Below are 55,706 nucleotides of genomic sequence, written 5' to 3'. Positions count from 1 at the left end.
GCCGGCGTGAAGCCGGAGCTGGAGGTCTTCGACCTCGGCCATGCCGCGCTGGCGGCCGATATGGTGAAGCGCGGCCTCTTCGAGGCACCGCCCTGGTTCCAGCTCTGCCTCGGCATCGCCTGGGGTGCGCCCGCGACGACGGAGGCGATGCTGGCGCTGAAGCAGCTTGTCCCGGCGGGCGGCATCTGGTCCGCCTTCGGCATCAGCCGCGCGCAATTCCCCATGGTGGCGCAGGCGGTGATCCTGGGCGGGCATGTGCGCGTGGGGCTTGAGGATAATCTCTACCTGGCGCGCGGCGTGCTGGCCGAGGGGAACGCGCCTCTGGTCGCGCGGGCCAAGCGCATCGTCGAAGAACTCGGCGAGCACGCGGCGAGCCCGGCCGAGGCGCGCGCTATCCTCAAGGGCGACTGAGCCGCCTCACCGCGCTCGCAGCAGCCACATCAGAGCGCCGCCCGCCACAAGGCCCCAGAAGGCGGCGCCGATGCCGCCCACGCTGAGCCCGGAGGCGGAGACGACGAAGGTGACGATGGCCGGCACGCGCAGCGGCTCCTGCGCCATGGATGCCGTCAATGCCCCGGCCAGCGAGGCGAGCAGGGCCAGCCCCGCCACCGCCTGGATCAGCAAAGGCGGCGCGGCCGCCACCACCGCCGCCGCGACGCCGGCCAGCAACGCGAAACCCAGATAGCCAAGGCTCGCGACCAGCCCCGCCACCCAGCGGCGCTGCGGGTCCGGATGCGATTCCGGCCCAGCGCAGAGCGCCGCCGTGATGGCGGCGAGGTTGACCAGCTGTCCGCCGAAGAAGGCACCGAGGAAGCTGCCGCCGCCGGTTGCGAGGAAGACCGGCCGCATCTCGGGCTTGTAGCCATTCGCCTGCAGCACGGCGTAGCCGGGCAGGTTCTGCGAGGCCATGGTGACGAGAAACAGCGGCAGCGCGATGCCCACCATCGCGCCCCATTCGAAGCTGGGCGCGACCCAGACGAGGCGGGGCGCCTCCCAATGGCCGGCACCCGGCAGGCCGGGCCCCAGCAGCAGGGCGGCCACGGCCACCACCACGGCGGCCGGTACGGCCCAGAGGCGGTTCAGCTTCAGCATGACCGCCCAGGCCAGCACCACGGGCAGCGCGAGCCACGGCAGGGCGCCCACGGCGCGCACCGGCGCGAGACAGAGATCAAGCAGCACGCCCGCCAGCATGGCGGCGGCGATGGGCGGCGGAATACGCTCGACGGCACGTGCGACGGGGCGCCAGAGCCCCGCCGCCATCAGCAGCAGAGAGGCCGCCAGAAAGGCGCCGACCGCGGCTGAAAACCCACCCGCCGGCGCGCCGGTCGTCACCAGCAGCGCCGCCCCCGGCGTGGACCAGGCGATGGAGACCGGCATGCGCCAGATGATCGAGAAGCCCGCCCCCAGCACACCCATCAAGAGGCAGAGCATGATGAGACCGGAGGCCGCCTGCTCGGGTGTCGCCCCCATCGCGGCGAAGCCCGCGAGAACCACGGCGAAGGAGGAGGCGAAGCCGACAAAGGCCGCGAGCAGCCCAAGCAGGATGGGTTGGAGCATGAAACCTACGGAGCAAGGCGGATGGAGGCGGTGACCTGCGCGGCCTCGCGGCCCAGGCGCAACATGCCGCCTGTGCGCCAGGTCTCCAGCAGGTCACCCCAATGGCGGGAGAGGGGGTGGCCCGATTGGCCGGTGGCGATGATGCCGAAGCTCGCATCCGGCGCGCCGAGATCGGCCACGAAGCGCAGCCCCGCGCCATGCATGGCCTGGTAGGGATCGGCGCCGCCGGCGCGGATGGATTGGCGCTGCACCGTCTCGCCATCGCCGCCCACGGGCACGCTGAGGCCGATGAGCCGGTTCACGCCGGGGATGAAACGCAGCAGCGGGTGCTCGAAGCGCGCCTGATGCGCCTGGCCCCAGCGCCATTGCGTGGGGTCCTGCCCATGGGCGCTGCCGAGTTCGGCGACGGATTCGGCGAGCGCCAGCGCCGCCATGGCGCGGCAATCGCCGCCGCACCACCAGCCGGCCTCGGGCGCGGTCAGCAGGAAGCGCAGGAATTCCGGCGTGCCGCGCGCCTCGGGCACGCGCGCCTGGCGCAGGGCCAGCACGGGCAGCCGGCGCGCGAAGGCGTTCCAGATCAATGGCTGCGGCAGGCCCGGCGCCATCTCGCCATCCCATTCCGCCAGAAGCGCCTGCGCCTGGCCGAGCGGGCCGGTTCCACGCGGCAGGCTGTTGAGGAAGGGCAGGCTTTCCTTTGCCAGGAGCGAGAGTGTGTCCATCTGGATGGCCGCGAATTCGGCAGGGCCGTTCACCGGTTCGGCCGCGAGCCGGTCATGGATGCGGCGGAAGCGCCAGTCGCCGTACCATTCGCGCGAGAGGTGCACCGGGTGCCCCTCGGGGCTCACGCGGTTGTTGGCGTTGACGAGGATGCCGCTCGCCGGATTCTCCACATGCGGCAGGTCGTCGAAGGGCACGAAACCGCGCCAGGGCTGGTTGCCCGGCACGGGCAGGCTGCCATCGCCGCTGGCGCGGATCGGCGTCCGGCCCGTGAGATACATGGCGATGCCGCCCGCCCGGTCCGCCACCATCAGGTTCTGTGGGGGCGAGGCGATGAGCGCCGCGGCCGCCCGCGCCTCGGCGATGCTGCGCGCGCGGTTCAGCAGCAGAAAGCCCTGCGCCGAGGTGTCGCGCGGTTCCAGATTGGCCATGCGCACGCTGAGCAGCCGGCCATCCAGGCGCGGCGTCTCGTCCAGGTCTGAGATGACGGGGCCATTGGCCGTCTCGCGGACCGTCAGCGTCACGGGCTCCCCGCCGCGCACCAGGATGGTCTCGGTGCGGGTGCGGCGGATATCGGCCGGCGTCTCGAGGAAGACGTCCTGCGTGTCGGAATGGGTTGTGGTGAAGCCCCAGGCGAGATCGGCGTTGCGGCCGATGATGATGAGCGGCGTGCCCGGCGCCGTGGCGCCCGAGAGGATGCGCCCATCGGCCAATTCGATGCGTGCCAGATACCAGAGGATCGGCGCGCCGTAGCCGAGATGCGGATCGGAGGCGAGCAGCGGCGCGCCCGAGGCGCTGCGCGAACCGGCCACCGCCCAGGCATTGGAGGCGGATCGGGGAAGGGGGGCATCCTCGCCGAAGACGGGAATGGCCGCGAGGATGCGCTCCATCCCGTCAAGCGCCGCCACATCGGGCCGCCCGGCGCTGCGATCGGCGGGCCAAAGCTCCCAGAGGCGCTCGGCCGGCAGCCGGGCGGCGAGGCGCGCGCGCTCCAGTTCTGCGCGCCAATTGCCCGAGAGCCAGAGGCCCATCACCTTGGCCCAGAGCAGGGAGTGCTGCGGCTGCCAGGGTTCGGGCGGGCCAAGGGCAAGGAATTCCGGCGCGGCGAAACGCCCACGATCCGCGATCAGCGCGTTCACACCGGCCGCATAGGCCTCGAGCAGGCCGCGCGTCTCGGCGTCCAGCGCCGCGAAATCGGCCTCAGCGGCCTGTTTCAGCCCGAGCGTGCGGCTGAAGCGGTCGAGCCGCAGCATGCCGCTGCCGGCGACCTCGGCGAGGCGGCCTTCGGCGCCGCGCCGCATCATCTCCATCTGGAAGAGGCGGTCGCGCGCGTGCAGATAGCCCATGGCGATGGCCGCATCGCGCTCGGTCGCGGCATGGACGCGCGGGATGCCCTGCGCGTCCAGCGTGATGCGCGTGGGGGCGGTCAGGCCCTCGATACGCAGCTCCTCCGCATCCGGCGGCAGCGTCCACCAGACGACGCCGAAGAGGCCCGCCGGCACGGCCAGCAGTAGGAGCAGCAGCCCCAGCACCAAGCGGCCCAGAAGGCCGGTCTTGCGGCGCCGGCGGGGCATCCTATTCCGGTTCGATCCCGGCGCCGCGGATCATCTCGCCCCAGGCGGCGATCTGCTCGATGACGAAGCGGCTCAGTTCCTCGGGCGTGGAGGTGAATCCGTCGAAGCCGAGCTCGGCCATGCGGGTGCGATATTCCGGGCGGGCGCCGATGCGCTGCATGGCGGCGGAGAGCGTCGCCACCACCTCGGGCGGCATGCGCGCCGGGCCGAAGAGGGCGGCGAAGCTTTGCAGGTCGAAGCCCGTGAGCCCCACCTCATCCAGCGTCGGCACATCGGGGATGAGGGCGGAGCGGCGGTTGTTGGTCTGCCCCAGCGCGCGCAGTCGTCCGTCGCGCACATGGCCGAGCGTGGGGGTGAGGTCCACGACGATGGAGGTCACGCGCCCGGCCAGCACATCGGTCAGCGCCGGCGGCGTGGAGCGATACGGCACATGCAGCATCTCCACACCCGCGAGGCGCGCGATGGTGGCCCCCGCCACGATGCCCGTGCCATTGCCGCTGGCGTAGCTGATCTGCCCGGGCCGCGCCCGGGCGAGGGCGATGAATTCCTGGAAGTTGCGCGCCGGCACATCGGCGCCGATGGTCAGCCAGAAGACATACTGCCCGAGGCGCGAGATGGGCGTGAAATCGGCGACGGGGTCATAGTCCAGGCGCCGCAGCAGCCAGGTGTTGGCGCCATGCGTCGTGTTGGTGGTGACGAAGAGCGTGTGGCCATCGGGGGCCGCGCGCATCGCAGCCGCGGCGGCGATGGTCCCGTTCGCGCCCGCGCGGTTGTCTACCGTAATGGGCACGCCCAGTTCGGCGCCCAGCATCTGCGCCAGCACGCGGGCCACGGCATCCGTGCCAGAGCCCGCGGCGAAAGGCAGGATGAAGGTGATGGGCCGCGTCGGCCGCCATTCGATCTGGGCCTGCGCCAGGGTGGGGGCCGCGAGACTTGCGGCGAGAAGCGTACGGCGTTGCAGGGTCATGTGTTCCTCCCGGGTGGCGGTTATTCCGCCATCTCCATCTCGGCGATCGCGAGGATGGTGGCGAGGCTCGCGCGCATGCCGCGCAGCGAGTTCTCGATCTCCACGTCGATCCATTCTTCCAGCGAATGCGCCCGCCCGCCGGTGCCGCCCGAGCCGATGCGCAAGGCGGGGATGCCGAGGCTCATCGGGATATTGGCGTCGGTGGAGGACCATTCGAAACTGGGCTGGTAGCCCTCCGCCGCGACGGCGGCCGAAGCGAGCCGCGCGATGGGCGAGCCATTGGGGGTGTGCCCGGCCGGGCGGTCGCCCACCGGCACCAGCTCCACCGTGATCTCGCCCGTGCGGGCCACGTTCTCGGCAGCGACGGCGGCGTGCACGCCGGCCAGGAACTGCTTCTCCAGCCGCGCCAGTTGCTCGGCGCTGGCGGAGCGGAGGTCCACCTCCATCGTCACCGTCTCGGGGATGGCGTTGATCGAGGTGCCGCCCGAGACCACGCTCACGCAATGCGTCGTCACCGGCTCGCGCGGGACCTGGATGGCGGCGAGCGCACGGGCGGCATCGGCCATCGCATACACCGGGTTCACCATGCCGAAGGCGGCATAGCTGTGCCCGCCGGGGCCGCGGAAGGTGACGCGGAAGCGGCGCGAGCCGATGCCGCCCGTCACGATGCGGTCCACATCGGGGCTGTCTACCGTGAGGAAGGCGCGGATGCGCTCGCGCTTCGGGTGGTGGGCAAAGAGGTGACGGATGCCGCGCAGATCACCCAGGCCTTCCTCGCCCACATCGCCCACGAAGAGGATATCGTGCCGCGTGCGCAGCCCCGCCGCATCCATGGCGCGCAGGAAGGCGAGGTTCACGGCAAGGCTGCGCGTGTCATCGCCAACGCCGGGTGCGAAGAGCTTCGTGCCCTCGCGCCGCACGCGCACATCGGTGCCGGCGGGAAAGACAGTGTCGAGATGGGCGGCGACGACGAGGATGTCGCCATTGCCGAAGCCCCGGCGCAGGCCCATCACATTGCCGACTTCGTCCTGGGTGCACTCCTCCAGCCCATGGGCGCGCAGCATCTCGAGATAGGCGGCGGCGCGCTTCTCCTCGGCGAAGGGCGGCGCGGGGATCTCGGTGAGCGTGATGATGTCGGCGACCGTGCGCTCATGCTCGGCGCGCATCACCTCGCAAGCCTTCCGATAGCCGCCATGGGCGCGGATAGCGGCGATGGTCTGGTCTGTCGTCATGCTCAATGCACTCGTGCCCCGGAAAGTCGCACCAACTCGCGCCAGCGTGGCGCTTCCTCGGCGATGAAGCCTTGCGCCGCCTCCGGGCTGTCGGAGACCACGGCGTCATAGGAGAGCGGGCGGAGCGCCGCGCGGAAGGCGTCGTCGCGGCCGATGCGGGTCAGCGCCGCAAAGAGGCGCTGGCGCTCGGCCTCGGGCGTGCCCGCAGCCAGCATGATCATGTTCCAGCTGCGGATGTCGAAGCGGGAAAGGGCGGGCACCTCGCCGAAGGACGGCACGTCCGGCAGGAATTGCAGCCGCGCCCGAGAACTCACGCTGAGTGCCAGCAAGCGCCCCGCCGCGACCTGCGGCGTGAGGGTGGGCGGCAGGTCGCAGACGCCATCCACCTCGCCGGCGAGGACCGCCTGCACCGCCTCGGCACCGCCGCGATAGGGCACATGCAGGAACTCCACGCCCGCGCCGGAGGCCATGGCCGAAAGCGCCAGATGCGAGACGGTGGCCACCCCCGTGGTGCCCATGCGGATGGCGCCGGGCCGCGCGCGGGCGGTGGCGAGCATTTCCGAGAGGCTGCGCCAATTCTCGCGCCGCGCCGTCTCGGCATTCACCACGCAGAGCACGGCGGCGTCGGTGATCTGCGTGACCGGCAGCAGGTCGCGCATGGCGTCGAAGGGCATGGAAGCCTGCAGCAGGGGGGCGGCGAGGATGCTGGCCGCGCCCACGATGCCGATGGTGCTGCCATCCGGCGTGGATTTCGCGACCGTATCGGCGCCCACCACGCCGCCCGCGCCCACGCGATTTTCGACGATCACACTCTGCTCGAGGATCGGCGTCAGCCGGTCGGCCAGGATGCGGCCCAGGCTGTCCACCGCGCCGCCGGGCGGGAAGGGGACGATCACGCGCAGCGTGCGGCGCTGCGCTTGGGCCAGGCTGGGGGCCGCGAGACCCGCGAGGATCAGGCCGCGCCGCTTCATGCGAATTCCCTCTGCGCGGCCAGCTTCGCCGGGATGGCGCCCCGCCGCGCCGCTTCCGCCCAGACCGCCTCGATGGCCGCACGGCCGCGCTTCACGACCGCGGGCGCATCGCCGCGCAGCAATTGCCGGTCCCGCACGCGCGGCACGCCGGCCGTGATCACGGTATGCGCATCGCTGCCCTGGCCATTGGTGAGCAGGGATCGCAGCGGGCTCCAGACCGGCTGGTAGCGCGGCCGGGAGAGGTCGAAGATCACCAGATCCGCCCGCGAGCCCGGCGTCAGCCGGCCCAGATCCGGCCGTTGCAGCGCATCCGCCGCATCGCGCGTGGCCGCCGTCAGCAGGCGCTCGGCGCTGCCCAGGCCGGCCACGCCCGATTGCGTCTTGGCCAGCACGGCGGCCGCACGCAGCTCATCCACCATGTCGAGCGTCACGCCATCCGTGCCGATGCCAAGGCGCACGCCCGCCTGCAGGAAGCGCGCCAGCGGCACGCCGCGGCCCGAGCGCGCGAAGCCGAGCGGGCAGGAGGCGATGGTCGCCCCCGCATCGCGCACCATCGCGATTTCCTCATCGGTCGCGAACATCGCATGGCCCAGGATGACGCCCGGCCGCAGCAGCCCGCAATCTGCGATATGCGCCACGCTCCCCTTGCCATGCGCGGCCTGGACGGCGGCGATCTCCATCGGGTTCTGCGCGCAATGGATGGAGACGATGGCGCCCAATTCCCGCGCCGCCGCGTCGATCCGGCGCAGCAGCGCGGGCGAATTGCTGTCCGGCCCATGCGGCCCGAAGCCGATGGAGGCGAGGCCGTCGGGCCCCTGGTGGCGCTCGGCGTGCAGGCGCATCACGAAGTCGAAGCTCGCCTCGCTCGCATCCGCGCCGCGCCAGACCGGCTTGCCCGCCTCATCCATGGCGAGGTTGGGCTGGGTGAACAGGTAGGGGCAGGACCAGCTGCGCAGACCGAGGCCCGTCGCGCGTGGCACGAACTCATGCTGCTGTGGGCGCCAGATATCGAGCATCGCCGTCGTGCCCGTCATCAGGCATTCCAGCAGCGCCATCTCCACCGCATCGCCGATGGCCTCGGCCGACATGATCTCGGAGACGAGGTCACCCAGCGGCATCAGCAGCGAGAACAGGATATGGCCGGGCAGGTCGCCCGGCTGGATGTCATCCGCCAGGCCCCGGAACAGCGGCGCCGAGAAGGCGTGATTGTGCAGATTGATCAGCCCGGGCGTGAGCAGGCCATCCGGCACCTCGATGCGCTCGGCATCGAGGGTCGGCCGCTCGTTCACCACGTCGGCGATGCGGTCGCCCTGGATGATGAGATGCGCCCCCTCCCGCAATCCGGTCTCGGCGCACCAGAGCCAGCGGGGGGAGAGGATGATCATTCAGACGACCCGGTTCACGAGGTCGCTGCGGCCGGCCTGGAGGCGCTTGATGTTCTCCATCATCAGGTCGAGCACATTATCCTCATAGGAACAGGTTTCGCCCGCCGTGTGCGGCGTGAGGAACGCGTTGGGCAGCGTCCAGAGCGGGCTCTCGGGCGGCAGCGGCTCGGTCGCCATCACATCGAGGCCCGCGCCGCGGATGGTACGGTTCTGCAGCGCCTCGATCAGCGCCGCTTCATCCGCCACCTTCCCGCGCGCGCAATTGATCAGATAGGCGGTGGGCTTCATCGCGGCCAAGGCCGCGCCATTGATCAGCCCCGTCGTCTCCGGCGTCAGCGGGCAGACCAGCACCACGAAATCCGCGCGCGGCAGGATCTGCGGCAGGGCCGAGGTCGCATGCACCTCATCGGCGCCCTCGGCACCGGAGGCCGGGTTGGCGCGCACGCCGATCACGGTCATGTCCAGCGCCTTCAGCACGCGGATCACCCGCTTGCCGATCGCGCCCATGCCGATGACGACGGCGGTCTTGCCGTTCAGCTCATCCTCACGCTGGGTGAAGTCGCCCTTCATGCCGGACCAGAATTTCTTGTGCTGGTCATCGCGGGCGATGAAGAGCTTGCGCGTGATGCCGAGCATGAGGCTCACCGCATGCTCGCTCACCGCGGCCGCATTGCCGCCAGCGGCCGAGGCGAGCGCGATGCCATGTTCCTTGAAGGTCGGCCGGTCATACTGGTCCGTGCCGGCCGAGAGCGACTGTACGAACTTCAGGCGGTTGGTCAGCGTGGGCAGGGTGTTGCGCCAGAAGCCGCTGACCACCAGCACATCCGCCTCGGGGATGCGGGCCTGGAGTTCGTCCAGGCTGCGCACCTCGAAATGTGGGAAGGGGGCGCCGCGCGCCGCGAAGCGCTCGCCACAGCGATAGGCCACATGGGCGAAGCAGATGGTGGGGTTGGACGGAAAAGAGCTCACGCTGCGGCTTCCTCAAGAAAGACCTGGACGGCCTGGAACAGGGCACCCCGGTTGCGCTCCATCCACATGCCATGCGTCCCTTCGCCCAGCAGCACCAGGCGCTTGCCGGGCGAGGCGGTGAGCAGCGGGAAGAGCGTCTGCGCCATGTAGGGCGGCGTGTCCTGGTCCCATTCGCCGAGGACGAGCAGGGTGGGGGCGGTGATCTTCGCGGGGTCGTAATAGGGGCGTCCGGCGGACCAGTATTCGCGGCCATCCGCCACCACGCCGTTCGGCGCACGCAGCGCGGGCGGGTTGCGGCGCAGCCCCTCGGGGTCCGTCGCCCAGGTGACGCCGGCCCAATGCTCGAACCAGCCGGGCGGCACGAGGCCGGCACGATGCGCCTCGGGCACGCCGGCGCCACGGCGCGCGCGCGCCTGTTCCTGCGTCACGAAGCGATAGGCGCCGATGGTCCCACCCTGGTCCACCAGCGAGGGCGTCTGCCGGTTCCAGATCGGCGCGTAGAGCACGAGGCGCTCGACCACCGCCGGGTTGTCGGCGGCGAAGCGGCCCATCAGCGCGGTGCCCCAGGAATAGCCGAAATGCACGCATTTCGGGATGGAGCGCCGGCCGCGCACGAAGTTGGAGACGCTCATGATGTCGGCCACCGCGGTTTCCCCGCGCACCAGCGGCGGATTGGCCTCGGGCGGCTGCGACATCTCGGGCGGGCGGGTGCTGCGGCCATAGCCGCGGATGTCCATGCACCAGACGTCGAAACCGCGCCCGGCGATGTAGTCCATCCAGGAAAGGCCGCCCAAAGGCAGATCGAAGGCCGTGTGCGCGGGATAGGTCGCGCCATGCACCATGATGATGGTGCGCCCGGGCGAGAAGCTCGTCATGCTCTCCAGGCGCTTGTTGCGCACGAAGAGCTCGATGCCGGCATCGCTGGCCGGAACCATGAACTCCTCGGTGACGATGCGCGCGGTCTGCGCCTCGCCTTGCACCGGGATCAGCGGCGCGGCCAAGGCGGGGGCGGCGAGCAGGACGCGGCGTTGCATGCGGATCTCTCCCTCGGGGTCAGGGTGAGACTAGCCAAGCCCGCCCAACTCCGCGAGGGGGCCCTATTTCTCGCAGCGGATGAAGAGCGTGCTGCGATGCGCAATCTCGCCCACATCAGCGGTCGCGCGGTCGGGGCCGCTGCTTTCGGCGACACGCGGCTCCACCCCGGCGCGGCGGGCGAAGGCCAGCGCCGCCTGGCCCTGGATCGCGAAGTTCACATTCTGCGCGATGTCGCCGGTGCGGCGGCTGACCGCCTGCGCATTGAGCTTGGAGACGACCACGCCCACCACATGGCCCTGCATGTCCACCAGCGGCCCGCCGGAATTGCCCGGCTGGACCTCGGCGCTGATCTGGTACTGGTTCGGATTGTCGCCGATGCCGCGCAGCCCGTTCACCTCGCCGCGCGTCAGCTTGGGGTCGGAGCTGAGCAGGCCGGCCAGGGGGAAGCCGTAGGCGACGACGCCCTCGCCACGGCGCACTGCGGGCGCGTTGCGGAAGGCGAGGGTGGGCCCCACCAGGCCCGGCACGTTCAGCACCGCGATGTCGAGCTGCGCGTCCATCCGCGCTGGCGGCGCGGCTGCCAGCCAATGGCCGGAGGGGGTCCGCAGCAGGACGCGGTTGCAATTGTCGATGACGTGATGGTTCGTCATCACCCGCTCATTGGCGATCAGGAAGCCCGTACCGGTCGAGACCTGGCGTGCCTGCTGGTTGGGCTGCGCGAGCGGCGTCTCGCGGCTCGCGGGCCCCGCCATGGGCTGCGGGCGCGCGGCGGCGGGCGCTGACGGCCGGCTGGCACTGGCAAGGTCGATGTTGCGGTTCACGCAGATGTCCTGATCCCGCAGCACCGCCTCCCGCCCGTCACCCAGCACAAGGCGCAGGTCGAAGCGGCAGCCGGCATCCGCATTCGGCGTCACGCGGAAGCCCCCGCCATCGGTCAGGGGGCGGTCAGGGCGCAGGAAATTGCCGCCCCAGTCACCCTGGCCGCCGCGCGGGCTGCGCACGGCATAGAGGGCCGTGGCATCGGTTCCGGTCCGGTTCACCACCCGGAAACCGGGCGGCTCGGCCGGGTTCTGCGCCCGCGCGGGCCAAGGCCCGAGGGCCGCCAGCGCGAGGATGGATGCGAGGGGGAAGAGGAGGCTGCGCATGGAACGCGATGTGCCCATCGGTTTGCGCCAGCGCAAGGTCTTCTCCCCTTGACCCTGCCACGATGGCAATCGCCACTTCGGAGTCATGATGGACCGTCACACGCCCCTTCCGCGCCTCACCCTGCCCATCGAGGGCATGAGCTGCGCCTCCTGCGTCGGCCGCGTGTCGCGCGCGCTGGAGGCCGTGCCCGGCGTCGCCGGCGTGGAGGTCAACCTCGCCTCCGAATCGGCCCAGGTGCAGGGGACCGCCGCGCTTCCCACGCTCGACGCCGCCGTGCGGGGCGCGGGCTATGCGCTGCGGGAGCAGGTGATCGAGCTGCAGGTGACCGGAATGAGCTGCGCCTCCTGCGTCGGCCGGGTGGAGCGGGCGCTGCAGGCGGTGCCCGGCGTGCTGGCCGTCGCCGTGAACCTGGCCAGCGAGCGCGCGACGCTGCAGGTGCTGGCGGGCACCCCGATGGACTCGCTCGAGGCGGCGCTGGGCCGTGCGGGCTATGGCGTCACGGCGGAGACCACCGAGACCCGCGTCCCGCGAGCGACGCTCGAGCTGGCTTTGGCCGGGCTCCTGGCGGCGCCCTTCCTGATCGGCATGCTCGGCATGGCGCTGGGCCAGGACTGGATGCCGGGTGGCTGGTGGCAGCTGGCACTGGCCACCCCCCTGCAATTCGTCCTGGGCGCGCGCTTCTACCGGGGCGCGCTCGGCGCGCTCCGGGCACGGACCGGCAACATGGACCTGCTGGTCGCACTCGGTACCACCGCCGCCTATGCGCTCTCCGTCTGGCAGCTTCTGGGTGGGCATCACCACCTCTATTTCGAGGGTTCGGCCCTCGTCATCTTCTTCGTTCTGCTCGGCAAGCATCTGGAATCGCGGGCGAAGCAGGCCACCGCAGGTGCCATCCGCGCGCTCCTCGACCTGAAGCCCCGGACCGCCATGCGGCTCGATGCCGGGCAGGAGCGGGAGGTGCCGGCCGCACTTCTCAAGCTGGAGGACCTCGTTGTCATCCGCCCGGGCGAACGCGTGCCGGCCGATGGCGTGGTGACCGAGGGTGAGGCTGGGCTTGATGAGAGCGCGCTCACGGGTGAGAGCCAGGCCGTGGCCAAGGCGCCGGGCGCCTTGCTCTCCACCGGGACCGTGGTGCTGGACGGCTGCCTTGTCATGCGCGTGACCGCCATCGGCGAGGAGACGGTGCTGGCCCGAGTGGCGGCGCTGGTCTCGGCCGCGCAGGCCAGCCGGGCGCCGATCCAGAAGCTGGTGGACCGGATTTCGGCCGTCTTCGTGCCGGTGGTGATCGGCATCGCGCTGCTCGCCTTCGGCGGCTGGTGGATGAGTGGCGCGGGGCTGGAGGCCTCCATCATGCATGCGGTGGCGGTGCTGGTCATCGCCTGCCCCTGCGCTCTGGGGCTCGCCACGCCGGCCGCGATCATGGCGGGCACGGGGGCTGCCGCGCGGGCCGGAATCCTGGTGCGCGACGCCGAGGCGATCGAGCGCGCGGCCGGCATCACCCGCGTCGCCTTCGACAAGACGGGCACGCTGACCGAAGGCCGGCCGGTTCTGGCGAGACTGTATGAGGTTGAGCCGGGCATGCTGGCGCTGGCGGCCGCTCTGCAGACGGGCAGCGAGCATCCCCTGGCACGCGCCGTGCTCACCGCGCATGGCGCGGCGACCGCGCCGGTCAAAGGCTTTCGGGCGCTGCCCGGGCGCGGCGTGCAGGGCGAGGTGGCAGGGCGGCAACTCAGCCTCGGCTCGCCCCGGATGCTGCGGGAAGCGGGCGCCGCGCCGGATGCACGGCTCGCGGCGGCGGCCGAGGCGGAGTCCGCGCAGGGGCGGACGCTGGCCTGGCTGATCGAGGAGGGCCGCGTGCTGGCCCTGTTGTCCTTCGAGGATCAGGTGAAGCCGCACTCGGCCGAGGCGGTGGCGGCATTGTCCGCCATGGGGCTGGGCGTGACCGTGCTCTCCGGCGACAGCCCGGCCGCGGCCGGGGCGCTGGCCGCGCGGCTCGGGCTCGCCGAGGTGGAGGCCGGGCTGCTGCCGGCCGGCAAGTCCGCCCGCATCGCCGCCTGGCGTGAGGCGGGCGAGCGGGTGGCGATGGTGGGCGACGGCGTGAACGACGCGCCGGCACTCGCCGCCGCCGATCTCGGGATCGCCATGGGAACAGGCACGGATGCGGCCATGGCGGCCGCCGGGGTCACGCTGCTGCGGGGCGACCCCGCGCTGGTGCCCCAGGCGCTGGAGTTGATGCGGCGGACGCGCGGCAAGATCCGGCAGAACCTGTTCTGGGCCTTTGCCTACAACGCCGCGGGCCTGCCGCTCGCGGCGCTGGGCGGATTGTCACCGGCATTGGCAGGGGCGGCGATGGCCGCCTCCTCCGTGTCGGTGCTTGGGAATGCCCTGTTGCTGGCGCGGTGGCGCCCGACGGGTGGAATGAGGGAGAAAAAGACATGAACATCGGCGAAGCGGCCGCGGCGAGCGGCGTCAGTGCCAAGATGATCCGGCATTACGAGACGCTCGGGCTCATCACGCCGCTCAGGCGGGCCAACAACTATCGTAGCTACACCGAGCAGAATGTGGCCGTCTTGCGCTTCATCCGGCACGCGCGGGACCTGGCCTTCCCCCTCTCCGAAGTGAAGCGGCTGCTCGCGCTCTGGCAGAATGACGGGCGGCAATCGGCCGAGGTGCGACGCATCGCCCTCGGTCATGTCGATGCGCTGGAGGAAAAGGCACGCTCCCTCAAGGCCGTCGCTGATTCGCTCCGGCATCTGGCGCAATCCTGCCAGGGGAATGGGCGGCCCGAATGCCCCATCCTGGACCACATGGAAGGGAAGGTCGATGCCAGTGCTTGAGATGAAGGTCAGTGGCCTGACCTGCGGCCATTGCGTGCAGACGGTCACCCAGGCGATCCAGGCGCTCGATACGCATGCGCGGGTCCGGGTGGACCTCGCCGACGGGCTGGTGAGCGCCGAGACGGCGGTGGACCGTGCCAGCGCCGTTCGTGCCATCGAGGGTGCCGGTTACAAGGTTCTGCCCTGCACGCGGGACTGAGGTCCCGCCATGAACTGGCTGTACCTGCTGGTCGCCATCCTCGCGGAGGTCATCGGTACGCTGGCCTTGCGGGCCTCCCAGGGTTTCACGCTGGCGCTGCCCTCGGGCCTTGTGCTGCTCGGCTATGGCGTTGCCTTCTATTTCCTGTCGCTGACGCTCGCCACCATCCCGATGGGGATCGCCTAAGCCGTCTGGTCCGGCTTGGGCATCGTGCTGATCTCGGCGGCCGGCTGGCTTTGGTTCGACCAGGCGCTGGACCTGCCGGCGCTGCTCGGGATCGGCCTGATCGTCGCCGGCGTCGCGGTGATCAATCTCTTCTCGCAATCCGCCGCGCATTGAGGGCGGCGGGCAAGAAAAAACCCGGCGGATCGCTCCGCCGGGTTCGCTGGGCTGCGGCTTTTGGCCGGTTCAGCCCTGGTTGCGGTTCCCCATGAAGGAGAGCAGCAGCTGGAACAGGTTGATGAAGTTCAGGTAGAGGCCCAGCGCGTCCATCACGCTGCGCTTGCCGGCCTCTTCCGTGCCCTCGGCGTAGGAATACTCGATGTAGTCGTTCTTGATGCGCTGCGTGTCATAGGCGGTGAGACCGCAGAAGATGATCACGCCGAGCACCGAGATGGCGAAGGCCAGCGCCGAGGAGGCCAGGAAGATGTTGACCAGCGAGGCCAGGATGATGCCGATCAGGCCCATCAGCATGAAGCTGCCCATCTTCGTCAGATCGCGCTTCGTCGTGTAGCCGATCAGGCTCATCGAGGCGAAGGTGGCCGAGGTGATGAAGAAGGTGCTGGCGATGGACGCACCCGTGTAGATCACGAAGATGTTCGCCATGCTGGCGCCCATCACGCCGCAGAAGGCCCAGAACAGCGCCTGCGCGGTCGTCTTGCTCATCCGGTTGATGCCGAAGGAGAGGACCAGGATGAAGGCGAGCGGCGCGAACATCGCGACATAGCCGAGGATGGTCGGCGCGGTGGCGAGGCCACGCGGCGTGCGGACGACGGTGAAGAACAGCTCCGACAGGCCGGTATTGGCCACCAGATAGGCGACGATCGCCGTCACCAGCAGGCCGGAGGCCATCCAGTTGTAGACGCGGAGCATATAGGCGCGCAGACCGGCGTCGATCGCGGCGGCGTCCACGCCCGCGGTGCGGCCCCAGCCTTGCTGGCCGCCCAGCGGCTGGGTCCAGCGCGATTCGGGTTGCAGTGCCATGAGATCAATTCCTCCAGAAGGACGAGAGTCGGGGGTTTCGCCCCGGATGGATAGGATATGGAACTTCTGTAATCAACTTCAATCCAAATCGGGCACCCGGTCAATCGTTCCGCAGCAAGGGGGCGGGGCGGACCCGGAGCGCCATGGCGGTGCCGGCATAACCGAAGGCGAGCACGAGAAGCATGCACCCCGCCACCGTCAGCGCCAAGGTGCCGGGCAGGAAAACCCATTCCTGGCGCATGATGCCGACGACCACGCCCCAGGCAGCAGCCGTGCCGGCCAGCGCCGCCAGCACGCCCGCGAAGCCGCCCAGCACGCCGAACTCGACCAGGAAGGCGCGCAGGATCTGCCCGCGCGTGGCGCCGACCGTCTTCAGCAGAACCGCCTCGCGGATGCGGCGCTGCTGGCCCGCGGCGACGGCGCCCGCCAGCACCAGGGCGCCGGCCATCAGCGTGATGGAACCCACGGCCGTCAGCGCCGTGCCGATGCGGCCGAGCAGGATGCCCACCTGCTCCAGCGCTTCGCGCACGCGGATGCCCGAGACATTGGGGAGCGCGTCCGTGATGCGCCGCAGCAGGCTCTGATCCTGCGCAGGATCGCCCCGGACCGTCGCGATATGGGTGTGTGGCGCGGCCGAAAGCAGGCCGGGGGAGGCGATGAGCGTGAAGTTCATGCCGAGGGACCGCCACTCGACGTTGCGGAGGTTCGCGATCTTCAGGTCGATGTCGCGGCCCAGCACGTTCACGGTGATCGTGTCGCCCAGCCCGATCCCCCAGCCGCGCGCCAGGTTCGCATCGAAGGAGACCAGGGTCGGGCCGTCGTGATCCGCGGCCCACCAGGCGCCTTCCACCACGCGGGTGCCGGGCGGCGGGGTCGCGCTGTAGGTCAGGCCGCGATCGCCGCGCAGCGCCCAGGCGGTCTCGGGCGTGGTGCGCACCTGCTCGGCCGGCACGCCGTTCACGGCCGAGATGCGGGCGCGCAGGCTGGGCACGCGGCGCACCTCGTCCACGCCGGGCGTCTCGCGGGCCAGGGCATCGAAGCGGGCCACCTGGTCGGGCTGGATGTCGATGAAGAAGAAATTGGGCGCGCGGGCCGGCATTTCGCTGCCGATGGCGGAGGCCAGGTTCCCCTGGATCTGCGCGATGGCGGCGAGCGTGGTGAGGCCCAAGCCCAGCGCCACCAGCATGATCGGCGTGGGCGCCCCCGGCCGGTGCAGATTGGCGAGGCCGAGGCGCCAGGCCGGGCGACGGATGCCGGAAAGCGCGCGCGCGCCGGCCATGAGCGCCCAGGCACCCAGGCGGAACAGCAGCATGGCCGCGGCCGCGCCGGCACAAAAGGCAATGGCGAAGAAGCGCTGCTCGGCCGTGACGATCACCAGCGTGACGAGCGCCGCGGCGGCCAGGGCATTGGCGAGGCCCACGCCCCAGCCGGGCCAGAAGCCGCCGGCCCCCAGCACGTCGCGGAACAGCGCCGCGCCGGGGATGCGCCCGGCCCGGCCGAGCGGCCAGAGGGCGAAGGTCAGCGCCGTCAGCACACCATAAAGCGCGGCCAGGGCCAGCGGCGCGGGGTAAAGGCCGATCCGCGCCGGGACGGGCAGGGTGCTGCCCAGCGCCCAGGCGGCCAGGGCGGTCAGCCCCCAGCCCGCGGCGAGGCCGATCACGATGCCGAGTGCCGCCAACGCCAGAACCTGAAACAGATAGGCCGAGAAGATCGCCGCTGTCGGGGCCCCCATGCAGCGCAGAGTCGCGATGGTGCGGCTGCGCGCATCCAGCCAGGCGCGCACGCCCGTGGCCACCCCGATGCCGCCCACCAGAAGCGCCGTGAGGCCCGCCAGCGTCAGGAAGGAGGCGGCGCGGTCGAGGAAGCGGTTCACCCCCGGCTCTGCCTGGTCCGCCCGGCGGATGCGCCAGGGGGCGGAGGGGAAGGCGGCCCGCAGTTCCTCGCCGAAGGCGCGGGCGGAGACCCCCTGCGGCAGGCGGATGCGATATTCATGGGTGATCATGCTGCCGGGCTGGGCAAGGCCGGTGGCGCGCAGTTGATCGAGCGGGATGATGGCGCGCGGGCCGAAGACGGTGGGCGTGGCCACCCGATCGGGCTCCTCGGCGATGCGGCCGGCGAAGCGCAGCCGGGCTTCGCCCAGGCGCACCTCGTCACCGGGCGCGAGGCCCAGGCGCTCGGCCACCGAGGGCTCGGCCACCAGCATGGGGCCTTGCAGCGGCTGGGCGGGATCGAGCGTCAGGCTGCCATAGAGCGGGTAGCGGCCATCGGCGGCCTTGAGCTCCACCAGCGTGCGCTCGCCATTGGGGGCGATCAGCATGGCACGGAGCAGCGCGACCTCGCTGATCACGCCGCCGCGGGCGCGCACCCAGTCGAGCGCCTCGCTGCCCGCCGGCTCATAGCCCGCGCGGATCTCGAGATCGCCTCCCAGGATGCGGGCGCCATCGGCCTGCAGCCCCGCATTGATGCCGGCCCGGAGCGTGCCGACGGCGGCGATGGCGGCGACACCGAGCGCGAGGCAGGCCAGCACGATGCGCAGCCCCTTCACGCCGCCGCGCAATTCGCGCCGCGCCAGCTTCAGGCCAAGGGCGAGGTTCCTCATTCGGCGGCGATCGCCAAGGCGGCGGTGTCGTCCGTGATGCGCCCATCCTCGATGCGGATCTGCCGCTCGCAGCGCGCGGCCAGCGCCGGGTCATGGGTGATGAGGATGAGCGTGGTGCCGTATTTGGCCCGCAGGTCGAAGAGCAGGTCCATCACCGCGAGGCCCGTCGCGCGGTCGAGATTGCCGGTCGGCTCATCGGCCAGGATCACGCGGGGCAGGGCGACGAAGGCGCGGGCCACGGCGACGCGCTGCTGCTCGCCGCCCGAAAGCTGGCCCGGATAATGGTTCAGGCGATGACCGAGCCCGACCGACTTCAGCGCCGCCTCGGCCCGGGTGAAGGCATGCTCATCGCCCGCGAATTCCAGCGGGATCGCCACATTCTCCAGCGCCGTCATGGTGGGGACGAGGTGGAAGGACTGGAAGACGATGCCCACCTCCTCGCGCCGGAAGCGGGCGAGCTCATCCTCGCTGAGGCGGCCCAGTTCGCGCCCGGCGACCGTCAGATGCCCGGCCGTCGCGCGTTCCAACCCAGCCAGCAGCATGAGCAGCGAGGTCTTGCCCGAGCCCGAGGGGCCGATGATGCCGACCGCCTCGCCCTCGCCGATCTCAAGGCTCACCCCCTTCAGGATGTTGACCCGCCCGGCCGAGCCCCCCACTTCGAAGGTGAGGTCGCGTGCCGAGATGAGGGGCGTGACAGGGGAATTCAGGGCATTGTCCATGATGGTCGCATATGGGCGGCGCGCTGCGCTGCAAAAGGGCCTGTTGCTTTTTGCGACAGCCGCTTCCGCTCAAGCTGTCGCCCCGGTGCGGCTGCTGGCGCTCGGCGATTCACTGACCGCGGGCTATGGCCTGCCGCGCGGGGAGGGCTTCGTGCCGCAGCTCCAGGCGGCGCTGGTCGCGCGCGGCCGGCAGGTGCGCGTGCTGGATGGTGGCGTCTCGGGCGACACCATGTCGGGCGGTGCGGCCCGGCTCGACTGGGCCATGGCGGACCGGCCCCAGGCGGCGATGGTGGCCCTTGGCGGCAATGACGGGCTGCGTGGCCTGCCGCCGGCTCGCATGGCCGAGGCGCTGGAGAGCATCCTCTCGCGCCTCGAGGCGCGGCGCATCCCGACACTGCTTGCCGGCATGCATGCGCCGCCCAATCTCGGCGCCGATTACGGGCGCGCCTTCCATGCCGTCTTCACCGAGGCCGCGGCCAGGCGCCCCCAGGTGATCTTCGTGCCCTTCTTCCTGGAGGGCGTGGCCGGCGAGCGCGCGCTGAACCAGGCGGATGGCATCCACCCCAATCCGGCCGGCGTTGCGGTGATGATCCGCCACATGCTGCCACCCACCGAACAACTGCTGGACCGCGTGGCGGCTTCCCCGGCAGGATAGAGGGGCGAATCCGGGAAGGGGGCTTGGCCCATGCGTCTCTTCGTCGCTCTCGAGCTTCCAGAGGACATGAAGGATCGCCTCGCATCGCTCAGCGGCGGCCTTCCCGGGGTCCGCTGGGTCCGCCCCGAGAACTACCACCTGACGCTGCGTTTCATCGGCGAGGTGCCGGGGCATCTGGCTGAGGAACTGGACCTGGCGCTGGCCGGCATCCGCGCCAAGCCCTTTCCGCTCAGCCTCTCGGGGCTTGGCACCTTCGAGAAGGGCGGGCGGGTGCAATCCCTGCACGCGGTGGCCGAACGCACGCCCGGGCTCGCCCACCTGCAGTCCAAGATCGAGACCGCGCTGCAACGCTCCGGCCTGCCGGCCGAGCGCAAGCGTTTCGCGCCGCATGTGACGCTCGCGCGGACCGATGGTGCCCCGCTGCCCAAGCTCGCCGGCTTCATCCAGGCGCACAACCTTTTCCGGACCGAGCCGGTGATGGTGGAGCGCTTTGTCCTCTTCTCCTCCCAGCTTGGGAAGGAAGCGGCGGTCTATACGCCCGAGGTGGAGTACGACCTGGCGGCTTGAGCCTTTCGTCGGGCGGGCCTAAACCCTCCCATGTGGCAACCCTGCGTTCCCTGCTGATCCGCCTCCTTGCGGCCGTGCTGCTGTTGCAGTCGGGCGTCGCGGTGGCGCATTGCCTGCGCGGCATGGGCGCGGCCGGTGGCCTGATCGTCGAGATTTGCTCGCCGGATGGGATGCGCAGCATCCGCCTGGACGCGAATGGCGAACCGATGGCCGATCACGCGCCGGCCGCCGAAAATGGATTCTGCCCGGCCTGTCATGGATTGCCCGGCGTGGACCTGCCCGCGCCGCCGCAGCTTTCCGTCCCCGCCTGGCTCGGCGAGACCATCGCCTGGGCCCCTTCCTCCAGCGGCACGCTGCGCCCGCCGGCCCGCGCGCCGCCCTACGCGACCCGCGCCCCTCCCGTCACCGCCTGAACACTTCGCCCGCGCCGCCCGGCCTGCCGGGCGGCGCGCCTGTTCATGACGTGCCGGAACCCAAACCATGTCGCTTCTTCGCCGCGCGCTGCTGAGCGCGCCCTTGATCGCCTCTCCCGCCTTCGCCCAGACCGAAATCCGCGCCCATCCCGATACGGTGGTCACGGCCACCCCGCCGCCTCTGACCTCCGAAAGCAACAATGAGGCGCGCCTGCGCCTCTGGTTGAGCCCGGGCAACAACACCGTCGTCCCCGCCTCGGAATTCCAGGACCGGCCGGGCGTGCTCTCGCTGCGCGACATGTTCGAATTCACGCCCGGCGTCTTTGCCCAGCCCAAATGGGGCGAGGATTCACGCCTCTCCATCCGCGGCTCGGGCATCGCGCGCAATTTCCACCTGCGCGGCGTGCGCGTCTTCCAGGACGGCATTCCGATCAACCAGGCGGATGGCAGTGGAGACCTCCAGGAACTGGACCCCACCAGCTTCCTGCGCGCCGAGGTCTTCCGCGGCGGCAACGGCTTCGCGCTGGGCGCCAATACGCTGGGCGGCGCCATCAACTTCGTGACGCCGACCGCGCGGCAGCAGGAAGGGCAGGGGGTCACCTTCCGCCTGGAGGGCGGCAGCCGAGGCTTCATCCGCGGCAACACGCAGATGGGTGGCGTCTTCGGCGCATGGGATGGCTGGGTGAGCGGAACCATGCTGAACCAGGATGGATGGCGCAACCATTCCTCCGGCAGTGCGGGCCGGATGAACTCGAACGGCGCCTATCGCTGGGCCGAGAATGCCGAAACGCGCGTCTATTTCACCTACAACGCGATCCAGCAGGACATCCCGGGCACCGTCACCCGCAATTCGGCGACGCAGACGCCGCGGCTGGCCAATCCCGCCAATGTCCAGCTGAACTACCAGCGCAACATTGAGAGCTATCGCCTCGGCACCATCACCGCCATCCGCCCCAATGCGGAGACCCTGGTGGAGCTTGGCGGCAGCTACGTCCAGCGCCAGCTCGACCACCCGATCTTCCAGTACATCGACAACCACACCAACGACTTCAACCTCTTCGGCCGCGTCACCTGGGATGGTTCGTTGGGCGGCTTCCGGAACCGCCTGGTGGCGGGCGTGAACGCCGCTTGGGGAACGAATGACAATCGCCGCTTCGTGAATCTGAGCGGCGTGCGGGGTGCCCAGACCTTCGCCTCCTGGGACACGGCTTCGACCACCGATGCCTATTTCGAGAACAGCTTCTACGTGCTGCCGGAGCTCGCGCTGGTGGCGGGGCTCTCCGGCGGGCAGGCGGTGCGGCGCAGCGAGAATCGGCTGAACGCCTCGCTCAGCGGCAGTGGCGACTGGGGGTTCATCAACCCCCGCGCCGGGTTGCTCTGGCAGGCGACGTCCAATGTCCAGGCTTATGCCAACGTCACCTGGTCCACCGAGCCGCCCACCCTGTCGGACCTCGTGGCCCTGGTTCCGCTGGGCGGCTTCCGGCTGCTGGCACCCCAGCGCGCCATCACGGCCGAGATCGGCACGCGCGGGACGGTGGGCGATTTCACCTTTGACGGCGCCTATTACTACAGCTGGCTGAAGGACGAGATCCAGCTCTTCGCCGGGCAGCAGCCTGGCACCAGCTTCGCCCGCAACGCGGACAAGACGGTCCATCAGGGCGTGGAACTGGCCGCCAGCTACGTCGCCGGGCGCAACCTCTTCACCGCGCAGGATTCGATGACCCTGCGCGGCGCTTACACCTTCAGCGCCTTCAACTTCGACAATGACCGGCTCTTCGGAAACAACCAGCTGCCCGGCGTGCCGCCGCATGTCCTGCGGGCGGAGGCGCGCTACCGCCACCCCTCGGGCTGGTGGGTGGCGCCCAATGTGGATTGGGTCCCCGAGGGCTTCTACGTGGACAACGCCAATACCCGCCGCACCGACAGCTATACGCTGCTCGGCCTGCGCGCCGGCGCGGAGCTGATGGACGGGCGCCTCGGCCTCTTCGCCGAGGGACGCAACCTGCTGAACAGCCGCTTCATCAGCTCCGCCTCCGTCACCCCCATCGCCCTGGGCAATCCCGCCCTTTACGAGCCCGGCATCGGCACGACCGCCTATGCCGGCATGCTTTATCGCTTCTGAAGGAGAGACGCGGATGAAACGCCTCATCGCCATCATGCTGGCATTCGCGACGCCGGTCGCCGCGCATGTCGTGATCGAACCGGCCGAAGTCGCGGCCAACTCCTACAGTCGCCTCGCCTTCCGTGTTGGCCATGGCTGCGGCACCGCCGCCACCATCGCCATCGAGGTCGCGTTGCCCGAGGGCATCTCCATGGCGCGCCCCATGCCGAAGCCCGGCTGGGAGATCGCCATCGAGACCCGCGCCCTGCCGCGCCCCGTCGCGGGCGGGCATGGCCTGGTGCGGGAGGCGCCCGCCAGCATCGCCTGGCGCGGCGGCCCGCTGCCGGATGCGCATTACGACGAGTTCGTGATGATGATCCGCGCCCCGGACCAGCCCGGGACCACGCTCACCTTCCCGGTGGTACAGCGCTGCGAGGGGGGCGCCCAGCATGCCTGGGTGGAATTGGCCGAGCCCGGCCAGCCTCGTCCGCGCAGCCCGGCGCCGACGCTCCGGCTGGGGGCGCGGTGATGCGCGTGCTCCTCGCCCTCACGCTGCTGCTCGGCACCCCCGCCATGGCCTGCGATCCGGATGCGATGGATCTTGCCCTCAGCGAAATCTGCGCCGCAGCGACCGAAGGGGCTGCCGAGGCCGTCCAGGCAGCCCTGCCATCGGCCCGCGCCGGCGAGGTGGCCGATCTCGAAAGCCAGCTCGCCAGCCTGCGGCGCCTTTGCGCCGAGGGTGACCCCGCCGTCGCGGCGCGAGACGCCGCGCGCCTGGCCCGGCTTGCCGGCCGTATCGAGGCCCGGGCAGACCAGCCCCGCCCCGCCTCCCTTTGAACCACCCGGAAGGAACCCAGAGCATGACCAACCGTCGCCATCTTTTTCTCGCCCCCGCGCTGCTGGCGCTGGCGGCACCCGCGCTCGCCCATGACACTGTCACCGAGCTGGGGGCCCTGCGCATCGTGAACCCCTGGACCCGCGCGGCGGGGCAGGGGATGCAGGGGGGCGGCTTCCTCGTCATCCGCAACACGGGGGCCACGCCGGATCGCCTGGTCTCCGCCAGTTCGCCCGCTGCCGGCCGCATGGAGTTGCACACCCATGTGCGCGACGGCGACGTGATGCGCATGCGCCCGGTGAACGACATCCCGGTGCCCGCCAATGGCGAGGTGACGCTGCAGCCCGGTGGGTTGCATCTGATGCTGATCGGCCTGACCCAGGCGTTGAATGCGGGCCAGACCATCCCGGTCACGCTGCGCTTCGAGCGCGCGGGCGAGGTGACCATTCAGCTCGCTGTCCAGGCCGCCGGCGCGCGCCAGCCCGCGCATCGGCACTGAGCGGGATTGCCCGCCGGGGGGCGTGTGTTTAGGTGACATTTCGTTCATGTCGGCGTGGCGCATGGCCATGCGCGTCCTAGCCCACGCCCCGTCACCTTTGCTCACACGGATCACCTGATGCCCCGCCTCCTGCCCTTCGCCATCGCGATCTTCATGCTCACGCCCTTCCTCCTTTGGGCGGGCTTCTACGCCGCGGGGATGCGCAGCGGCGTGGAGGCGTGGCAATCGCCGATCGGTTGGGTGCTGCTGGCGACCTCGCTGCCTCTGGCCGGGCTGTTCTGGATCCAGAACCTGCGGCAGCTTGGCAATTCGATGGGCGAGGCGTCGCGCCTTGGCCTTGCCGCGCGACTCGCGGGCCTGCTGCCCTTCGCGATGCTGGCCATTGGCCTGTCGGGCTCGGCCTGGCTGTGGTGGAGCGGGGAGGGCTTGGCGCTGGCGGTGATCGCACTGCTGGCGACGCTGGTGCTCTCGGTCCTCACGCGCTTCGCAGCCGAGGCCGCGGTGGAGCCGGGCTTCACCCCCGCGCCCGTGGCGCTGGACCAGCGCGCGGAGGATGAGCTGGGGCGCGGGATCCTGCTCTTCTTCGCCAATGTCGCGATGGCGCTTGCGCTGCTGGCCTACTACGTCACTCCGCAGGTCTTGCTCTGGGCGCTCGCGGCGCTGGTGCCCATCGCCTTCGCGCTGATGATGCGCCTCGCCTGGTGGGCGACGGAGGGCGGCCAGGCGGCCGCGCCACCGGCGGCCCCGCCGGCGGCGCCGCTGGCCCCTCCGGCCGAGCCGCTGCGGCGCGCCGCCTGAGGTCGCTGCCCTTGCCCGCTCCGTGCCGGGCTTGCAACCAAACCGCCCGATTGGGCAAAGGTCCATGGCGCGGGGATGAGCCCACGCCAGATCGGACAGGCCGGCCATGTTTCCCCTCTCCATGATGCTCCGCTCCTTCGTGAAGCGGGGCAGCCTGACCGTGATCGATGCGGCGGGGCGGCAGCACGTCTTTGCCGGCACGCCCGATCCGGAGGTGCCGGCGGTGACCATGCGGATCACCGACCCGAAGCTCTACCGCCTGCTCTTCCTCAATCCGGAGCTGCACACGGGCGAGGCCTATATGGATGGGCGGCTCAGCTTCCCCGGCTCCTCGCTGCGGGATTTCCTGACGCTCTTCTCGATGAACCGCCGCTCGCTCGCGAGCTTTCCGATGATGAAGGTTCTGGCGCGGATCTCACGCGCCATGAAGCGCTTCCAGCAGGCCAATCCCATGGGCAAGGCCCAGGCCAATGTCGCGCATCACTACGACATCGGGAACGCGCTCTATGAGCTCTTCCTCGACCAGGGCCTGTTCTACTCCTGCGCCTATTTCCGCGAGCAGGGCGAGAGCCTGGAGGCCGCGCAGATCAACAAGTGCCGGCTGATCGCGGCGAAGCTCGAGCTGCGCCCTGGCATGCGCGTGCTCGATATCGGCTCGGGCTGGGGCGGCCTCGCGCTCTATCTCGCGCGTGTCGCCGATGTGGAGGTGCTGGGCGTCACCCTCTCGCGCGAGCAGCACGCGCTGGCCGAGGCGCGGGCCAAGGCGGCGGGGCTCGACCATCGGGTCCGTTTCGAGCTGCGCGACTACCGGGAGCTGGATCAGCGCTTCGACCGCATCGTCTCGGTCGGCATGTTCGAGCATGTGGGGGTGGCGCATTACGACGAGTTCTTCGCCAAGGTGGATGCCCTGCTGGAGGAGGATGGGGTGATGCTGCTGCACTCCATCGGCAAGATGAGCCCGCCCGGCAATTCCGGCCCCTGGATCCGCAAATACATCTTCCCCGGCGGCTATGCGCCCGCCCTTTCCGAGGTGTTTCCCGCGGTGGAGCGCGCCCGCCTCTGGGTCACGGATGTCGAGATCCTGCGCCTGCACTATGCGATGACGCTGAACCACTGGTGCCAGCGCTTCGAGGCGAACCGCGAGCAGGTGAAGGCCATGTATGACGAGACCTTCTGCCGCATGTGGGAATTCTATCTGATCTGCTGCGAGATGGTGTTCCGCTCGGGCTCGCAGCAGGTCTTCCACATGCAGATCGGCAAGCGGCGCGACGCCGTGCCGCTGACGCGCAACTACATCATGGCACGAGAAGCCGAACTCATGGCCCGCGAGGCACAGCTGACCGCCCTGGTCTGAGGCGAAATTCCCGGCCGGATATTTCTGGTCTAGGCTCGCCCCGACACGGAGGGCCGGAGCGCGCCATGAACATCCAGACCGCGGAGGCGACGACGCCCCTGCTGACCATCGCGGGGGCGCGGGCCACCATCCGGCTGAACCGCCCGGCCGTGCACAACCGCATCGAGCCGGCCGATCTGCTGATGCTCGGGCAGCACTTCGCGGCGATCGAGGCCAATCCCGAGATCCGCGTGCTGGTGCTGACCGGCACGGGCAAGTCCTTCTCCTCGGGCTATCACCTGGGCGACATGGCGGATCGGCCCAATGCCGAGGTCACGGCGCGGGCCGATGCGCCCTCCTTCGAAGGGGTGGCCGACCAGCTCGAGCGCCTTCGCGTCCCGACCATCTGCCGGCTGAATGGCGGGGTCTATGGCGGATCGACCGACCTGGCGCTGTGCTGCGATTTCCGCATCGGCGTGGACACGGCCGAGATGTTCATGCCCGCCGCCCGCCTCGGGCTGCACTACTACCCCTCGGGCATGGTCCGCTATGTCAGCCGGCTCGGGCTGAACGCGGCCAAGAAGCTGTTCCTGACGGCGGAGAAGATCCAGGCGCCCGAGATGCTCGCCATCGGCTACCTGACCGAGATGGTGCCGGCTGCCGAACTGGATGCGCGGGTGGAGACGCTGGCCGAGCGCCTCGCCGCCATGGCGCCGCTGGCCGTCCAGGGCGTGAAGAAGAGCCTGAACGAGATCGCCCGCCAGGAATTCGACGTGGCGGGCGCGTTGGCCCGCGCCAAGGCAAGCCAGGCCAGCGAGGATCTGCAGGAAGGGCTGCGCGCCTTCCGGGAGAAGCGGGCGCCGGTCTTCAAGGGGCGCTGAAGAAGGCGGCAGGCCGCCCACGCCATGCGCGCGGCGTGGGCGGCTATGGCAAAAACAGCGAATCCATTGGCTGCCAGAGCCCGGAAACCGGCCTATAAGCGGCGCAGCATCTCGGCCGGGACTCCACGCGCGCATGTCCATCCACGCAGCCCTCACCCATCGCACCAGCTACCGCTATGAGAAGCCGGTCTCGCTCGGGCCGCAGACCATCCGCCTGCGCCCCGCGCCGCATGCGCGCACGCCCATCCTTTCCTATTCGCTGAAGATCGAGCCCAAGCCGCACTTCATCAATTGGCAGCAGGACCCGCAGGGGAATTTCCAGGCCCGCGTCGTCTTCCCCGAGCGCGTCACCCATTTCGACGTGACGGTGGACCTGATCGCCGACATGGCGACCATCAATCCCTTCGACTTCTTCCTGGAGCCCGAAGCCGAGCACTACCCCTTCGCCTATGACCACGTGCTGGACGAGGAGCTGGCGCCCTTCCGCAAGCTCGCCCCCTACGGCCCGCTCTTCAAGTCGCTGCTGGCCGAGATCCCGCGCGAGAAGGCGCGGATGGTGGACTTCCTGGTCTCGATCAACCAGCTCGTGCAGTCGCGCATCTCCTACATCGTGCGCATGGAGCCGGGCGTCTGGGACCCCGAGCGCACGCTGGGCGAGGGCAGGGGCTCCTGCCGTGACAGCGCGTGGCTCCTGGTCCAGGCGCTGCGGCACCTGGGCTTCGCCGCGCGTTTCGTCTCGGGCTACCTGATCCAGCTCGTCGCCGATGTGAAGCCGATCGAGGGGCCCGAAGGCCCGACCGCCGATTTCACTGACTTGCATGCCTGGGCGGAGGTCTATCTGCCCGGTGCCGGCTGGGTCGGGCTCGACGCCACCTCCGGCCTCATGGCGGGCGAGGGGCATATCCCGCTGGCCGCCACGCCCGAGCCTGCTTCCGCCGCGCCCATCTCGGGCCTGGTCGAGAAGGCGGACACTGAATTCGGCTTCGAGATGCATGTCCGGCGCATCGTCGAGACGCCGCGTGTCACCAAGCCCTACACCGATGAGCAATGGGCCGCGATCCGCGCCGCGGGCGACCGGGTGGATGAGGCGCTGCGCCGGCAGGATATGCGCCTGACCATGGGCGGCGAGCCCACCTTCGTGGCCGCGACCGACCGCGAGGCGCCCGAATGGAACACCGATGCGCTGGGCCCCACCAAGCGCGCCTATGCCGGGCGTCTGCTGCGCCGGCTGATCCCGCTCTGGGCGCCGGGGGCGGTGATCCACACCGGCCAGGGCAAGCAATATCCGGGCGAGCCGCTGCCGCGCTTCGCGCTCTCCGCCCATTGGCGGCGGGACGGCCAGCCCATCTGGCGCGATGCGTCGCTGCTGGCCTCGGACGACGACACGGATGACGCGAACCATGTGACCGCCGCGCATTTCGCGGCGAGCCTGGCCGAGCGGCTGCAGGTGCCGCCCGAACTCGCCACGGATGCGCATGAGGACATCCACTACTACCTCTGGCGCGAGAGCCGTCTGCCCGCGAATGTGGTGGCCGAGGACAGCAAGCTGCGCGACCCGCTGGAGCGCAAGCGCTTCGCCCGCCTGTTCCGCGGCGGCCTCGCGACCCCGACCGGCACGGTGCTGCCGCTGCGCCGCGTGATCCAGGGCGGGCAGCGCCGCTGGCAATCGGGCCGCTGGTTCTTCCGCGACGACACGCTCTTCCTGACGCCCGGCGATGCGCCCATGGGCCTGCGCCTGCCGCTGAATTCGCTGCCCTGGATCGACCCGGCGGAGCTCGCGAAGGAACTGGACAGCCCGCGCGATCCCTTCGCGCCCGAGACGGAACTGCCGCTGCTCGACCAGATCCGCGCGAGCTTCCGCAGGCCGGGCGAGGGGGGCGACCCCTATGCGCTCCCGGCCGACCAGCGCCCCACGCCGCAGCCGGCACCCGAAGTGGGCATGGACGATCCGGCCCAGGTCCGCACCGCGCTCTGCGTCGAGCCGCGCGGTGGCATGATCCATGTCTTCCTGCCCCCGCTCTATGCGGCCGAGGATTGGCTGGAGCTGATCGCCGCCATCGAGGAGACGGCAGCCGAGACCGGCCGCAAGGTCTTCATCGAGGGCTACCTGCCGCCCGAGGATTCCCGCCTGCAGCACTTCTCCATCACGCCCGACCCTGGCGTGATCGAGGCGAATATCCACCCGGCGGAATCCTGGCCGGAAATGGTGGAGCGCACCGAGCAGCTCTATGAGGAAGCGCGCCAGATCGGCCTCTCCACCGAGAAGTTCATGCAGGATGGCCGGCATGTCGGCACGGGCGGGGGCAACCATGTGGTGATGGGATCCTCTCGCGCCGAGGACAGCCCCTTCCTGCGCCGGCCGGACCTGCTGCGCAGCCTCGTCTCCTTCTGGCACAACCACCCCTCGCTGAGCTTCATGTTCAGCGGGCTCTTCATCGGCCCCACCAGCCAGCACCCGCGCGTGGACGAGGCACGGATGGATGCGCTGCGCGAGCTGGAGATCGCCTTCGGCGAACTCGATCGCATGGGCGGGAACCCCCCGCCCTGGATGACCGACCGGCTGTTCCGCAACATCCTGGCCGACATGACCGGCAACACGCACCGGACCGAGTTCTGCATCGACAAGATGTATGACCCGAACTCCTCCAGCGGCCGCCGCGGCCTGGTCGAGTTCCGTGCCTTCGAGATGCCGCCGCATGCGCAGATGAGTGCGGCGCAGATGCTGCTGATGCGCTCGGCGCTGGCCGCCTTCTGGGACCAGCCCTATCGCCGCTCGTTGGTGCGCTGGGGCACCTCGCTGCATGACCGCTTCATGCTGCCGCATTACGCGCGGGAGGACCTGCACGGCGCGCTGGAAGAGCTGAGCCAGATGGGCTTCGGGCTCGACCCTGCCTGGTTCGCGCCGCATGTGGAGTTCCGCTTCCCGAAGATCGGCGAGGTGAATGTCTCCGGCATCAACCTCGAGCTGCGTGAGGCGCTGGAGCCCTGGCATGTGCTGGGCGAGGAACAGGCCGCCGGCGGCACCGTCCGCTACGTGGACAGCAGCGCCGAGCGCGTGCAGGCCCGCGTGACCAACTGGGTGCCGGAGCGCTTCCTCCTGGCGGCGAACGGCGTGGCCGTGCCCCTGCAGCCCACCGGCCGTGCCGGCGAATTCGTGGGCGGCATCCGCTTCAAGGCCTGGGACCCGCCCTCGGCGCTGCACCCCTCGGTGCGGGCGCAGGTACCGCTGGTGCTGGATGTGCAGGACCGCTGGACCGGCCGCTCGCTGGGCGGCCTCTCGCATCACGTGGCCCATCCCGGCGGCCGCGCCTATGAGGATTTCCCGGTCAACGCCAATGCCGCCGAGGCGCGTCGCCGCTCGCGTTTCTTCGCCATGGGCCATGCACCCGGCGCCCGTGTGGTGGCCGAGCCGCGGCCGAGCCTGGAACATCCCTGCACACTGGACCTGAGGGCCTTCGCCAAGGGCGTCTCGCATGGCTGATCTTCTCGCCGGCGGCCCCGATGAAATGGTCTCCGGCGAGGGGCGTATCCGCCCGCATTGGCGCGGTGTGATGAGCGTGATCGGCAGCCTCGGGCGGGCGGGGCTCGCCGAACGCGGCGAACGCCTGACGCGCGCCATGGCCGATGATGGCGTCGCCTCGCTGCTGCCAGGCGCCTCCGGGGCCGCGCTCTGGCGGCTCGACCCGCTGCCGCTGCCCATCCCTGCGGATGAATTCGAGGCGCTGGCGGCCGGCATCATCCAGCGCGCCCGGCTGCTCGATGCGGTCCTGGCCGATCTCTATGGCCCGCAGGAACTGCTCGCCAACGGCCAGATCCCGGCGCAGCTCGTCTTCGGCAGCCCCGCCTTCCAACGCACCGCGCGGCGCAGCAAGGGCCCACCCCGCCGCCCGCTGCTCCACCTCTATGCGGTGGATCTGGTGCGCGGAGCCGATGGACATTGGGCCGTGCTGCAGGATCGCACGGGCCTCGCGTCGGGTCTCGGCCAACTGCGCGAGAATCGCCGCCTGATCGGTACCGCCATGCCGGAGATCGCGCGTGCCGCGCTCCCGCGCAGCATCTCGCCCTTCTTTGAGCTCTGGCAGGAGGCGCTGAGCCGCCTTGGCCCGCACGGCATGGGTGACCCTGCGATCGCTCTGCTCTCGCCCGGCACGCGCGACCCGCATTGGTTCGAGCATGTCGTCCTCTCGCGCGAGCTTGGCTGCGCGCTGGTCGAGACAGGGGACCTGACCATGCGCGGCGGGGCGCTCTTCCTCAAGACACTCAGTGGCCTGCAGCCGGTGGATGTCGTGCTCTCCCGCGTGGATGCCGCAACCCTCGATCCGCTGGACCAGCCGGAGGCGCCCGCCGGCAGTGGCGTGCCCGGCCTGCTGGACGCGGTCCGGCACGGGGCGCTGACGCTGCTGAACGCACCCGGGGCGGCGCTGGGCGAGGCGCCCGCCCTTGCCTCCTGCCTGGAGGCCCTGGCCCCCAGCATCCTGGGCGAGGCGCTGCAACTGCCCAGTCTTCCCACCCATTGGTTGCCAGATCCCACCAGCGCCCTGCCGCCCCTCCCGGAGGGCCATGCCCATTGGATCTTCCGGCCGGCCGGGCAGGGCAGCGCTTCCGAGTCGCTGGAGCGGCCGGGGCAGGGCGGCGTTGCCGCCATCGCCATGCCGTGCCTGCCGGTGGCGCCCGCCCTGGAAGGCGGTGCGTTGACGCCAGCGCCCTTCATCCTGCGGATGTTCGCGGTCTCGGACGGGATGGGCTGGCAGGTCCTGCCGGGCGGGATCGCGCGGCTCGTCACGCCTGGCGCCAAGCTCACCGGGCGCCTGCCGGGCGGCGGCTGGTGCAAGGATGTCTGGGTACCAGCCGACCCCTCGGAGGCCATCATCGGGCCCGCTGCGCAATCCGGCCCGCCCATCGCCATCCGTCGCACCGCAGGCGCAATCCCTTCGCGTGTCGCGGACAACCTCTTCTGGCTCGGCCGCTATGTGGAGCGGCTGGATCGCGCGGCGCGCTTGATGCGCGCCACCATCACCCGCCTCCGCCGCGGCGCGCCCCTGCCACGTGAACTGGCCGAGCTGGGCACCCTCGCCACCTGCCTGCGCGAGGCGCAACTGCTGGATGAGGAGGCGCGGCCGAGCGCCGGCAACCTCGCCTCCCTCGCCAATGCGCTGGAAGCGACCAGCCGCCCTGCGGTCCGCCAACTCCAGGCCACGATCGGCACATTGGTGGAGTCGGTGCGGGACCGCCTGACGGCCGACATGCATGCGACGCTCACCCAGACGCTGCGCGCGGCGGAAGAGGCGCTGGACAATTCTCCCGCCGAGTTGCCGGATCTGGCGCGGGCGCTGCTGCCGTCGCTGCGCTTCGCGAATGCGGTGGCCGGCATCGCCTCCGAGAACATGGTGCGCGGTGGCGCGCGGCTCTTCCTCGAACTTGGCCGCCGGATCGAGCGCGCCATGGCCGTGGCGAGCGAGGTGGCGATGGCGCTGGACGCGCCGGCCGCGCGCATCGAGGCCGGGCTGCGCCTGACGCTGGAGCTCTGCGACAGCGTCATCACCTATCGCAGCCGCTACCTCGCGGTGTTGCAGCCCGCCCCGGCGCTGGACCTCGTGCTGGCGGATCCTTCCAACCCGCGCGGCCTCGCCTTCCAACTGGCGGCGATCGGCACCGCGCTGCGGGAGCTGGCGGGCGAAGGTGATGCGGAGACGGCGCGGGAGGTGCGCCGGCTCTTCGCCGAAGCAGAAGGCATCACGCCCCGCCTTCTGGCCGCGCAGGACCAGGCGGAGGCGGCCACCGCGGAATTGCCACGCCTGCTGCGCGGCATGGCGGGCGACATCGCGACCCTCTCCGATGAACTCTCACGCCGCTATTTCGCGCTTCTGCCGCCCGCTCGGGCGGTCGGGGTGGATGTGGGTGAGCCGGCCGTGATTACGGCATGACGCTTCAGCCGGGGGGACGGTAGGCGTATCGCCCCCCATCCGGCAGAATGGGGCGGATGATCTACTGGCTTCGACACCGCACCGCCTATGGCTACGCCCAGACGGTGGATCTGGCGGCGCATCTGCTCCATCTGAAGCCACGGGCGCTGCCGGGCCAGCGGGTGATTTCCGCCCGCCTCACCTGCCTGCCGCGGCCCGATCACCACACCGAGACGCACGATCATTTCGGCAACGCCGCAACGCGCCTCTTCCTCGTCGCCCCGCACACCAGTTTCGAGGTGACGGCGGAAAGCCTCGTCGAGGTGGATTTCGCCCCGCCGCCGCCAGCCGCCGAGACCCCCCCCTGGGAACAGGTCGCGGCCGCAGCGCAGGGCGCGGAGACGGCGGATTTCATCCAGGCGACCCGCCATGTGCCCCTGCTGCCGGAGGCCACGGCCTATGCCCGCACCTCCTTCCCGCCCGGCCGGCGCGTGCTGGAGGGCCTGCTGGAGCTGAACCAGCGCATGCGGCAGGATTTCGTCTTCCAGGCGGGCGTCACCAGCATCACGACCCCCATCGCCGATGTGCTGCGGGACCGCCGGGGTGTGTGCCAGGATTTCACGCAGGTCATGCTGGCGGCTCTGCGCGGCCTCGGCCTGCCGGCGCGCTATGTCTCGGGCTATGTGCGGACCCGCCCGCCGCCCGGCCAGGTTCGGCGGCGTGGTGCCGACCAGTCGCATGCCTGGGTCTCGGCCTGGATGGGGCCTGGCTTCGGCTGGGTGCAGCTCGATCCGACCAACGGTATCGTGGTGCGGGATGAGCACGTCATCCTTGCCTGGGGACGCGACTTCTCCGACATCTCGCCCCTGCGCGGCGTGCTGCTCGGCGGTGGCGACCACCGGCTGAGCGTGAGTGTGGATCTGGAGCCCGAGGGCGAGGGTTAAGCCGCTGCGCCTTCGAAGCGCGCGGCAACCCCGGCGCGCTCTTCAGCACTCATATGCAGGCCGAGCTTGGTGCGGCGCCAGAGCACATCCTCGGCCGAGCGCGCCCATTCCTGGCGGCGCATCCAGTCGAGTTCAACCTCGGTGAAGCCGGCGCCCAGGCTCTGCCCCGCCGCGCCACCTTCGAAGACGCGCGGCAGGTCGCCGCCATGGGTGCGCACCAGGCGCGGGATGGAGGCAGGGTCCAGGAAGGGCAGGGCACGTGCCATCTCGGCCGCGAAGGCCTCGCGCGTCATGCCGCCCAGATCCCCGCCGGGGAGGGTGGCGCCCGCCGTCCAAGGCGTTCCCTCGCGGCCGAGCGCCTTTGCGACCTGGCCCGCGGCTTCCTCCGCCAGGCGGCGGAAGGTGGTGATCTTGCCGCCATAGACGCTGAGCAACGGCGCCGCGCTGTGATCGAGCTTCAGCACATAGTCGCGCGTGACGGCGGAGGGGTCATCCGCGCCATCGTCAAACAGCGGGCGCACGCCTGAGTAAGACCACACGATATCGGCTGGTGTGATCTGCCGGCGAAACTGGCGGGAGACGGCGGCGCAGAGATACTCGGCCTCCTCCGGCGTGCAATGCGCGGTGCCGGCATCGCCTTCATGCGGCACGTCGGTGGTGCCGATCAGGCTGAACTCATCCTCATAGGGGATGACGAAGACCACACGGCGGTCGTCATTCTGCAGGATGAAGGCGTGGCTCCCCTCATAGAGGCGGGGCAGCACGATATGGCTGCCGCGAATGAGGCGCACGGCCCCCGGCTTGTCGGCATGGGCGGAATCCAGCGCGCGCTGCACCCAGGGGCCCGCAGCGTTCACGATGGCGCGAACCCGGATGCGCTGTCCCTGGGCATCGGGGCCGCGGAGCGTCACCTCCCAATGGTCCGCATGGCGCGTCGCTTCCTCGAACCGGGTGCGGGTCCGGATGTCCGCGCCCCGGCGCTCCGCGTCCTGCGCGTTCAGCAGGACGAGCCGGCTGTCTTCCACCCAGGCATCCGAATAGGCGAAGGCGTGGGTGATCTCGGGCTTCAGTGCCGCGCCCATCGGGTTCTGCGCAGTCTGGAAGGCTTGCGCGCCGGGGAGCGAGACGCGGCGTGCCAGGTTGTCATAGAGGAACAGCCCGGCGCGGATCATCCAGCGCGGCCGCATCTCGGGCCGGTGCGGCAGCACGAAGCGCAGCGGCCAGATGATATGCGGCGCCATCTTCAGCAGCACCTCGCGCTCGCCCAGCGCCTCCCGCACCAGGCGGAACTCGTAGTGTTCGAGGTAACGCAGCCCGCCATGGATGAGCTTGGAGGAGGCGGAGGAGGTGGCCTGCGCCAGATCCCCCTGCTCGGCCAGGATCACGGAATATCCGCGCCCCTGGAGATCACGCGCGATGCCGGCGCCGTTGACGCCGCCCCCCACCACCAGAACATCGAAAGACTGCATCGCCACCCGGTCAGATCAGCTTGGCGCGGATGCGCGTGACAAGAATCTCCGCCACCACGACCACCGCAAGGATAGCCAGCAAGATGGTGGCGACCCTCTCCCATTGGAAGAAGTTGATCGCGTCATCCAGCACGACGCCGATGCCGCCCGCGCCGACCAGGCCCAGCACCGCGGATTCGCGCACGTTGATGTCCCAGCGGAACAGCGCGATGCCCCAGAAGGCGGGCTGCACCTGCGGCCAGATGCCCTTGAGCATGCGGTGGCCCCAGGGCGCGCCGCTGGCCTCCAGCGCCTCGACCGGGCCAGGGGCCGCTTCCTCGATCGCCTCGGCCAGCAGCTTGCCGACGAAGCCGATGGAGCGGAAGGCGATGGCGAAGGTGCCGGCGGCCGGGCCGGGGCCGAAGACGGCGACGAAGATCAGCGCCCAGACCAGGCTGTTCACGCTGCGGGACGAGACCAGCAGGAACTGCGCGACAGCGTTGAGCAGCACGTTGCGGCAGATGTTGCGCGCCGCCAGCAGCGCGATCGGGATGGCAAGCGCCACACCCAGCACCGTGCCGAGGCTCGCGATGTGCAGGGTCTCGATCATCGCCGCATGGACGGAGGGGTAGTAGTGGCCAAGGTCGGGCGGCCACATGCGGATCAGCAGATCCGCCATCTGCTCCGGCGCATCGGCCAGGAATTCCGGGATGATCTCGATGGAGCGCACTGCCCAGACCAGCGAGGCGATGGCGGCCAGCCAGAGAAAATAGCGAAGCAGGCGCTCGCCAAAGCTGTGGCGCACCCATTCCCGGTGCAGGGGCAGCGTCGCACTCATCGCAGCGCCGCCCGGATGCGGCCGGAGATCACCTCGGCCAGGAAGATCAGCGCGATGATGGCGATCAGGATGGCGCAGACGAAGTCATAGTCGAAGCGCTTGAAGGCCGCGAAGAGCGTGCCGCCGATGCCGCCGGCACCCACGATGCCGACAAGCGTGGAATTGCGCAGGTTGGAATCCAGCAGATAGATGCAGAAGCCGATGAAGCGCGAGGCCACCTGCGGTACCACGCCATAGATCAGCACGCCCGCCGGCGAGGCGCCCGAGGCGCGCACCGCCTCCACCTGCTTCATGCTGATCTCCTCGATGGCCTCGGCGAAGAGCTTGGCGATGAAGCCGATGGAGGCGACCGTGAGCGCGGCGACACCAGCCAGCGCGCCGAATCCCAGCGCCTTCACGAAGATGATGGCGACGATGACATAGTGCAGCGAACGGCACACGGCGATGAAGCCGCGCGTGGGGGCGGCAAGCCAGACGGGGGAGAGGTTCCGCGCCGCCATCAGCCCCAGCGGCAGGGAGAGCACGATGCCGATGGCGGTGGACAGGACGGCGATCTGCAGGCTCTCCAGCATGCCTTCCACCAGAAGGCCCCAGCGTTCGAAATTGGGCGGGAACATCCGCGCCAGGAAGCGCTGGGCCTCGCCAAACCCGTGCAGCAGCCGCTCGCCCGTGATGCCGAGCTGCGCGCTGGCATAGATGATATAGGTGAGGCCGATGAGGCCGCCGATGCGCAGCGGCCAATTGGCGGGGAAGGGGTTGCGCGTCACAGCCAGTCCTCGCCGCCGTAGATCTCGCGGAGGTGATGACTCTCGAGCGCCTCGGGCGGGCCGTCGAAGACCACGGCGCCGCCCGTCATGCCGATGATGCGGATGGCGAAGCGCTTGGCCAGGTCCACATTGTGGATGTTCACGATGACGGGAACGCCGGCCTCGCCGGTCAGCCGCGCCATGAGCTCCATCACCTCGACGGCCGTCTTGGGGTCGAGCGAGGAGGTGGGCTCATCGGCCAGCAGCAGCGCAGGCGACTGCATCAGCGCGCGCGCGATTCCCACGCGTTGGCGCTGGCCCCCCGAGAGCGCGTCGGCGCGGCGCGTCGCCTGTTCGGGAAGGCCCACCGCGTCGAGCAGGGCGAAGGCGCGGTCAATGTCGTCCTGTGGGTATTTGCGCAGCCAGGCGCGCCAGAGCGGCACATAGCCGAGGCGACCTGTCAGCACGTTCTCCATGACGGTCAGGCGCTCGACCAGGTTATACTCCTGGAAGACCATGCCGATGCGCCGCCGCGCCTGGCGCAGGGCCGCACCGCGCAGCTTCGCCAGATCCTCCTCGCCCATGAGGATGGCGCCGGCGGTGGGCTCCACCAGCCGGTTGATGCAGCGCAGCAGCGTGGACTTGCCGGTGCCGGAGGGTCCGATGATGGCGGTGATGCCCTGCGCGCCGATCTCGAGGTTGATGCCCCGCAGGACCGGCTTTCCAGGGGTATAGGATTTCTCCAGCCCCTCGATCCGCAGGATCGGCCCACTGCTCTTCAGGATGGGCGTAGCGCTCACTGGGGGCGGGCAGCCGGGGCCGGCGCCGCCGGAGCGGCCGGCGCCGCGGGCTGCTGCTGCGCCGCGCGGCGGCGGGCCTCGGCCTCCAGCTCGCGGCGGCTCTCCTGGTCGAAGGCGGCGCGCGTGTAGGGCGCGTTCACCGCGTCGGCAACGGCACGCACGGGGGCCCATTGCGCCTGGTAGGTGGCAGGCCAGAAGCGGTCATTTCCGCCCAGGTCACGTGACATCGAGGCCGGGAAGCGGAAATCGTAGAAGCACTGGCGGATGCGGGCGGCCAGTTCCGGCTGCAGGTCATGAGCCAGGGCGAAGCTGCTCGTCGGGAAGGGGTCGCTCTGCCAGATGGTGCGAAGATTGGCGGCCTGGACCTGCCCACGTGCGATCATGCGGTTGTAGACGTCGCTCGCCACGGGTGCGGCGTCGAAATCGCCGGCATTCACGCCCATCACCGAGCGGTCATGCCCACCTGAGAAGAGCACGCGGTAATCCGTGTCCGGGGTCACGCCCTGCGCCGGGAAGAGCGCGCGCGGCGCGAGATTGCCGGAGTTGGAGGTGGCCGAGGTATGCGCCACGCGGCGGCCGCGCAGATCGGCCAGGGTCCGGATGTCGGAATTGGCGCGCGTGACGACGACGACGCGGTAGCTCTCGAACTCGCGCTCATTGCCCTTGATGGCGAAGGGAACGGCGCCGGCGAGGTTCACGGCGAAGGCGGTGGGGCCGGTGGAAAAGCCCGCGATATGCAGCCGGCCGGAGCGCATCGCCTCCACCTGGGCGGCGTTGCTGGTCACCTGGAAATACACCACGCGCTTGCCGGTGCATTGCGTAAGGTGGTCCAGCAGAGGGCGGAACTGGCTGGCGTAGAGCGCGGGATCCTCGACCGGCGTATAGGCGAAGACCAGTGTGCTGGGGTTGCGCAGGCGCGCCGGGTCGGTCGGCGCATCGGCGACCAGGTCGCGATTCTCGTCGCAATAGGCGTCGTCCAGCGCTCCGCGATGCGAGCATGTGGCGGTCTGCGCGGCAGCGAGGCCGGGCAGCAGCGCGACGGCGGCGGTGGCCAGAAGCATCCTGATCATGACGTTTCGTTTCCCCGGTTAGTGACGCGACAGGCCGTGGCACGCGCCACGGCCTGTCATCTCTTCTCCACATAGCGCCCCGGGATGGCGCTGTCAGCGGGCGTCTTCAGGCGTGGCCCACCGGACCGAGCGAATCGAGGCTGGTGGCGCGAACGACCGATGCGAAGAGGCGGAGCGCGTCCGGCCCGCCGCGATCGCGCAGGGCACCATCCTCCATTTCGAGGGCGAGAAGCTCCGCATGTTCGGCCAGCGTTTCCGCAGCGCGGCGCAAGGCCTCGCGCGCCAGAACGAGCTGCAGCTCGTCCGGCATGTCCTTCCAATCGGCGGGCGGGGGCATGAGGGAAATCATCCGCTTGCCCGCCCTTCTGGCGGTGGGTTTCGTTCCAGGCCTTCTACATGGATGGGCGTTAACAGAGCCTTGCGGCTCAGGTGAAGCGAAGCTGGACCTCGCCCAGCCCGTCGAAGGCAACCCGCACGGCGCAGGGGCCCTCCAGCCAGATGGGCGGCGTGACGGAGCCGAGCCAGACGACCTGGCCTGCCTTCAGCCCGCCGAAGACCTCGGCCGCGCCCGAGCCCGCGAGCCAGGCCAGCGCCTCCATCGGGTGGCCCAGCAAATCCTGGCCATGGCCCGCGCCCTTCGAGGCGCCATCCACGAAGAGCTCTCCCCGCATCGCGCCAAGGTCGAGCTTCCGCCAATCCGCCACCGGGCGGCCCAGCACGCCGGAGGCATGGAAGACCTGGTCCGCGATGAGGGTCGGCGTGCCGAGCGCCGCCAAGTCGCCATAGCGCTTCTCGACGATCTCGATGGCGGGGAAGACCTCGGCCACCGCCGCCTCGGCCTCGGCCCTCGTGGTCGGGCCGAAGGCCAGGTCGCGGCCCAGGCGCACCCCCACCTCGCACTCCACGCCGACCGCGATGAACTCCGCGAAGGGCGCGGTGAAGCCATCGGCGTTGAGGCTCGTGGCCGGGACGAAGCCGGCGGCCGGGTGGGCGAGGCCGAGATAGCTCTGCATCTGCTTCGTCGTGGCACCGATCTTGAAGCCGGCAGGCGGGATGGCGCCCTGGGCCTCGGCCACCTCGCGCTGGACGCGATAGCCCTCGGCCACGTCACGTGGCGCGGCGCCTCCCAGCGGCGCAAGGACGCGCTTGGCCTTCCAGGCTTCGAGAATCATGTCGGCGGCTTGGCTCATCAGTTCACTCCCGGGCGAGTTCATACAGCGCGACCGCGGCGGCGGCCGATACGTTCAGGCTTTCCATGCTGGCCTGAATCGGAAGGCGCACCAACTCATCGCAGGTCTCGCGCGTGAGACGTCTCAGGCCCTCGCCCTCGGCGCCGAGCACGAGCGCCACGCGCCGGCCGGTCAGTCCCGACTGCGCCAGGGTCACGGGGCCGCCGGCCTCCAGGCCCACAACCCAGAGCCCGGCCTTCTTCAACTGCTCAAGCGCGCGGGAGAGGTTCACCTCACGGAGGATGGGCACCACCTCCAGCGCGCCGGAGGCGGCGCGCGCCAGAGCGCCGGTCTCCGGCGGGGCGTGGCGCTCCTGGACCACCAGGGCGGCGGCGCCGAAGGCCGCGGCGGAGCGCAGAATGGCGCCGACATTGCGTGGATCGGTCACTTGGTCGAGCACCAGCACGGGGCCGGTCGTCCCCTCCAGCAGCCGCTCCATGTTGGGCGAAGCCAGGGGTTCCACCATCAGGGCGGCGCCTTGGTGGATCGCATCCGGCGGCAATAAAGCATCCAGCCGGTTGCGCTCGACCAGTTCGGGCGCGATGCGCCAGGGCGGAGAGAAGCGCTCGGCGAGCTCCTGCTCGGCACCGCGCGTCACCAGCAGGCGCCTCAGGCGACGGGCCGGATTGGCCAGGGCGGCCGAGACGGCATGCAGCCCGTACAGCCACACGACGCCCTCATCACGCGCCGGGCTGGCGTCCTGGGGGCGGGGGCGGTGTCGGTTCTGGCGCATCCCCCCATCAAGCCTGCGAAGCGCCGGCTGGCAAGCGGCCGGCGCCTGTCCTAGATACGCCAATGGGCCGGGTTAGCTCAGCGGTAGAGCAACCGCCTTGTAAGCGGTAGGTCGTCGGTTCAATCCCGACACCCGGCATGTCCTCACCCCCGGAGGCCCCCGGGGCCGGTGCGGGGGGCGACACATTTCCTCACCTGCGCACGGCGTCTTCGGCATGCGGCTGTTACAAACAGGGCGCATCTTCCTCTCAACGGAGCGACAGTCACGCCGCCTCCTGAAACCGGAGAAGATGATGAAAACCGCAGCGACTCTTGGACTTGGCCTGGCCCTTCTGAGCGGCGGCATCGCCCTGGCGCAGCCCACCGCCGCGCCCGCTGCCCCGCCGGCGGCGGATGCACGGCCGGATCGCGGCTCCCGTGGTGAGGGGAGCATCCGCATGTTCGAACTGATCGACGTCAATCGCGATGGGCGCGTCGTCTGGGATGAGGCGTGGGTCTTCGTGACAACGCGCTTCAACGCGGCCGATGCGGACCGCAGTGGCGGCCTGAGCCTCGAGGAATTCGCGGCGCTGCGCATGCGCCAGGGTGATGCGCCCGGCCCGCGCCCCGAATATGCGCAGCGGATGGAGCAGATGCGCGGCATGATGTTCCGGGGCCTCGATGCCGACCGGAACGGCCAGGTGACCCTGGTGGAGATCCGCCCGATGGTGGAGGCGCGCTTCCGCGCCCTGGACGCGAATGGCGACAACGCCGTCAGTCGCGACGAGGTTCCGCAGCGCGGCCCACATCAGCATCGCGGCCCGCGTCCCGGCGGGCCCGACGCTCCGCCTACGCCGCCCGCGCGCTGAGCGCCAGCCGTTCGGCGATCAGGAAGGGTTGACCCGGGGCGGCCTGTGTGAAGATGCAGACCGTCCCGACCTCGCGGGGCTGCTCCACGAGCCCCGCGAAATGCGCCTCGGCCAGCGGCCGGATGCGCGCTGCCTCCTCAGGCGGCAGGCGGTGCGTGAGCGTCACGTGGAACTGCCACTCCTCCATGACATAGGGGTAGCCCCAGCGGGCCAGCAGGGCCTCATGCGCGGGCGTCAGCTTGGCCTTACGGCGCCGGGCCAGTTCCTCTTCCGAGGGCGGCGCACGGTGCTGATCGAGCGACGCGACCGCAGAATCGGCCAGTGCGTGCAAGGCCGGGCAGGGGGTGATCTCGCGCAGAGCCAGGAAGCCCTTGAGGTCCTGCACGGAGAGGGGCGGGAGCTGGAACGGGGCGATTCCGGCCGCCCAGCGCAGGGCATCTGCCAGAAAAGCCTGGTAGCTGGTGGCGAGCCGGAAGGGCGGCTTCAACGTCGCGTGCAGGCCGTAGCCGCGCGGGTCCGACGTGATGTCGGCGAGGCCGGGAATGGCGGGCTGCGGGACGCGCGCGGCGGTTTCCGCATCACGGCCGAGCCACGCGCTGCCGGCTGCATGCAACGGATCATCCAGCTCAGGCGCCCAGTAGACCGCCACCCGCATCAGATCACTCTCTCTCCGCCGCGCCAGACCTGCCGCACGACGGGCATGGCGCCGTGCTGCGTCACACGCACCAGATCCGCGCGCAGCCCGGGTTCCAGCCGGCCGCGATCATGCAGCCGGCACATGGCGGCCGGCGCGCTGGTGACGGTGGCGATGGCGGCCGGTAGGCCGATCTCCGGCGCGATCAGAAAGGCGGCCTCGATCAACGCGGGCGGCACGTAGTCGCTGGCCAGCACATGCACCGCACCCGCGCGCACCAGATCCATCGCGGCGACATTGCCCGAATGGCTGCCGCCGCGGACGATGTTGGGCGAACCCGCGATGACGCCGACGCCGATGCGCGCGGCTTCGACCGCCGCCTCCATCGTCACCGGGAATTCGCTCACGCGGATGCCGTCCTCCGCGTTGCGGCGCACCTCGCCCGCGTCCTCGTCGTCATGGCTGGCGAGCGGGATGTCGCGCCCGGCGAATCGGTCGATGACGAGGCGGCGCTGGCGCTCGCGCAGTTCGGCGCGCTGGGCCTGGAGCTTGAGGATGCGGACCTCGACCTCGGCATCGGTCATGCGGGTCTGCTTGATGCGCATGGCACGATAGCGGGCAAGGTCCCGATACTGGCCGACGCCGGGCGAGTGGTCCATCAGGCTGACCATCGCGACAAGCGGATGCTCGGCCACGCCATCGAGCAGGCCGGGCATGTCGCGCGCCGGCAATTCGCAGCGCAGGTGCAGCAGGTGCTCGGCCTTCATGAAGGGCTGATCGTGCAGGGCGGTCAGGTCCCGGACGCCGTCATGGAAAGTCTGGTCGCGGCCCTGGTCAAAGCCGAGATCGCCCAGGCATAGCGCATCCAGCACGGTGGTCACGCCGGCCGCCGCGCATTGCGCGTCATGCGCGAGGAAGGCGGAGAGGGAGGGCCAGCGGGCATTGGCGCGCGGCTGCACCTGGCGCTCCAGATTGTCGGTATGCACATCCACCACGCCGGGGATCAGGATGTCGCCGTCGCAATCCAGGGCGCCCGCGTGATGCGCCCGGCCCGGCTGGATCTCGGCGATGCGGCCGGAGCGCAGGACGAGCGTGCCCTCCATCTCCGCCTCGGGCAGGACGAGGCGGGCATTGGTCAGGACGGTCTCTGCGGTCATGCGGCGTCTTCTAGCGGAAGGATGTCATGCAGGCGATCCGCCACCCGGTCGCGCACCTCGATGTCATGGAAGATTCCCACGAGTGCGGCGCCGCGCGCCTTGGCCTCGGCGATCAGGGCGATCACCACCTCGCGGTTGGCTGCATCCAGGCTCGCGGTGGGTTCGTCCAGCAGCAGGATCGGGTAGTGCGGCGCGAAGCCGCGGGCCAGGTTCACGCGCTGCTGCTCGCCGCCCGAAAAGGTCGCGGGCGGCAGGCCGTGCAGGCGAGGCGGCAGGTTGAGGCGGGTGAGAAGGGCGGTGGCGCGGGCCTCGGCCTCGGCGCGGGGCGTGCCTTGCGCCAGCAGCGGCTCGGCCACCACGTCGCGGGCGGAGACGCGGGGGATGACGCGCAGGAATTGCGAGACATAGCCCAGCGTCTCGCGCCGGATCTCGCGCACGAGGCGCGCATTGGCGGCGGCGAGGTCCACCTCAGCGCCGCGATGGGCGAGCCAGATATGCCCGGCATCGCTCCCGTAATTGCCCTGGAGGCAGCGCATCAGGGTGGATTTGCCCGCGCCCGAGGGGCCGGTCAGCGCCACGCATTCACCGGGCATCACGGTCAGTGCCTCACCCTTCAGCACCTGGAAGCCGACGCCGCCCTGCAAATGCAGGGTGAAGCCCTTGGCCAGCGCCTCGATCCGGATCGCGGGCCTCATGCCGAAAGCACCGAGGCGACGAGGAGTTGGGTGTATGCGTGGCGCGGGTCATCCAGCACGCGATCAGCCAGCCCTTCCTCCACGATGCGTCCCTGCCGCATCACGATGATGCGATGCGCCAGGAGGCGCGCGGCCGCGATGTCATGCGTCACGAAGAAGACAGCCAGGCCAAGTTCGGCAACGAGGCCACGGATCAGGTCCAGGAGGCGCGCCTGGACGCTGACGTCCAAGCCACCCGTCGGCTCATCCATGAAGACGAGGCGCGGCTCGGTCACCAGGCAGCGGGCGATCTGCAGGCGCTGCTGCATGCCGCCCGAGAAGTTGCGCGGCGCCTCGTCGATGCGCGCCGGGTCCATCTCCACGCGTGCCATCCAGTCGGCGGCCGCGCCGCGGATGGCGGCGTAGTTGCGCCCGCCGGCGGCCATCAGCCGCTCGCCGATATTGCCGCCGGCGGAGATGCCCATGCGAAGGCCATCCCGGGCATTCTGGTGCACGAAGCCCCATTCGCTGCGCATCAGGCGGCGCTTCGCGGCCTCGCTCAGCGCTCCGATCTGGTGTTCCGCGCCATCGGCGCCGCGGTAGAGCACGTGCCCCGCCTGCGGCGCCATCATGCCGGCCAGCACCCGCAGCAGGGTGGACTTGCCCGAGCCGCTTTCGCCCACGATGGCGACGACCTCGCCCGGATGGATGTCAAGGCTCACGCCATCCAGCGCGCGCACCGCGCCGAAGCGCAGGTCCAGGCCGCTCGCTTCCAGCAGGGGCGCGCTCATGGCGTCTGGTTCTCGCGGCAATGATCCGTGTCGGAGCAGACATAGATCCGCCCGCCCTGGTCGTCCGCGACGATCTCATCGAGGTAGCTGGTCGTGCTGCCGCAGGCCGAACAGGCGTGGGGTGCCCGCATCGGCCGGAAGGGATGGTCGTCGAAATCCAGGCTCTCGACGGCGGTGTAGGGCGGCACGGCGTAGATCTTCTTCTCGCGCCCCGCGCCGAAGAGCATGATGGCGGGCGAGTTGTGCAGCTTCGGATTGTCGAAGCCCGGAATGGGCGAGGGCGACATGAGGTAGCGGCCGGCCACCATGACCGGGTGGTTGTAGCTGGTGCCGGCCTCGCCCTGCTTCGCGATGTCCTCATAGAGCTTCACCTGGGCCAGGCTGTAATCGCCCAGCGCGTGCAGGCGGCGGGTTTCGGCGAGGCGCGGCTCGAGCCGGAAAAGCGGCTCGGGCATCGGCACCTGGAAGACCATGACCTGGCCCTCGGTCAGCGGGCGCTCGGGGATGCGGTGGCGCGTCTGGATGATGGTCGCCTCCGCCGTGCGGGTGGTTGTGGCGATGCCGGCCACCTTGGCGAAAAAGGCGCGGATGGAGACGGCGTTGGTCGTGTCATCCGCGCCCTGGTCGATCACCTTGAGCACATCGCGTGGCCCGAGGATGGCGGCCGTCACCTGGATGCCGCCCGTGCCCCAGCCATAGGGCAGCGGCATCTCGCGCGCGCCGAAGGGAATCTGATGGCCGGGGATGGCCAGCGCCTTGAGGATGGCGCGGCGGATCATCCGCTTGGTCGCCTCGTCCAGATAGGCGAAGTTATAGGCGGAGCCAGGCGTGTTCCGCGGCGGCATCGCGTTCATGCCTTCTCCTCCCAGCGGGCGCGGATGCTGCGGATCTTCTCGAGCTCGCTCTGGAAATCCACGTGATGCGGCAGTTTCAGATGCTCGACGAAGCCGGTCGCTTCCACATTGTCGGCGTGGAGCAGCACGAACTCCGCCTGTTGGGCGGGGGCGGTGGCGTCCTCGCCGAGATCGGGCGCCATCAGCGCACGGTCCACCAGCGCCATGGCCATGGCCTTGCGCTCGCCATGGCCCATGGTGAGGCCATAGCCGCGGGTGAATTGCGGCGGCGTGGTCGCGCTGCCGGCGAACTGGTTCACCATCTGGCATTCGGTGACGGTGACGTCGCCGATCGAGACGGCGAAGCCAAGCTCGGGAGGAGCGAGGATCACCTCCACCTCGCCCATGCGCAGCTCCGCCACGAAGGGATGCGCGTTGCCGTAGCCACGCTGCGTGGAATAGCCCATGCCGAGCAGGAAGCCCTCATCGCCGCGCGCGAGCGATTGCAGGCGGAGCGCGCGGGGCGTGGGGAAGGGCAGGGGTTCGCGGGTCAGGTCAGGCGGCGGCGCGCCGTCATCCGGCGCATCGCGCGCCATCAGGCCCTCGCGCGCCAGGAGCTCCGTCACGCGCGGCATGGGCGCTTCGCTCGCCTCCGCCTCCTGCGGGGCGGCGATGCCCTCGGCGGCGAGCGCGAAATCCAGCAGGCGGTGGGTGTAGTCGAAGGTGGGGCCCAGCACCTGACCGCCGGGCAGGTCCTTGTAGGTGGCGCTGATCCGGCGCTGCACGCGCATCGCACCCGTATCCACCGGCTCGCAAGCCGCGAAGCGCGAGAGGGTGTTGCGATAGGCGCGCAGCAGGAAGGCGGCCTCGATCAGGTCACCCCGCGCCTGCTGGATGGCGAGTGCCGCGAGGCCGCGGTCGTAGCAGCTGCCCTCCGCCATCACGCGGTCCACCGCCAGGCCCAGCTGCTGCTCGATCTGCTCCGGGCTGAGCGCGGGCAGCGCCGCGTCGCCGCGCCGGCGTTCGGCCAGCCAGGCATGCGCCGCCTCGATCGCGGCCTCGCCGCCCTTCACCGCGACGTACATCAGCGGTCCTCCGTGATGCGGGTGGTGCGGGGAAGGCCTGCGAGACGCGTCCCGGCGCAGAGGACCACATCCACGCCTCGTGGGAAATGCGTGCGGTTCCTGGCCCATTGCACCGCGAAATCTGCCGGCAGGCCGGTCACGGTCAGTCGATGCTCGTGCTGGATGCCAGGGCCGGTCAGGCGCCAGCCGGAGGCATCATCCAGCGTCGCGACCTGCACGATCAGCGTGGCACTGTCCTGCGGCGTCTCGTCGGTGCCGAGGTCGACGCTCGCCAGCGCCGGCATGGCGCGGGTGGCCAGCAAGAATTGGGCGCGTGCCACGTCCTCTACCAGCGGCGCGCCGGTGTGGAAGGCGATCCAGTCGCGCGCCTCGCCCTCGGCGTCGGTCCAAAGCGGCGTCTCGGCATCGGCCAGCGTCAACAGCGCGGCGGCGGCGGCGGGGTCCAGGCCGGGGGGCGGTTCGTGGAGCGCGTTGCAATCCTGGATGCGGCCGGGGCGCGCCATGGCGTTCATCAGCGCGGCAAAGCCGGACTGGGCGCCGAAGACGGGGTCGGAGAAGCCTGGCTTCATCGCATCGTCGCCAGGGTTGCGAAGCGCACTTCGGTGGCGGCGGCGCGCCGCGCGGTGAGCAGGGCGGCCTCGCGCTGGCGCTCCCGCAGCGGCTCGATCACGGCTTCGATGAGAAGCTCCTGCCAGTCTGGCTGCTGCAGGCAGGCATCGAGCAGCGCGGCCGTCTCCGCCGCGCGCCTGTCGCGGCCCAGTCGCCAGCAATGGCCGAGTGTTCCACCCTCGAGCGAGACCGAGCAGCGCGTGAGCGTCGCCTCGCCCAGGTTGAAGGCCGCGCCATCACCGCCGGCCCTGCCGCGCAGCATCGTGAGGCCGATTTCGGGGCCGCGGATCACGCGATGCACCGGAAGCGGCGGGAGGGGGGCGAGCAGGGCAGCCATCTCGTCAGCGGGCGCGCGGGCCAGGACGGCCATCCATTCGGAGCGGGTGATCATTTGTCTAGACAGCTATACGTCTGTCCCGCTATGGTCAAGCTGCAATTGGCACTCCGGAGCGTCCATTTGGTTGAAACTTCCATGACGTTTGCAAGCGGCACGCTGGACCGCGGCGCCGGCATCGCGCTCTGGCGCCAGATCGGCGCGGCGATCGAGGCCGCGATACGCCAGGGACAGCACGCCCCAGGCCAGCGCCTGCCGACCGAGGCCGAGCTCTCCCAGGCCTTCCGCGTGAACCGCCACACCATCCGGCGTGCCATGGAGGAGCTGGAGACGCGCGGCATCGTCCGCGTCGAGCAGGGGCGGGGGAGCTTCGTCGCGGAGGATGTGCTCGACTACCCGCTCAACGCCCGCACGCGCTTCAGCGAGATCATCCGCGCGCAGAATCGCGAGCCGGCCGGCCAGATGCTTCGCCTCGCCGAGATCCCGGCCGAGGCACGGGTGGCCGAGATGCTGGAGATCCGCCGCGGCCGGGCCGTGATCCTGGCCGAGCGCCTGGCCATGGCCGATGGCCGCCCCGTGGCGCTTGGGGCGCACCACTTCCCGGCGCACCGCTTCCCCGACATCATGGCGCGACTGCGCGAGAACCCCTCCATCACCCATGCGCTGGCGGCCTGCGGCGTGCCGGATTACCGCCGGCGCGTGACACGTATCACCGCCCGAATGCCAACGGCGGAGGAGGCCGAGGCGCTGCAGCAATCCCGCAGCCGGCCGCTTCTGGTGGCGGAGGCGGTGAATGTGGATGGCGGCGGCAAGCCGGTGGATGCGACGGTCACTCGCTACGCCGCCGGCCGGACGCAGATGGTGGTGGAGTCTTGAGCATGTCTTGGAAGATCATGGGCGGCCATGTGCTGCGCGCGGGAGCGCTCGGCGCGGGCGAGGTGGCGCTCGCCGATGGCCGGATCACGGGCGAGTTGCCGGCAGCAAGGCGGTTCGACGCGAAGGGTCTGCTTGTCATGCCCGGCATCGTCGACATCCACGGCGATGCGCATGAGCGGGCCCTGCAACCGCGCCCTAACGTGGATTTTCCGGCTGGTTTCGCCTTGCGCGACGCCGCCGCGCAGTGCCTGGCCGCCGGCATCACGACCGCCTATCTCGGCGTCACGCTTTCCTGGGAACCGGGGCTGCGCTCCTTGCCAGCCTTCCTTTCCACGCTGGAGGCGCTGAAGACCCCCCCGCCGGGGCCGGAGCTGCGCGTGCATCTGCGCTTCGAAGCTGACAATTTCGGCGCCGAGGCCGACGCGGTGGCCGCGATCGCGGCGGGCCGGGTGCATCTGCTGGGCTTCAATGACCATACGCCCAGCATCGTGAAGAAGCTGAAGAATCCCAAGGAGCTCGGCAAATATGCCGGCCGCGCCGGCGTCTCCGAGGCCGAGCTGATGGCGCTGGCCGATGCCGCCTTCAGCCGCCGCGCCGAAGTGCCAGCGATGCGGGAGCGCATGGCCGAGGCTGCGAAGCGCGCCGGCATCCCCATGCTCAGCCATGACGACGCGACGCTGGGCGACCGCGCGCTGTTCCGTGGCCTGGGTGCGTCCATCTGCGAATTCCCCATGGCCGAGCCGGTGGCCGAGGATGCGCGGGCAGCGGGCGAGGCGGTGGTGATGGGAGCGCCCAATGTGGTGCGCGGCGGCAGCCATCTGGGCTGGGCGAGTGCGGCGCCGCTGGCCGAACGCGGGCTCGTCACCGTGCTGGCGAGCGACTACCACTGGCCCGCTCTGCTGGCCGCGCCCTTCCGCATGGCCGCGCGTGGCGTGCTGGACCTCGCCGCCGCCTGGGCGCTCGTATCGAGCAACCCGGCCGATGCGCTGGGCCTCACCGATCGCGGCCGCATCGCGGAGGGCCTGCGCGGGGACATCGCGGTGGTGACGCCGGAAGGCGCGCTCGCTGCCTGTTTCGTGCAAGGGGAACTCGCCTGGATCGGTCCGGAATTCGCCAGCCGGCTGCATTGATCGCCCGGGCCCCGCGGCGCAGACTGCGCCGAGAGGGGCCAAGGAAACCATCATGCTCGAATGCCAGCGCGACGCCTTCGACATCCCGCGCGATGTCGCCTACCTCAACGCCGCCTCCTGGAGCCCGTTGCCGCATTCGGTGCAGGCGGCGGGCCAGGCGGGCATCGCGCTGAAGGCGCGGCCCTGGGGCATCACGGGCGAGCATATCGCGCGCCAATGCAACCGCGCCCGCACCGCCGCCGCACGGCTGATCAAAGCGGCGCCCGAGGATGTGGCGATCATCCCCTCCGTCTCCTACGGCGTGGCCGTCGCGGGGCGCATCCTGCCCATCCCGGCCGGTTCCCGCGTGCTGGTGCTGGGCGATGACCATTCCTCGCCCGTGCTCGAATGGCTGCAGCGCGCGGCCGAGCGCGGCTTCACGGTGGACACCATCGCTGCCCCCACCGATGGCGACTGGACCGCAGCCACGCTGGCGGCGATCCGCAAGCCAGGGGCGGCGCCGCTGGCCCTCGTCTCCATCTCCTCCGTGCATTGGGCGGATGGCGGGCTGATCGACCTCGATGCGGTCGCGGCGGCGCAGCGCGCGGCGGGCGCGATGTTGCTGGTGGATGCGACGCATCACGCGGGCGTGCTGCCGCTGGACGTCACCACGCTCGACCCGGATGTGCTGATCTTCCCCACCTACAAATGGGTGCTGGGCCCCTATGGCCGCGCCTTCCTCTACATCGCCAAGCGCCACCAGGAGGGTGTGCCGCTCGAGCAGACCGGCTCCTCCCGCCGCCGCGTCTCCTCCGAGGCGCGGCCCTACATGGCCGATCTCGGGTTCACGGATGGCGCCAAGCGCTTCGACATGGGCGAGCGCGACCATGTGATCGGCCTCGAGATGGCGGCGGTCGGCATGGAGATGATGGCCGATTGGGGCACAGATGCGATCAGCACCCGCCTGGGCCACCTCACCGGCCTGCTGGCGGAGGGCCTGGCCGGGACCGGAGTGGAACTCCTGCCGCAGGGCCTGCGCGCGCCGCATGTGCTGAGTCTGGGCTTTCCTGGCGGCATGCGTCCCGGTCTGATCGAGGCGCTGGCCGAGCGCAATGTGCATGTGGCCCCCCGCCTCGGCCGCATGCGGATCAGCCCGCATGTCTACAATGACGAAGCGGACGTGGCCGCCCTCCTCGACGCCTTCCGCAAGCTGGCCTGAAGCGCATGGATGCGTTCTCGGCACCCGGCCGCTTCTGGAAGGGCAATATCCACACGCACACCGACGCCTCGGACGGGGCGCGCGGCGTGGCGGAGGTCTGCGCCACCTATCGCGAGGCGGGCTACGACTTCCTCGCCATCACCGATCACTTTCTGCCAAAATATGACTTCCCGATCGTGGATACGCGGCCTTGCCGGACGCCCGGCTTCACCACGATCCTGGGCGCCGAGCTGCATGCGCCCGCCACGGCGCTGGGCGAGATGTGGCACATCCTGGCTGTCGGCCTGCCGCTGGATTTCGCGCGCACCCCGCCGGAGGAAACCGGGCCGGAACTGGCCGCGCGCGCGATCGCGGCTGGCGCCTTCGTCGCCATCCCGCATCCCGGCTGGTATTCGCTCAGCCTCGCCGATGCGCAGACGCTGCCGGGCGCCCATGCGGTGGAGGTCTACAATCACACCTCGCAGGTGCGGACCGAGCGCGGCGACGGCGTCTACCTCGCCGACCAACTGCTCGCCACGGGGCGGATGATCAACCTGATCGCCGTGGATGACGCGCATTTCAAATCGCCCGACGCCTTCGGCGGCTGGGTGATGGTCAAGGCCGAGGCGAATGAGCCGGATGCGCTGCTGGCCGCGCTGAAGGCCGGGCATTTCTATGCGACGCAGGGGCCGCTGATCCATGACATCCGCTGGGAGGCCGATGCGGTGGAGGTCACCTGCTCGGCCGCGGCCAGCATCATGGTGCTGGGCCGTGGTTCGCGCGCGGACCAGTCGGTCGGGCTGTGCCAGACGCGGGCGCGGCTCTCGCTGAAGGCGCTGAAAGGCGGAGGTTTCGCGCGCGTGGTCGTGGCCGATGCGGCTGGGCGGCGGGCCTGGGCGAACCCGGTTCGGTTGCCGGATTAGAGCATGATGCGTTGAGGCGGAATCGCCGAAACGTTGAATCATCCTCTCAGCAAAAGGCTAGACCGCGCGAAGTGAACGCATGTGAACGCAGCACGGTCTAGCGTACCGCGCTCCGGGCGCCCGCCGGCCAGCTGACCGCCTGGTCATGCGCTGGCAGCGGGCAAGGCCCTCCCCACTCACGGCATTCCCTCGTTGCCACGGCAAGCGGAAGCATTGGCGTGAGGTCGCCAAACGAAGAACGGATGGCCCTGGGGCCATCCGTCGTATGCGCCAAGCTGGCAACTCAGATGAGGGGGCCGTGGGGAAGATCCCACGGCCACCCCTGCTGCGGCCTTTGCTTACAGCCAGATGTTGGCCGCGGTGAGCGAAGCCACCCCGGTCAGGCTGAGCTGGAAGTCGGCCACGCTGTCACCGTTCACATCGCCCGAGAGAACGCCGGAGGCGAAGCGGAGCTGACCGGCCGCGCCGCTGAAGCCAGCACCGCCAATCCAGGTGAAGGCCTGATCACCCGCCAGCGACCCATTCGCATCGATGGGCCGCAGGTCGATCGTGTCGCCTTCGGCAACGCTGAAGTCGGTCACGACGTCACCGTTGATGTCAGCCGTGGCGCGGAACAGGAAGCGATCCGCTCCCGTGCCACCCGACAGGCTATCCGTGCCGGCGCCGCCTTCGATCACGTCGGTTCCCGTACCGCCAAGCAGCGTGTCATTGCCTGCGCCGCCGCTCAGCACATCATTGCCGTCCCCGCCTTCCAGTCGGTTCGCCCCTGCGCCGCCATCAAGCCGGTTGGCCAGGGCATTGCCGAAGCCGTTCAGGTTGCCAGAGCCAACTACGGTCAGCCACTCGAAGTTGTCACCCAAGGTCCAGCTGACGGTCGAGATCACGCGGTCATAGCCGCCATCCACCGACTCGCTGACCACATCACTGAGGTCTTCGACGCGGTAGGTGTCGTCGCCCGCACCGGCAGACATCGTGTCGGAACCGGCACCGCCGACCAGCGTGTCGTTGCCCGCGCCGCCAGTGATGCTGTTGGCCAGCGCATTGCCCGTGCCGGCGAAGGCGCCGGCACCGGTGAAGAGCAGGTTCTCGAGATTGTCCCCCAGCGTGTAGCTGGCGAGGGTGGTCTGCACCGTATCGGTGCCCTCGTTCGCCGCCTCGGTCACCACGTCGCCGGCATTGTCGACCACGTAGGTGTCGTTGTCGGCGCCGCCCGTCATTGCGTCGGCCCCGGCCCCGCCGTTCAGCGTGTCGTTGCCGGCGCCGCCGGAGAGCGTGTCGTTGCCCGCGCCGCCGGTGATGCTGTTGGCCAGCGCATTGCCGGTGCCGGTGAAGGCGCCGACGCCGGTGAAGACAAGGTTCTCGAGATCACTCCCGAGAGCGAAGGCCGCGAGCGAAGTCTGCACCGTGTCGGTGCCTTCGCCGGACAGCTCGACGACCGCGTCACCGGCGCTGTCCAAGACATAGGTGTCGTTGCCGGCACCGCCCGTCATGGTGTCATCGCCGGCGCCGCCGGAGAGCGTGTCGTTGCCCGCGCCGCCGGTGATGCTGTTGGCCAGCGCGTTGCCCGTGCCGGTGAAGGCGCCGGCACCGGTGAAGAGCAGGTTCTCGACATTGGCACCCAGGGTGTAGCTGGCGAGGGTGGTCTGCACCGTATCGGTGCCCTCGTTCGCCGCCTCGGTCACCACGTCGCCCACGGTGTCGACCACGTAGGTGTCGTTGTCCGCGCCGCCTGCCATCGAGTCGTTGCCGGCCCCGCCGTTCAGGGTGTCGTTCCCGGCGCCGCCGAGCAGCGTGTCGTTGCCGGCCCCGCCGTTCAGGGTGTCGTTCCCGGCATTGCCCGTCAGGCGGTCATTGCCCCCCTCACCGGAAAGCAGGTTGTCCGCCCCGTCGCCGGTCAGCACGTCCGAGTTGCCGCCACCGATCACGGCCTCGATGCCGCTCAGAACGTCGCCGGCCGCAAAACCACCGCTGGCCGTGCCGAGCAGCAGGTTCACGTTGACGCCCGTCGACCCGGCATAGGATGCCGTATCGAAGCCAGCGCCGCCGGTGATGGTGTCGGCCCCTGCGCCACCGGTGAGCGTGTCGTCGCCGTCCCCGCCCATCAGCAGGTTGGCCACCGCGTTACCGGTGAGCGAGTCGTTGCCGCTGCCGCCAGTCAGGCCCTCGATGTCGGTGAGCTGATCACCCTCGGCCGAACCGCCGGAGCCCAAGCCAGTCACGAGGGACACGGAGACGGCCTGGGTGCCGCCAGCGTAGCTCGCGATGTCGAAGCCCTCATCGCCAGCCATTTCGTCGGCGCCGGTGCCACCGAGAAGCGTGTCATCGCCTTCACCGCCGTCGAGGACATCGTCCCCGTCGCCGCCATTCAGGAGGTTGGCCCCCGCGCTGCCGAACAGGAAGTCGGAGCCCGAGCCACCGGTCGCGTTCTCGATCGAGGTGAGAATGTCCTCGCCATCGCCCGAGGCCGTGCCGGCCTGGAGATCAACCACAACGCCGCTGGAAACGGAGCTGAAGTCCACCGTGTCGGACCCAGCGCCGCCGCTGAGTTCGTCATCGCCCGCGCCGCCGGTCAGCGTATCCGCGCCGGAACCGCCAGCCAAGCTGTCCGCTTCGTCGCCGCCCCGCAGCGCGCCGCCGAGTGCACCGATGGTCAGCCCGTAGGCCGCCGACGTGGCGCTGGTATTGGAAGCCGCGTCCCGCGCCACGGCGGTGATGTCCCCGCCGACGGCAAGGGGGGCGCCCGTGTTGGAGAGGCTCCACGCACCGCCCAGGCCGGCAACAGTCATGCCGATCGAGACGCCGCCCACGAAGACCTCGACCGAGGTGCCGGCTTCCGCCGTGCCGGACACGGTCAGGGTGTCGCCCGTCGCCGAGCTCAGTTCGGCGCCAGTCAGGACGGGCGCTGCGGGCGGGATGGTGTCCACAACGACCGTCAGCGTGCCGGAGACATCGCTGGCATTGCCGGCGAGGTCCGTGGCCTGGGCGGTGAAGTCGTAGCTGCCATCCGCCAGCGCCGCGCTGGTGTAGCTCCAGTTGCCATCCCCATCGGCCGTGACCGTGTCCACCAGGTCGCCGTCGCGGAAGATGGCGACCGAGGCGAAGGCCTCCGTCGTACCCGAAAGGGTCGGCGTGGTGTCGCTGGTCAGGTTGTCGTCGTCATCCCCAGTGTCGGACGCGGCGACCAGGTCGATCGTCGGCGCAGGGAGCCCGGAGTCGATGACCACCGTCAGGGTGCCGGAGACATCGCTGGCATTGCCGGCGAGGTCCGTGGCCTGGGCGGTGAAGTCGTAGCTGCCATCCGCCAGCGACCCACTGGTGTAGCTCCAGTTGCCATCCCCATCGGCCGTGACCGTGTCCACCAGGTCGCCGTCGCGGAAGATGGCGACCGAGGCGAAGGCCTCCGCGGTGCCGGAGAAGGTCGGCGTCGCGTCACTCGTCACATTGTCGTCGTCATCCCCAGTGTCGGAGGCGGCGACCAGGTCGATCGTCGGCGTCGCGGTCTCGGTGTCCACAACGACCGTCAGGGTGCCGGAGACGTCGCTGGCATTGCCGGCGAGGTCCGTGGCCTGGGCGGTGAAGTCGTAGCTGCCATCCGCCAGCGACCCGCTGGTGTAGCTCCAGTTGCCATCCCCATCGGCCGTGACCGTGTCCACCAGGTCGCCGTCGCGGAAGATGGCGACCGAGGCGAAGGCCTCCGCGGTGCCGGAGAAGGTCGGCGTCGCGTCACTCGTCA

The 55,706-nt window shown here is 70.3% G+C and carries 51 protein-coding genes, 1 tRNA gene and 1 pseudogene (1 of these 53 running past the window's edge); 24 read left to right on the top strand and 29 right to left on the bottom strand.

The window, feature by feature from the left end:
* Positions 1-411, top strand: the 3' portion of a protein-coding gene (locus KTR66_RS06095) for a 3-keto-5-aminohexanoate cleavage protein (RefSeq protein WP_213611456.1). The gene continues 462 nt to the left of window position 1, outside the view; 411 of the gene's 873 nt are visible here — the last part of the coding sequence; its start codon lies beyond the left edge, outside the window; it ends in the stop codon at positions 409-411.
* A gap of 6 nt (positions 412-417) precedes the next feature.
* Here the strand turns inward: KTR66_RS06095 and KTR66_RS06090 are convergent, their stop codons facing one another.
* The 9 genes from KTR66_RS06090 to KTR66_RS06050 form a co-directional block, all read right to left on the bottom strand.
* Entirely contained in the window at positions 418-1,557 is a 1,140-nt protein-coding gene (locus KTR66_RS06090; RefSeq protein ID WP_213611454.1) for a benzoate/H(+) symporter BenE family transporter, read from the bottom strand.
* Positions 1,558-1,562: 5 nt separating this feature from the next.
* Positions 1,563-3,848, bottom strand: coding sequence for a penicillin acylase family protein (locus KTR66_RS06085; protein WP_213611452.1), 2,286 nt, complete (start codon positions 3,846-3,848; stop codon positions 1,563-1,565).
* A gap of 1 nt (position 3,849) precedes the next feature.
* Positions 3,850-4,815: a tripartite tricarboxylate transporter substrate binding protein gene (locus KTR66_RS06080; RefSeq protein ID WP_213611450.1), complete on the bottom strand. Its 966-nt coding sequence runs from the start codon at positions 4,813-4,815 to the stop codon at positions 3,850-3,852.
* 20 nt (positions 4,816-4,835) lie between these two features.
* Positions 4,836-6,047 carry a M20/M25/M40 family metallo-hydrolase gene (locus KTR66_RS06075; RefSeq protein ID WP_213611448.1) on the bottom strand — a complete coding sequence of 404 codons (1,212 nt, stop codon included), beginning with the start codon at positions 6,045-6,047 and terminating at the stop codon, positions 4,836-4,838.
* A gap of 2 nt (positions 6,048-6,049) precedes the next feature.
* The gene (locus KTR66_RS06070; protein WP_213611446.1) at positions 6,050-7,018 is read right to left on the bottom strand and encodes a tripartite tricarboxylate transporter substrate binding protein; all 969 of its coding nucleotides are present in this window, start codon (positions 7,016-7,018) and stop codon (positions 6,050-6,052) included.
* On the bottom strand, positions 7,015-8,403 hold the full coding sequence (locus tag KTR66_RS06065; RefSeq protein WP_213611444.1) for an amidohydrolase family protein: 1,389 nt from the start codon (positions 8,401-8,403) through the stop codon (positions 7,015-7,017). Before KTR66_RS06065 ends, KTR66_RS06070 begins: the two co-directional genes overlap by 4 nt.
* Positions 8,404-9,372: a D-2-hydroxyacid dehydrogenase gene (locus KTR66_RS06060; protein WP_213611442.1), complete on the bottom strand. Its 969-nt coding sequence runs from the start codon at positions 9,370-9,372 to the stop codon at positions 8,404-8,406.
* A complete protein-coding gene (locus KTR66_RS06055) occupies positions 9,369-10,406 on the bottom strand; it encodes an alpha/beta hydrolase (protein WP_213611440.1) in 1,038 nt (345 codons plus the stop codon). Before KTR66_RS06055 ends, KTR66_RS06060 begins: the two co-directional genes overlap by 4 nt.
* 63 nt (positions 10,407-10,469) lie before the next feature.
* Positions 10,470-11,552, bottom strand: a complete 1,083-nt coding sequence (locus tag KTR66_RS06050) for a trypsin-like peptidase domain-containing protein (protein ID WP_213611438.1) — start codon at positions 11,550-11,552, stop codon at positions 10,470-10,472.
* A gap of 85 nt (positions 11,553-11,637) precedes the next feature.
* Between KTR66_RS06050 and KTR66_RS06045 the strand changes: the two genes are divergently transcribed.
* From KTR66_RS06045 to KTR66_RS06030, 4 genes and pseudogenes are all read left to right on the top strand, one after another.
* Positions 11,638-13,992, top strand: coding sequence for a heavy metal translocating P-type ATPase (locus tag KTR66_RS06045; protein WP_371819041.1), 2,355 nt, complete (start codon positions 11,638-11,640; stop codon positions 13,990-13,992).
* On the top strand, positions 13,989-14,390 hold the full coding sequence (locus tag KTR66_RS06040; protein WP_213611436.1) for a MerR family transcriptional regulator: 402 nt from the start codon (positions 13,989-13,991) through the stop codon (positions 14,388-14,390). Before KTR66_RS06045 ends, KTR66_RS06040 begins: the two co-directional genes overlap by 4 nt.
* The gene (locus KTR66_RS06035) at positions 14,377-14,589 is read left to right on the top strand and encodes a heavy-metal-associated domain-containing protein (RefSeq protein WP_249731891.1); all 213 of its coding nucleotides are present in this window, start codon (positions 14,377-14,379) and stop codon (positions 14,587-14,589) included. The genes KTR66_RS06040 and KTR66_RS06035 overlap by 14 nt, the downstream gene beginning before the upstream one ends.
* Before the next feature lie 9 nt (positions 14,590-14,598).
* A pseudogene (locus KTR66_RS06030) lies at positions 14,599-14,928 on the top strand (DMT family transporter).
* A gap of 69 nt (positions 14,929-14,997) precedes the next feature.
* Here the strand turns inward: KTR66_RS06030 and KTR66_RS06025 are convergent.
* The 3 genes from KTR66_RS06025 to KTR66_RS06015 form a co-directional block, all read right to left on the bottom strand.
* Positions 14,998-15,792 carry a Bax inhibitor-1/YccA family protein gene (locus KTR66_RS06025; protein ID WP_213611434.1) on the bottom strand — a complete coding sequence of 265 codons (795 nt, stop codon included), beginning with the start codon at positions 15,790-15,792 and terminating at the stop codon, positions 14,998-15,000.
* Between the two features lie 100 nt (positions 15,793-15,892).
* On the bottom strand, positions 15,893-18,391 hold the full coding sequence (locus KTR66_RS06020) for an ABC transporter permease (RefSeq protein ID WP_213611431.1): 2,499 nt from the start codon (positions 18,389-18,391) through the stop codon (positions 15,893-15,895).
* Positions 18,388-19,110 carry an ABC transporter ATP-binding protein gene (locus tag KTR66_RS06015; protein ID WP_213611429.1) on the bottom strand — a complete coding sequence of 241 codons (723 nt, stop codon included), beginning with the start codon at positions 19,108-19,110 and terminating at the stop codon, positions 18,388-18,390. The genes KTR66_RS06020 and KTR66_RS06015 overlap by 4 nt, the downstream gene beginning before the upstream one ends.
* A gap of 85 nt (positions 19,111-19,195) precedes the next feature.
* On the opposite strand from KTR66_RS06015, the gene KTR66_RS06010 reads away from it, so the two are divergent.
* The 13 genes from KTR66_RS06010 (at position 19,196) to KTR66_RS05950 (ending at position 34,039) form a co-directional block, all read left to right on the top strand.
* Positions 19,196-19,765 carry an arylesterase gene (locus KTR66_RS06010; RefSeq protein WP_371819040.1) on the top strand — a complete coding sequence of 190 codons (570 nt, stop codon included), beginning with the start codon at positions 19,196-19,198 and terminating at the stop codon, positions 19,763-19,765.
* Between the two features lie 30 nt (positions 19,766-19,795).
* On the top strand, positions 19,796-20,332 hold the full coding sequence (gene thpR / locus KTR66_RS06005; protein ID WP_213611427.1) for an RNA 2',3'-cyclic phosphodiesterase: 537 nt from the start codon (positions 19,796-19,798) through the stop codon (positions 20,330-20,332).
* Positions 20,333-20,364: 32 nt separating this feature from the next.
* Complete coding sequence (locus KTR66_RS06000) at positions 20,365-20,745, top strand: DUF2946 family protein (protein ID WP_213611425.1); 381 nt, start codon at positions 20,365-20,367, stop codon at positions 20,743-20,745.
* 67 nt (positions 20,746-20,812) lie between these two features.
* On the top strand, positions 20,813-22,867 hold the full coding sequence (locus KTR66_RS05995; protein WP_213611423.1) for a TonB-dependent receptor domain-containing protein: 2,055 nt from the start codon (positions 20,813-20,815) through the stop codon (positions 22,865-22,867).
* 13 nt (positions 22,868-22,880) lie between these two features.
* On the top strand, positions 22,881-23,375 hold the full coding sequence (locus tag KTR66_RS05990; RefSeq protein WP_213611421.1) for a YcnI family protein: 495 nt from the start codon (positions 22,881-22,883) through the stop codon (positions 23,373-23,375).
* Positions 23,375-23,683, top strand: a complete 309-nt coding sequence (locus tag KTR66_RS05985) for a hypothetical protein (protein WP_213611419.1) — start codon at positions 23,375-23,377, stop codon at positions 23,681-23,683. Before KTR66_RS05990 ends, KTR66_RS05985 begins: the two co-directional genes overlap by 1 nt.
* Before the next feature lie 23 nt (positions 23,684-23,706).
* Positions 23,707-24,180 carry a copper chaperone PCu(A)C gene (locus KTR66_RS05980; RefSeq protein ID WP_213611418.1) on the top strand — a complete coding sequence of 158 codons (474 nt, stop codon included), beginning with the start codon at positions 23,707-23,709 and terminating at the stop codon, positions 24,178-24,180.
* Positions 24,181-24,297: 117 nt separating this feature from the next.
* The gene (locus tag KTR66_RS05975; RefSeq protein ID WP_213611417.1) at positions 24,298-24,978 is read left to right on the top strand and encodes a hypothetical protein; all 681 of its coding nucleotides are present in this window, start codon (positions 24,298-24,300) and stop codon (positions 24,976-24,978) included.
* Positions 24,979-25,084: 106 nt separating this feature from the next.
* A complete protein-coding gene (locus tag KTR66_RS05970; RefSeq protein WP_213611416.1) occupies positions 25,085-26,332 on the top strand; it encodes a cyclopropane-fatty-acyl-phospholipid synthase family protein in 1,248 nt (415 codons plus the stop codon).
* Positions 26,333-26,397: 65 nt separating this feature from the next.
* Entirely contained in the window at positions 26,398-27,192 is a 795-nt protein-coding gene (locus KTR66_RS05965; protein WP_213611415.1) for an enoyl-CoA hydratase/isomerase family protein, read from the top strand.
* 133 nt (positions 27,193-27,325) lie between these two features.
* Entirely contained in the window at positions 27,326-30,673 is a 3,348-nt protein-coding gene (locus KTR66_RS05960) for a DUF2126 domain-containing protein (RefSeq protein ID WP_213611413.1), read from the top strand.
* Positions 30,666-33,116 carry a circularly permuted type 2 ATP-grasp protein gene (locus tag KTR66_RS05955; protein ID WP_213611411.1) on the top strand — a complete coding sequence of 817 codons (2,451 nt, stop codon included), beginning with the start codon at positions 30,666-30,668 and terminating at the stop codon, positions 33,114-33,116. The genes KTR66_RS05960 and KTR66_RS05955 overlap by 8 nt, the downstream gene beginning before the upstream one ends.
* A 56-nt stretch (positions 33,117-33,172) precedes the next feature.
* Positions 33,173-34,039 (top strand): transglutaminase family protein, encoded by an 867-nt coding sequence (locus tag KTR66_RS05950; RefSeq protein ID WP_213611409.1) that lies wholly within the window; start codon positions 33,173-33,175, stop codon positions 34,037-34,039.
* On the opposite strand, the gene glpD is transcribed toward KTR66_RS05950, so the two are convergent.
* From glpD to rlmB, 8 genes are all read right to left on the bottom strand, one after another.
* Positions 34,036-35,508 carry a glycerol-3-phosphate dehydrogenase gene (glpD, locus tag KTR66_RS05945; RefSeq protein ID WP_213611407.1) on the bottom strand — a complete coding sequence of 491 codons (1,473 nt, stop codon included), beginning with the start codon at positions 35,506-35,508 and terminating at the stop codon, positions 34,036-34,038. The two genes, KTR66_RS05950 and glpD, sit on opposite strands and share 4 nt — an antisense overlap.
* 10 nt (positions 35,509-35,518) lie before the next feature.
* Entirely contained in the window at positions 35,519-36,325 is an 807-nt protein-coding gene (gene phnE / locus KTR66_RS05940) for a phosphonate ABC transporter, permease protein PhnE (protein WP_213611405.1), read from the bottom strand.
* The gene (gene phnE, locus KTR66_RS05935) at positions 36,322-37,092 is read right to left on the bottom strand and encodes a phosphonate ABC transporter, permease protein PhnE (protein ID WP_371819039.1); all 771 of its coding nucleotides are present in this window, start codon (positions 37,090-37,092) and stop codon (positions 36,322-36,324) included. The genes phnE (KTR66_RS05940) and phnE (KTR66_RS05935) overlap by 4 nt, the downstream gene beginning before the upstream one ends.
* The gene (phnC, locus tag KTR66_RS05930; RefSeq protein ID WP_371819038.1) at positions 37,089-37,871 is read right to left on the bottom strand and encodes a phosphonate ABC transporter ATP-binding protein; all 783 of its coding nucleotides are present in this window, start codon (positions 37,869-37,871) and stop codon (positions 37,089-37,091) included. The genes phnE (KTR66_RS05935) and phnC overlap by 4 nt, the downstream gene beginning before the upstream one ends.
* Complete coding sequence (gene phnD / locus KTR66_RS05925) at positions 37,868-38,941, bottom strand: phosphate/phosphite/phosphonate ABC transporter substrate-binding protein (protein WP_213611403.1); 1,074 nt, start codon at positions 38,939-38,941, stop codon at positions 37,868-37,870. The genes phnC and phnD overlap by 4 nt, the downstream gene beginning before the upstream one ends.
* 106 nt (positions 38,942-39,047) lie before the next feature.
* A complete protein-coding gene (locus KTR66_RS05920; RefSeq protein WP_213611402.1) occupies positions 39,048-39,278 on the bottom strand; it encodes a hypothetical protein in 231 nt (76 codons plus the stop codon).
* An 88-nt stretch (positions 39,279-39,366) separates the two neighbouring features.
* Positions 39,367-40,131 carry a 2-keto-4-pentenoate hydratase gene (locus KTR66_RS05915; RefSeq protein WP_213611401.1) on the bottom strand — a complete coding sequence of 255 codons (765 nt, stop codon included), beginning with the start codon at positions 40,129-40,131 and terminating at the stop codon, positions 39,367-39,369.
* Between the two features lie 4 nt (positions 40,132-40,135).
* Positions 40,136-40,903 (bottom strand): 23S rRNA (guanosine(2251)-2'-O)-methyltransferase RlmB, encoded by a 768-nt coding sequence (gene rlmB, locus KTR66_RS05910; protein ID WP_213611394.1) that lies wholly within the window; start codon positions 40,901-40,903, stop codon positions 40,136-40,138.
* A gap of 66 nt (positions 40,904-40,969) precedes the next feature.
* Here rlmB and KTR66_RS05905 point away from each other — a divergent pair.
* Positions 40,970-41,041: transfer RNA gene (locus KTR66_RS05905), tRNA-Thr, on the top strand.
* 154 nt (positions 41,042-41,195) lie between these two features.
* Positions 41,196-41,750 (top strand): EF-hand domain-containing protein, encoded by a 555-nt coding sequence (locus KTR66_RS05900; protein WP_213611392.1) that lies wholly within the window; start codon positions 41,196-41,198, stop codon positions 41,748-41,750.
* Here the strand turns inward: KTR66_RS05900 and KTR66_RS05895 are convergent.
* Genes KTR66_RS05895 through phnG form a run of 8 tightly spaced genes read right to left on the bottom strand, consistent with a single transcriptional unit; the run spans position 41,731 to position 47,924 of the window.
* Complete coding sequence (locus KTR66_RS05895; RefSeq protein ID WP_213611390.1) at positions 41,731-42,405, bottom strand: DUF1045 domain-containing protein; 675 nt, start codon at positions 42,403-42,405, stop codon at positions 41,731-41,733. The two genes, KTR66_RS05900 and KTR66_RS05895, sit on opposite strands and share 20 nt — an antisense overlap.
* Positions 42,405-43,541 carry an alpha-D-ribose 1-methylphosphonate 5-triphosphate diphosphatase gene (locus tag KTR66_RS05890; protein WP_213611388.1) on the bottom strand — a complete coding sequence of 379 codons (1,137 nt, stop codon included), beginning with the start codon at positions 43,539-43,541 and terminating at the stop codon, positions 42,405-42,407. The genes KTR66_RS05895 and KTR66_RS05890 overlap by 1 nt, the downstream gene beginning before the upstream one ends.
* A complete protein-coding gene (phnL, locus tag KTR66_RS05885; RefSeq protein ID WP_213611386.1) occupies positions 43,538-44,236 on the bottom strand; it encodes a phosphonate C-P lyase system protein PhnL in 699 nt (232 codons plus the stop codon). Before phnL ends, KTR66_RS05890 begins: the two co-directional genes overlap by 4 nt.
* Positions 44,233-45,006 carry a phosphonate C-P lyase system protein PhnK gene (gene phnK, locus KTR66_RS05880; RefSeq protein ID WP_213611384.1) on the bottom strand — a complete coding sequence of 258 codons (774 nt, stop codon included), beginning with the start codon at positions 45,004-45,006 and terminating at the stop codon, positions 44,233-44,235. Before phnK ends, phnL begins: the two co-directional genes overlap by 4 nt.
* Entirely contained in the window at positions 45,003-45,860 is an 858-nt protein-coding gene (locus KTR66_RS05875; protein ID WP_305799111.1) for an alpha-D-ribose 1-methylphosphonate 5-phosphate C-P-lyase PhnJ, read from the bottom strand. The genes phnK and KTR66_RS05875 overlap by 4 nt, the downstream gene beginning before the upstream one ends.
* Positions 45,857-46,924, bottom strand: a complete 1,068-nt coding sequence (locus tag KTR66_RS05870; protein WP_213611382.1) for a carbon-phosphorus lyase complex subunit PhnI — start codon at positions 46,922-46,924, stop codon at positions 45,857-45,859. Before KTR66_RS05870 ends, KTR66_RS05875 begins: the two co-directional genes overlap by 4 nt.
* Complete coding sequence (gene phnH / locus KTR66_RS05865) at positions 46,924-47,493, bottom strand: phosphonate C-P lyase system protein PhnH (protein ID WP_213611380.1); 570 nt, start codon at positions 47,491-47,493, stop codon at positions 46,924-46,926. The genes KTR66_RS05870 and phnH overlap by 1 nt, the downstream gene beginning before the upstream one ends.
* The gene (phnG, locus tag KTR66_RS05860; protein ID WP_249731890.1) at positions 47,490-47,924 is read right to left on the bottom strand and encodes a phosphonate C-P lyase system protein PhnG; all 435 of its coding nucleotides are present in this window, start codon (positions 47,922-47,924) and stop codon (positions 47,490-47,492) included. Before phnG ends, phnH begins: the two co-directional genes overlap by 4 nt.
* An 81-nt stretch (positions 47,925-48,005) precedes the next feature.
* Between phnG and phnF the strand changes: the two genes are divergently transcribed.
* The 4 genes from phnF to KTR66_RS05840 are packed head-to-tail and all read left to right on the top strand — an operon-like array spanning position 48,006 to position 51,973.
* Positions 48,006-48,743 (top strand): phosphonate metabolism transcriptional regulator PhnF, encoded by a 738-nt coding sequence (gene phnF, locus KTR66_RS05855; protein WP_213611378.1) that lies wholly within the window; start codon positions 48,006-48,008, stop codon positions 48,741-48,743.
* Positions 48,744-48,745: 2 nt separating this feature from the next.
* Positions 48,746-49,873, top strand: a complete 1,128-nt coding sequence (locus KTR66_RS05850) for an alpha-D-ribose 1-methylphosphonate 5-triphosphate diphosphatase (RefSeq protein ID WP_213611376.1) — start codon at positions 48,746-48,748, stop codon at positions 49,871-49,873.
* 52 nt (positions 49,874-49,925) lie between these two features.
* The gene (locus KTR66_RS05845) at positions 49,926-51,071 is read left to right on the top strand and encodes an aminotransferase class V-fold PLP-dependent enzyme (protein WP_213611374.1); all 1,146 of its coding nucleotides are present in this window, start codon (positions 49,926-49,928) and stop codon (positions 51,069-51,071) included.
* A gap of 5 nt (positions 51,072-51,076) precedes the next feature.
* Positions 51,077-51,973 carry a PHP domain-containing protein gene (locus tag KTR66_RS05840; protein ID WP_213611373.1) on the top strand — a complete coding sequence of 299 codons (897 nt, stop codon included), beginning with the start codon at positions 51,077-51,079 and terminating at the stop codon, positions 51,971-51,973.
* A gap of 338 nt (positions 51,974-52,311) precedes the next feature.
* Here KTR66_RS05840 and KTR66_RS05835 read toward each other — a convergent pair.
* A partial coding sequence (locus KTR66_RS05835) for an S-layer family protein (RefSeq protein WP_213611371.1) occupies positions 52,312-55,706 on the bottom strand: 3,395 nt, incomplete at its 5' end.

Origin of the sequence: Roseococcus sp. SDR, from assembly GCF_019083995.1 — a bacterium.
Classification (GTDB): domain Bacteria; phylum Pseudomonadota; class Alphaproteobacteria; order Acetobacterales; family Acetobacteraceae; genus Roseococcus.
The sequence above is the reverse complement of the archived record's forward strand: the minus strand, read 5'-3'. Positions and strand labels throughout refer to the sequence as shown.

Bases quoted from the DNA above. Each gene is read 5' to 3' on its own strand.
- KTR66_RS06090 (WP_213611454.1), bottom strand. From the start codon at position 1,557: ATGCTCCAACCCATCCTGCTTGGGCTGCTCGCGGCCTTTGTCGGCTTC.
- KTR66_RS06085 (WP_213611452.1), bottom strand. From the start codon at position 3,848: ATGCCCCGCCGGCGCCGCAAGACCGGCCTTCTGGGCCGCTTGGTGCTG.
- KTR66_RS06080 (WP_213611450.1), bottom strand. From the start codon at position 4,815: ATGACCCTGCAACGCCGTACGCTTCTCGCCGCAAGTCTCGCGGCCCCC.
- KTR66_RS06075 (WP_213611448.1), bottom strand. From the start codon at position 6,047: ATGACGACAGACCAGACCATCGCCGCTATCCGCGCCCATGGCGGCTAT.
- KTR66_RS06070 (WP_213611446.1), bottom strand. From the start codon at position 7,018: ATGAAGCGGCGCGGCCTGATCCTCGCGGGTCTCGCGGCCCCCAGCCTG.
- KTR66_RS06065 (WP_213611444.1), bottom strand. From the start codon at position 8,403: ATGATCATCCTCTCCCCCCGCTGGCTCTGGTGCGCCGAGACCGGATTG.
- KTR66_RS06055 (WP_213611440.1), bottom strand. From the start codon at position 10,406: ATGCAACGCCGCGTCCTGCTCGCCGCCCCCGCCTTGGCCGCGCCGCTG.
- KTR66_RS06050 (WP_213611438.1), bottom strand. From the start codon at position 11,552: ATGCGCAGCCTCCTCTTCCCCCTCGCATCCATCCTCGCGCTGGCGGCC.
- KTR66_RS06045 (WP_371819041.1), top strand. From the start codon at position 11,638: ATGATGGACCGTCACACGCCCCTTCCGCGCCTCACCCTGCCCATCGAG.
- KTR66_RS06040 (WP_213611436.1), top strand. From the start codon at position 13,989: ATGAACATCGGCGAAGCGGCCGCGGCGAGCGGCGTCAGTGCCAAGATG.
- KTR66_RS06035 (WP_249731891.1), top strand. From the start codon at position 14,377: ATGCCAGTGCTTGAGATGAAGGTCAGTGGCCTGACCTGCGGCCATTGC.
- KTR66_RS06025 (WP_213611434.1), bottom strand. From the start codon at position 15,792: ATGGCACTGCAACCCGAATCGCGCTGGACCCAGCCGCTGGGCGGCCAG.
- KTR66_RS06020 (WP_213611431.1), bottom strand. From the start codon at position 18,391: ATGAGGAACCTCGCCCTTGGCCTGAAGCTGGCGCGGCGCGAATTGCGC.
- KTR66_RS06015 (WP_213611429.1), bottom strand. From the start codon at position 19,110: ATGGACAATGCCCTGAATTCCCCTGTCACGCCCCTCATCTCGGCACGC.
- thpR (WP_213611427.1), top strand. From the start codon at position 19,796: ATGCGTCTCTTCGTCGCTCTCGAGCTTCCAGAGGACATGAAGGATCGC.
- KTR66_RS05995 (WP_213611423.1), top strand. From the start codon at position 20,813: ATGTCGCTTCTTCGCCGCGCGCTGCTGAGCGCGCCCTTGATCGCCTCT.
- KTR66_RS05990 (WP_213611421.1), top strand. From the start codon at position 22,881: ATGAAACGCCTCATCGCCATCATGCTGGCATTCGCGACGCCGGTCGCC.
- KTR66_RS05985 (WP_213611419.1), top strand. From the start codon at position 23,375: ATGCGCGTGCTCCTCGCCCTCACGCTGCTGCTCGGCACCCCCGCCATG.
- KTR66_RS05980 (WP_213611418.1), top strand. From the start codon at position 23,707: ATGACCAACCGTCGCCATCTTTTTCTCGCCCCCGCGCTGCTGGCGCTG.
- KTR66_RS05975 (WP_213611417.1), top strand. From the start codon at position 24,298: ATGCCCCGCCTCCTGCCCTTCGCCATCGCGATCTTCATGCTCACGCCC.
- KTR66_RS05970 (WP_213611416.1), top strand. From the start codon at position 25,085: ATGTTTCCCCTCTCCATGATGCTCCGCTCCTTCGTGAAGCGGGGCAGC.
- KTR66_RS05965 (WP_213611415.1), top strand. From the start codon at position 26,398: ATGAACATCCAGACCGCGGAGGCGACGACGCCCCTGCTGACCATCGCG.
- KTR66_RS05960 (WP_213611413.1), top strand. From the start codon at position 27,326: ATGTCCATCCACGCAGCCCTCACCCATCGCACCAGCTACCGCTATGAG.
- KTR66_RS05955 (WP_213611411.1), top strand. From the start codon at position 30,666: ATGGCTGATCTTCTCGCCGGCGGCCCCGATGAAATGGTCTCCGGCGAG.
- KTR66_RS05950 (WP_213611409.1), top strand. From the start codon at position 33,173: ATGATCTACTGGCTTCGACACCGCACCGCCTATGGCTACGCCCAGACG.
- glpD (WP_213611407.1), bottom strand. From the start codon at position 35,508: ATGCAGTCTTTCGATGTTCTGGTGGTGGGGGGCGGCGTCAACGGCGCC.
- phnE (WP_213611405.1), bottom strand. From the start codon at position 36,325: ATGAGTGCGACGCTGCCCCTGCACCGGGAATGGGTGCGCCACAGCTTT.
- phnD (WP_213611403.1), bottom strand. From the start codon at position 38,941: ATGATCAGGATGCTTCTGGCCACCGCCGCCGTCGCGCTGCTGCCCGGC.
- KTR66_RS05920 (WP_213611402.1), bottom strand. From the start codon at position 39,278: ATGCCCCCGCCCGCCGATTGGAAGGACATGCCGGACGAGCTGCAGCTC.
- KTR66_RS05915 (WP_213611401.1), bottom strand. From the start codon at position 40,131: ATGAGCCAAGCCGCCGACATGATTCTCGAAGCCTGGAAGGCCAAGCGC.
- rlmB (WP_213611394.1), bottom strand. From the start codon at position 40,903: ATGCGCCAGAACCGACACCGCCCCCGCCCCCAGGACGCCAGCCCGGCG.
- KTR66_RS05900 (WP_213611392.1), top strand. From the start codon at position 41,196: ATGAAAACCGCAGCGACTCTTGGACTTGGCCTGGCCCTTCTGAGCGGC.
- KTR66_RS05895 (WP_213611390.1), bottom strand. From the start codon at position 42,405: ATGCGGGTGGCGGTCTACTGGGCGCCTGAGCTGGATGATCCGTTGCAT.
- KTR66_RS05890 (WP_213611388.1), bottom strand. From the start codon at position 43,541: ATGACCGCAGAGACCGTCCTGACCAATGCCCGCCTCGTCCTGCCCGAG.
- phnL (WP_213611386.1), bottom strand. From the start codon at position 44,236: ATGAGGCCCGCGATCCGGATCGAGGCGCTGGCCAAGGGCTTCACCCTG.
- phnK (WP_213611384.1), bottom strand. From the start codon at position 45,006: ATGAGCGCGCCCCTGCTGGAAGCGAGCGGCCTGGACCTGCGCTTCGGC.
- KTR66_RS05875 (WP_305799111.1), bottom strand. From the start codon at position 45,860: ATGAACGCGATGCCGCCGCGGAACACGCCTGGCTCCGCCTATAACTTC.
- KTR66_RS05870 (WP_213611382.1), bottom strand. From the start codon at position 46,924: ATGTACGTCGCGGTGAAGGGCGGCGAGGCCGCGATCGAGGCGGCGCAT.
- phnH (WP_213611380.1), bottom strand. From the start codon at position 47,493: ATGAAGCCAGGCTTCTCCGACCCCGTCTTCGGCGCCCAGTCCGGCTTT.
- phnG (WP_249731890.1), bottom strand. From the start codon at position 47,924: ATGATCACCCGCTCCGAATGGATGGCCGTCCTGGCCCGCGCGCCCGCT.
- phnF (WP_213611378.1), top strand. From the start codon at position 48,006: ATGACGTTTGCAAGCGGCACGCTGGACCGCGGCGCCGGCATCGCGCTC.
- KTR66_RS05850 (WP_213611376.1), top strand. From the start codon at position 48,746: ATGTCTTGGAAGATCATGGGCGGCCATGTGCTGCGCGCGGGAGCGCTC.
- KTR66_RS05845 (WP_213611374.1), top strand. From the start codon at position 49,926: ATGCTCGAATGCCAGCGCGACGCCTTCGACATCCCGCGCGATGTCGCC.
- KTR66_RS05840 (WP_213611373.1), top strand. From the start codon at position 51,077: ATGGATGCGTTCTCGGCACCCGGCCGCTTCTGGAAGGGCAATATCCAC.